At 57.9% G+C, this 55,586-nt stretch carries 58 protein-coding genes (2 of these 58 only partly in view); 26 read left to right on the top strand and 32 right to left on the bottom strand.

Going from position 1 to position 55,586, the window contains the following annotated elements; translation table 11 throughout:
* Window positions 1–435: the 5' portion of a MipA/OmpV family protein gene (locus EKL15_RS14950; RefSeq protein ID WP_015378103.1), read on the bottom strand. It extends 330 nt beyond the left edge of the window; only the first 435 of its 765 coding nucleotides appear in the window; its start codon is at window positions 433–435; its stop codon lies beyond the left edge, outside the window.
* Between the two features lie 426 nt (window positions 436–861).
* Here EKL15_RS14950 and yeaG point away from each other — a divergent pair, with 426 nt between their 5' ends.
* From yeaG to EKL15_RS14935, 3 genes are all read left to right on the top strand, one after another.
* On the top strand, window positions 862–2,796 hold the full coding sequence (gene yeaG, locus EKL15_RS14945; RefSeq protein ID WP_004932230.1) for a protein kinase YeaG: 1,935 nt from the start codon (window positions 862–864) through the stop codon (window positions 2,794–2,796).
* 131 nt (window positions 2,797–2,927) lie between these two features.
* Window positions 2,928–4,196: a YeaH/YhbH family protein gene (locus EKL15_RS14940; RefSeq protein WP_060423846.1), complete on the top strand. Its 1,269-nt coding sequence runs from the start codon at window positions 2,928–2,930 to the stop codon at window positions 4,194–4,196.
* Window positions 4,197–4,534: 338 nt separating this feature from the next.
* Window positions 4,535–4,765, top strand: a complete 231-nt coding sequence (locus tag EKL15_RS14935) for a hypothetical protein (RefSeq protein ID WP_203089852.1) — start codon at window positions 4,535–4,537, stop codon at window positions 4,763–4,765.
* A 191-nt stretch (window positions 4,766–4,956) separates the two neighbouring features.
* Here EKL15_RS14935 and EKL15_RS14930 read toward each other — a convergent pair whose 3' ends face one another.
* Window positions 4,957–5,646: an alpha/beta hydrolase gene (locus tag EKL15_RS14930; RefSeq protein WP_049201689.1), complete on the bottom strand. Its 690-nt coding sequence runs from the start codon at window positions 5,644–5,646 to the stop codon at window positions 4,957–4,959.
* A gap of 819 nt (window positions 5,647–6,465) precedes the next feature.
* Between EKL15_RS14930 and EKL15_RS14925 the strand changes: the two genes are divergently transcribed.
* Window positions 6,466–6,642 carry a GhoT/OrtT family toxin gene (locus EKL15_RS14925; protein WP_033634815.1) on the top strand — a complete coding sequence of 59 codons (177 nt, stop codon included), beginning with the start codon at window positions 6,466–6,468 and terminating at the stop codon, window positions 6,640–6,642.
* Window positions 6,643–6,915: 273 nt separating this feature from the next.
* Here the strand turns inward: EKL15_RS14925 and EKL15_RS14920 are convergent, their stop codons facing one another.
* On the bottom strand, window positions 6,916–7,209 hold the full coding sequence (locus EKL15_RS14920) for a hypothetical protein (protein WP_087762700.1): 294 nt from the start codon (window positions 7,207–7,209) through the stop codon (window positions 6,916–6,918).
* A 225-nt stretch (window positions 7,210–7,434) separates the two neighbouring features.
* On the opposite strand from EKL15_RS14920, the gene EKL15_RS14915 reads away from it, so the two are divergent.
* The gene (locus EKL15_RS14915) at window positions 7,435–7,917 is read left to right on the top strand and encodes a hypothetical protein (protein WP_060423854.1); all 483 of its coding nucleotides are present in this window, start codon (window positions 7,435–7,437) and stop codon (window positions 7,915–7,917) included.
* Window positions 7,918–7,925: 8 nt separating this feature from the next.
* Here EKL15_RS14915 and EKL15_RS14910 read toward each other — a convergent pair whose 3' ends face one another.
* A complete protein-coding gene (locus tag EKL15_RS14910) occupies window positions 7,926–8,081 on the bottom strand; it encodes a hypothetical protein (protein WP_223294931.1) in 156 nt (51 codons plus the stop codon).
* A gap of 142 nt (window positions 8,082–8,223) precedes the next feature.
* On the opposite strand from EKL15_RS14910, the gene EKL15_RS14905 reads away from it, so the two are divergent.
* Together EKL15_RS14905 and EKL15_RS14900 are read left to right on the top strand one after the other, a co-directional pair.
* Window positions 8,224–8,784: a 3'-5' exonuclease gene (locus EKL15_RS14905; RefSeq protein WP_100395682.1), complete on the top strand. Its 561-nt coding sequence runs from the start codon at window positions 8,224–8,226 to the stop codon at window positions 8,782–8,784.
* Window positions 8,785–8,861: 77 nt separating this feature from the next.
* Window positions 8,862–10,055: a multidrug effflux MFS transporter gene (locus EKL15_RS14900; protein ID WP_060423860.1), complete on the top strand. Its 1,194-nt coding sequence runs from the start codon at window positions 8,862–8,864 to the stop codon at window positions 10,053–10,055.
* Between the two features lie 8 nt (window positions 10,056–10,063).
* Here the strand turns inward: EKL15_RS14900 and dadX are convergent, their stop codons facing one another.
* Complete coding sequence (gene dadX / locus EKL15_RS14895) at window positions 10,064–11,137, bottom strand: catabolic alanine racemase DadX (RefSeq protein WP_060423863.1); 1,074 nt, start codon at window positions 11,135–11,137, stop codon at window positions 10,064–10,066.
* A gap of 76 nt (window positions 11,138–11,213) precedes the next feature.
* Window positions 11,214–12,518: a D-amino acid dehydrogenase gene (locus tag EKL15_RS14890; RefSeq protein WP_060423866.1), complete on the bottom strand. Its 1,305-nt coding sequence runs from the start codon at window positions 12,516–12,518 to the stop codon at window positions 11,214–11,216.
* Window positions 12,519–13,055: 537 nt separating this feature from the next.
* Between EKL15_RS14890 and EKL15_RS14885 the strand changes: the two genes are divergently transcribed.
* Window positions 13,056–13,373 (top strand): antibiotic biosynthesis monooxygenase, encoded by a 318-nt coding sequence (locus tag EKL15_RS14885; protein ID WP_084827699.1) that lies wholly within the window; start codon window positions 13,056–13,058, stop codon window positions 13,371–13,373.
* Window positions 13,374–13,417: 44 nt separating this feature from the next.
* Here EKL15_RS14885 and zinT read toward each other — a convergent pair whose 3' ends face one another.
* Window positions 13,418–14,068: a metal-binding protein ZinT gene (gene zinT, locus EKL15_RS14880; RefSeq protein ID WP_033634825.1), complete on the bottom strand. Its 651-nt coding sequence runs from the start codon at window positions 14,066–14,068 to the stop codon at window positions 13,418–13,420.
* A gap of 312 nt (window positions 14,069–14,380) precedes the next feature.
* Between zinT and EKL15_RS14875 the strand changes: the two genes are divergently transcribed.
* On the top strand, window positions 14,381–15,916 hold the full coding sequence (locus EKL15_RS14875) for a SpoVR family protein (protein ID WP_004932268.1): 1,536 nt from the start codon (window positions 14,381–14,383) through the stop codon (window positions 15,914–15,916).
* A gap of 57 nt (window positions 15,917–15,973) precedes the next feature.
* Here the strand turns inward: EKL15_RS14875 and fadR are convergent, their stop codons facing one another.
* Entirely contained in the window at window positions 15,974–16,693 is a 720-nt protein-coding gene (fadR, locus tag EKL15_RS14870; RefSeq protein WP_025303107.1) for a fatty acid metabolism transcriptional regulator FadR, read from the bottom strand.
* A 243-nt stretch (window positions 16,694–16,936) separates the two neighbouring features.
* Here fadR and nhaB point away from each other — a divergent pair, with 243 nt between their 5' ends.
* The 3 genes from nhaB (at window position 16,937) to EKL15_RS14855 (ending at window position 20,572) form a co-directional block, all read left to right on the top strand.
* Window positions 16,937–18,502: a sodium/proton antiporter NhaB gene (gene nhaB / locus EKL15_RS14865; RefSeq protein WP_180547313.1), complete on the top strand. Its 1,566-nt coding sequence runs from the start codon at window positions 16,937–16,939 to the stop codon at window positions 18,500–18,502.
* Window positions 18,503–18,622: 120 nt separating this feature from the next.
* Window positions 18,623–19,153, top strand: coding sequence for a disulfide bond formation protein DsbB (dsbB, locus tag EKL15_RS14860; RefSeq protein ID WP_033643335.1), 531 nt, complete (start codon window positions 18,623–18,625; stop codon window positions 19,151–19,153).
* 657 nt (window positions 19,154–19,810) lie between these two features.
* Entirely contained in the window at window positions 19,811–20,572 is a 762-nt protein-coding gene (locus tag EKL15_RS14855; protein WP_060423885.1) for an aspartyl/asparaginyl beta-hydroxylase domain-containing protein, read from the top strand.
* A 103-nt stretch (window positions 20,573–20,675) separates the two neighbouring features.
* Here EKL15_RS14855 and EKL15_RS14850 read toward each other — a convergent pair whose 3' ends face one another.
* The 4 genes from EKL15_RS14850 to EKL15_RS14835 form a co-directional block, all read right to left on the bottom strand.
* Complete coding sequence (locus EKL15_RS14850; RefSeq protein WP_025159803.1) at window positions 20,676–21,122, bottom strand: YcgN family cysteine cluster protein; 447 nt, start codon at window positions 21,120–21,122, stop codon at window positions 20,676–20,678.
* A 121-nt stretch (window positions 21,123–21,243) separates the two neighbouring features.
* A complete protein-coding gene (locus tag EKL15_RS14845; RefSeq protein WP_004932286.1) occupies window positions 21,244–21,900 on the bottom strand; it encodes a fumarylacetoacetate hydrolase family protein in 657 nt (218 codons plus the stop codon).
* Between the two features lie 58 nt (window positions 21,901–21,958).
* A complete protein-coding gene (locus tag EKL15_RS14840) occupies window positions 21,959–22,981 on the bottom strand; it encodes a lytic transglycosylase domain-containing protein (RefSeq protein ID WP_060439784.1) in 1,023 nt (340 codons plus the stop codon).
* Between the two features lie 28 nt (window positions 22,982–23,009).
* Window positions 23,010–23,282, bottom strand: coding sequence for a YcgL domain-containing protein (locus tag EKL15_RS14835; protein ID WP_203089850.1), 273 nt, complete (start codon window positions 23,280–23,282; stop codon window positions 23,010–23,012).
* Between the two features lie 136 nt (window positions 23,283–23,418).
* Here EKL15_RS14835 and minC point away from each other — a divergent pair, with 136 nt between their 5' ends.
* The 3 genes from minC to minE are packed head-to-tail and all read left to right on the top strand — an operon-like array spanning window position 23,419 to window position 25,225.
* Complete coding sequence (gene minC, locus EKL15_RS14830; protein ID WP_060423893.1) at window positions 23,419–24,114, top strand: septum site-determining protein MinC; 696 nt, start codon at window positions 23,419–23,421, stop codon at window positions 24,112–24,114.
* 25 nt (window positions 24,115–24,139) lie between these two features.
* On the top strand, window positions 24,140–24,952 hold the full coding sequence (gene minD, locus EKL15_RS14825; protein ID WP_016927452.1) for a septum site-determining protein MinD: 813 nt from the start codon (window positions 24,140–24,142) through the stop codon (window positions 24,950–24,952).
* A 3-nt stretch (window positions 24,953–24,955) separates the two neighbouring features.
* Window positions 24,956–25,225, top strand: coding sequence for a cell division topological specificity factor MinE (gene minE, locus EKL15_RS14820; RefSeq protein WP_004932303.1), 270 nt, complete (start codon window positions 24,956–24,958; stop codon window positions 25,223–25,225).
* 237 nt (window positions 25,226–25,462) lie between these two features.
* Here the strand turns inward: minE and rnd are convergent, their stop codons facing one another.
* From rnd to EKL15_RS14795, 5 genes are all read right to left on the bottom strand, one after another.
* Window positions 25,463–26,584, bottom strand: a complete 1,122-nt coding sequence (gene rnd / locus EKL15_RS14815; RefSeq protein ID WP_038877158.1) for a ribonuclease D — start codon at window positions 26,582–26,584, stop codon at window positions 25,463–25,465.
* 81 nt (window positions 26,585–26,665) lie between these two features.
* On the bottom strand, window positions 26,666–28,354 hold the full coding sequence (gene fadD / locus EKL15_RS14810; protein ID WP_060439783.1) for a long-chain-fatty-acid--CoA ligase FadD: 1,689 nt from the start codon (window positions 28,352–28,354) through the stop codon (window positions 26,666–26,668).
* Window positions 28,355–28,563: 209 nt separating this feature from the next.
* Complete coding sequence (locus tag EKL15_RS14805; RefSeq protein ID WP_049271641.1) at window positions 28,564–29,154, bottom strand: Slp family lipoprotein; 591 nt, start codon at window positions 29,152–29,154, stop codon at window positions 28,564–28,566.
* A gap of 100 nt (window positions 29,155–29,254) precedes the next feature.
* Window positions 29,255–29,956, bottom strand: a complete 702-nt coding sequence (tsaB, locus tag EKL15_RS14800; RefSeq protein ID WP_060423904.1) for a tRNA (adenosine(37)-N6)-threonylcarbamoyltransferase complex dimerization subunit type 1 TsaB — start codon at window positions 29,954–29,956, stop codon at window positions 29,255–29,257.
* 79 nt (window positions 29,957–30,035) lie between these two features.
* On the bottom strand, window positions 30,036–31,952 hold the full coding sequence (locus EKL15_RS14795) for an ATP-dependent DNA helicase (RefSeq protein ID WP_038877150.1): 1,917 nt from the start codon (window positions 31,950–31,952) through the stop codon (window positions 30,036–30,038).
* A 133-nt stretch (window positions 31,953–32,085) separates the two neighbouring features.
* Here EKL15_RS14795 and EKL15_RS14790 point away from each other — a divergent pair, with 133 nt between their 5' ends.
* Window positions 32,086–32,430 carry a RidA family protein gene (locus EKL15_RS14790; RefSeq protein ID WP_015378124.1) on the top strand — a complete coding sequence of 115 codons (345 nt, stop codon included), beginning with the start codon at window positions 32,086–32,088 and terminating at the stop codon, window positions 32,428–32,430.
* Window positions 32,431–32,492: 62 nt separating this feature from the next.
* On the opposite strand, the gene mdtI is transcribed toward EKL15_RS14790, so the two are convergent.
* The 4 genes from mdtI to zwf all read right to left on the bottom strand — a co-directional run bounded on the left by mdtI (window position 32,493) and on the right by zwf (window position 36,001).
* A complete protein-coding gene (gene mdtI / locus EKL15_RS14785; RefSeq protein ID WP_016927446.1) occupies window positions 32,493–32,822 on the bottom strand; it encodes a multidrug/spermidine efflux SMR transporter subunit MdtI in 330 nt (109 codons plus the stop codon).
* Window positions 32,809–33,177: a multidrug/spermidine efflux SMR transporter subunit MdtJ gene (gene mdtJ, locus EKL15_RS14780; protein ID WP_100395680.1), complete on the bottom strand. Its 369-nt coding sequence runs from the start codon at window positions 33,175–33,177 to the stop codon at window positions 32,809–32,811. The genes mdtI and mdtJ overlap by 14 nt, the downstream gene beginning before the upstream one ends.
* Window positions 33,178–33,729: 552 nt before the next feature.
* On the bottom strand, window positions 33,730–34,371 hold the full coding sequence (locus tag EKL15_RS14775) for a bifunctional 4-hydroxy-2-oxoglutarate aldolase/2-dehydro-3-deoxy-phosphogluconate aldolase (RefSeq protein ID WP_060439782.1): 642 nt from the start codon (window positions 34,369–34,371) through the stop codon (window positions 33,730–33,732).
* A gap of 154 nt (window positions 34,372–34,525) precedes the next feature.
* Entirely contained in the window at window positions 34,526–36,001 is a 1,476-nt protein-coding gene (zwf, locus tag EKL15_RS14770) for a glucose-6-phosphate dehydrogenase (RefSeq protein ID WP_019452799.1), read from the bottom strand.
* A 448-nt stretch (window positions 36,002–36,449) separates the two neighbouring features.
* On the opposite strand from zwf, the gene EKL15_RS14765 reads away from it, so the two are divergent.
* The 3 genes from EKL15_RS14765 to EKL15_RS14755 all read left to right on the top strand — a co-directional run bounded on the left by EKL15_RS14765 (window position 36,450) and on the right by EKL15_RS14755 (window position 39,922).
* Window positions 36,450–37,322: a MurR/RpiR family transcriptional regulator gene (locus EKL15_RS14765; RefSeq protein ID WP_038877144.1), complete on the top strand. Its 873-nt coding sequence runs from the start codon at window positions 36,450–36,452 to the stop codon at window positions 37,320–37,322.
* 190 nt (window positions 37,323–37,512) lie between these two features.
* On the top strand, window positions 37,513–38,955 hold the full coding sequence (gene pyk / locus EKL15_RS14760; protein WP_019452801.1) for a pyruvate kinase: 1,443 nt from the start codon (window positions 37,513–37,515) through the stop codon (window positions 38,953–38,955).
* An 85-nt stretch (window positions 38,956–39,040) separates the two neighbouring features.
* A complete protein-coding gene (locus EKL15_RS14755) occupies window positions 39,041–39,922 on the top strand; it encodes a leucine-rich repeat domain-containing protein (RefSeq protein WP_100395679.1) in 882 nt (293 codons plus the stop codon).
* Between the two features lie 49 nt (window positions 39,923–39,971).
* On the opposite strand, the gene lpxM is transcribed toward EKL15_RS14755, so the two are convergent.
* The 3 genes from lpxM to znuA form a co-directional block, all read right to left on the bottom strand.
* Window positions 39,972–40,940 (bottom strand): lauroyl-Kdo(2)-lipid IV(A) myristoyltransferase, encoded by a 969-nt coding sequence (gene lpxM / locus EKL15_RS14750; RefSeq protein WP_015378127.1) that lies wholly within the window; start codon window positions 40,938–40,940, stop codon window positions 39,972–39,974.
* A gap of 149 nt (window positions 40,941–41,089) precedes the next feature.
* The gene (gene mepM / locus EKL15_RS14745; RefSeq protein WP_038877136.1) at window positions 41,090–42,412 is read right to left on the bottom strand and encodes a murein DD-endopeptidase MepM; all 1,323 of its coding nucleotides are present in this window, start codon (window positions 42,410–42,412) and stop codon (window positions 41,090–41,092) included.
* A gap of 21 nt (window positions 42,413–42,433) precedes the next feature.
* Window positions 42,434–43,378, bottom strand: a complete 945-nt coding sequence (znuA, locus tag EKL15_RS14740; RefSeq protein WP_060424108.1) for a zinc ABC transporter substrate-binding protein ZnuA — start codon at window positions 43,376–43,378, stop codon at window positions 42,434–42,436.
* A gap of 78 nt (window positions 43,379–43,456) precedes the next feature.
* Here znuA and znuC point away from each other — a divergent pair, with 78 nt between their 5' ends.
* On the top strand, window positions 43,457–44,215 hold the full coding sequence (znuC, locus tag EKL15_RS14735; RefSeq protein WP_004932357.1) for a zinc ABC transporter ATP-binding protein ZnuC: 759 nt from the start codon (window positions 43,457–43,459) through the stop codon (window positions 44,213–44,215).
* A complete protein-coding gene (znuB, locus tag EKL15_RS14730) occupies window positions 44,212–44,997 on the top strand; it encodes a zinc ABC transporter permease subunit ZnuB (RefSeq protein ID WP_038877132.1) in 786 nt (261 codons plus the stop codon). Before znuC ends, znuB begins: the two co-directional genes overlap by 4 nt.
* A 219-nt stretch (window positions 44,998–45,216) precedes the next feature.
* Here znuB and ruvB read toward each other — a convergent pair whose 3' ends face one another.
* From ruvB to EKL15_RS14695, 7 genes are all read right to left on the bottom strand, one after another.
* Window positions 45,217–46,221 carry a Holliday junction branch migration DNA helicase RuvB gene (gene ruvB, locus EKL15_RS14725; protein ID WP_038877130.1) on the bottom strand — a complete coding sequence of 335 codons (1,005 nt, stop codon included), beginning with the start codon at window positions 46,219–46,221 and terminating at the stop codon, window positions 45,217–45,219.
* A gap of 19 nt (window positions 46,222–46,240) precedes the next feature.
* Window positions 46,241–46,855 carry a Holliday junction branch migration protein RuvA gene (gene ruvA / locus EKL15_RS14720; protein WP_060423916.1) on the bottom strand — a complete coding sequence of 205 codons (615 nt, stop codon included), beginning with the start codon at window positions 46,853–46,855 and terminating at the stop codon, window positions 46,241–46,243.
* A gap of 112 nt (window positions 46,856–46,967) precedes the next feature.
* Window positions 46,968–47,489, bottom strand: a complete 522-nt coding sequence (gene ruvC / locus EKL15_RS14715) for a crossover junction endodeoxyribonuclease RuvC (RefSeq protein ID WP_004932367.1) — start codon at window positions 47,487–47,489, stop codon at window positions 46,968–46,970.
* A 57-nt stretch (window positions 47,490–47,546) separates the two neighbouring features.
* Window positions 47,547–48,290: a YebC/PmpR family DNA-binding transcriptional regulator gene (locus tag EKL15_RS14710; RefSeq protein WP_033647638.1), complete on the bottom strand. Its 744-nt coding sequence runs from the start codon at window positions 48,288–48,290 to the stop codon at window positions 47,547–47,549.
* A 20-nt stretch (window positions 48,291–48,310) separates the two neighbouring features.
* Window positions 48,311–48,757: a dihydroneopterin triphosphate diphosphatase gene (gene nudB, locus EKL15_RS14705; RefSeq protein WP_019452808.1), complete on the bottom strand. Its 447-nt coding sequence runs from the start codon at window positions 48,755–48,757 to the stop codon at window positions 48,311–48,313.
* The gene (gene aspS / locus EKL15_RS14700; RefSeq protein ID WP_060423918.1) at window positions 48,757–50,541 is read right to left on the bottom strand and encodes an aspartate--tRNA ligase; all 1,785 of its coding nucleotides are present in this window, start codon (window positions 50,539–50,541) and stop codon (window positions 48,757–48,759) included. Before aspS ends, nudB begins: the two co-directional genes overlap by 1 nt.
* Before the next feature lie 74 nt (window positions 50,542–50,615).
* A complete protein-coding gene (locus EKL15_RS14695; protein ID WP_033632845.1) occupies window positions 50,616–50,807 on the bottom strand; it encodes an FmdB family zinc ribbon protein in 192 nt (63 codons plus the stop codon).
* Window positions 50,808–51,060: 253 nt separating this feature from the next.
* Between EKL15_RS14695 and EKL15_RS14690 the strand changes: the two genes are divergently transcribed.
* The 5 genes from EKL15_RS14690 to cmoB all read left to right on the top strand — a co-directional run bounded on the left by EKL15_RS14690 (window position 51,061) and on the right by cmoB (window position 54,814).
* A complete protein-coding gene (locus EKL15_RS14690; RefSeq protein WP_060424110.1) occupies window positions 51,061–51,639 on the top strand; it encodes a hydrolase in 579 nt (192 codons plus the stop codon).
* Window positions 51,640–51,686: 47 nt separating this feature from the next.
* Window positions 51,687–52,502, top strand: coding sequence for a DUF72 domain-containing protein (locus EKL15_RS14685; protein ID WP_100395852.1), 816 nt, complete (start codon window positions 51,687–51,689; stop codon window positions 52,500–52,502).
* Between the two features lie 102 nt (window positions 52,503–52,604).
* On the top strand, window positions 52,605–53,000 hold the full coding sequence (locus EKL15_RS14680) for an MAPEG family protein (protein WP_004932387.1): 396 nt from the start codon (window positions 52,605–52,607) through the stop codon (window positions 52,998–53,000).
* Window positions 53,001–53,102: 102 nt separating this feature from the next.
* Window positions 53,103–53,846, top strand: a complete 744-nt coding sequence (cmoA, locus tag EKL15_RS14675) for a carboxy-S-adenosyl-L-methionine synthase CmoA (protein ID WP_049202466.1) — start codon at window positions 53,103–53,105, stop codon at window positions 53,844–53,846.
* Window positions 53,843–54,814 (top strand): tRNA 5-methoxyuridine(34)/uridine 5-oxyacetic acid(34) synthase CmoB, encoded by a 972-nt coding sequence (gene cmoB / locus EKL15_RS14670; protein ID WP_060439776.1) that lies wholly within the window; start codon window positions 53,843–53,845, stop codon window positions 54,812–54,814. Before cmoA ends, cmoB begins: the two co-directional genes overlap by 4 nt.
* Window positions 54,815–54,850: 36 nt before the next feature.
* Here the strand turns inward: cmoB and EKL15_RS14665 are convergent, their stop codons facing one another.
* Window positions 54,851–55,586 carry the 3' end of an FKBP-type peptidyl-prolyl cis-trans isomerase N-terminal domain-containing protein gene (locus EKL15_RS14665; protein WP_232734395.1) on the bottom strand. 1,355 nt of this gene lie beyond the right edge of the window, so 736 of the gene's 2,091 nt are visible here — the last part of the coding sequence; the start codon falls outside the window, past its right edge — the gene reads right to left on this strand; its stop codon occupies window positions 54,851–54,853.

Raw genomic sequence — 55,586 nt, 5'->3', positions numbered from 1 at the left:
CAGACCGTTGCTGTTGTTCAGCGTGTCGCCGGTGAAGGTGGTGCGGAGGGTGCCCCACTCGGCGTTGTGCGAGTAGGCCAGGCCGGCCATCAGCGTGCCGCGGCGCTTGTCGAGACGCTTCATGCGATCGTCGTCGCTGTCGCCCGGACGATAGCCCCATGGCGTGTAGTAACCCATGATGCTCAGCTGGTTTTCTTGATCCTTCCACAGGTAGTAACCGGCGGTCAGAGTACGGAAGTAGAAGTCGTCACCTTCATAGTCGATAACGGGCACCGGATAAACGCGGTCCTGATAACCACGATACGCGTCCGGGCTAACCAGCGCGGCAGCGCCGAGTGACCAGGTTCCCGCCTGAGCACTTTGCGCACAAACCATTGCGGAAGCGATAATTGCTAGCGTTTTGAGTTTTGAAATCTTCACTGGTTCTTTTTCCATAAATTACAGGGTTAATAGCTGCAACAGTTTATGTGAAAATTTAGTTACGCGCCTAATCTTTACAATAGAAAACGACCAAGATCGAATAACTTATAGCGGAATTATGAATTAATCATGGCGGAACGGTGACGTTTCATCCCGCAGGCCGCGCCAGACAAGGCATTTGGCTCACACGGTAATAACTGAGTCATTGATATGACTTAAAAAAAGCTTTTTCTGCGGCAGGAAATTTTCCGGCAAGCAAACTAAGCTTAAATCAGAAGGTGAATTTATCCTGGGCCCAGTGGCATACAGCGCAACTCGCGATAATAAGCGCACCAAGTTGGCATACGGGTTGCTGTACTCAGGCGTATTCTCATCTTTCGGGAGCCAGAACACTATCACACGCTCTCTTTAACCTGTGCTAATAACGAAAGGACGGGCATCATGAACATATTTGACCACTATCGCCAGCGCTACGAAGCTGCCAAGGACGAAGAGTTCACACTGCAGGAATTTCTTACCATTTGCCGGCAAGATCGCAGTGCCTATGCCAACGCGGCCGAACGTCTGCTGATGGCTATCGGTGAACCTGTGATGGTCGACACTGCGCTAGAATCACGCCTGTCGCGCCTGTTCTCCAACCGCGTGATCGCACGCTATCCGGCCTTCGAAGAATTCTACGGCATGGAAGAGGCCATCGAACAGATCGTCTCTTACCTGAAACACGCCGCCCAGGGCCTGGAAGAGAAGAAACAGATCCTGTACCTGCTCGGCCCGGTGGGTGGCGGTAAATCCTCGCTGGCGGAACGCCTGAAGGCGCTGATGCAGCGCGTGCCCATCTATACCCTCAGCGCCAACGGCGAACGCAGCCCGGTCAACGATCATCCGCTGTGCCTGTTCAATCCGCAGGAAGATGCCTCGATCCTGGAAAAAGAGTTCAACATCCCCAGTCGCTATCTCGGCACCATCATGTCGCCGTGGGCGGCCAAGCGCCTGCATGAGTTCGGCGGCGACATCACCAAGTTTAAAGTCGTGAAAGTGCGCCCTTCCATTCTGGAACAGATCGCCATCGCCAAAACCGAACCGGGCGACGAGAACAACCAGGACATCTCTGCGCTGGTCGGTAAAGTGGATATCCGTAAACTGGAGAACCACGCGCAGAACGATCCGGACGCCTACGGGTACTCCGGTGCCCTGTGCCGCGCCAACCAGGGGATAATGGAATTCGTCGAGATGTTCAAAGCACCGATCAAGGTGCTGCACCCGCTGCTGACGGCGACCCAGGAAGGTAACTACAACGGCACCGAGGGCATCTCCGCCCTGCCGTTCAACGGCATTATTCTGGCGCACTCCAACGAATCCGAATGGGTGACCTTCCGTAACAACAAGAACAACGAAGCGTTCCTCGACCGCGTGTACATCGTCAAGGTACCTTACTGCCTGCGCGTGTCGGAAGAGATCAAGATTTACGACAAATTGCTGGACCACAGCGAGCTGACCCACGCGCCCTGCGCGCCGGGCACCCTAGAGACGCTGGCGCGGTTTAGCGTGCTGTCGCGGCTGAAAGAGCCGGAAAACTCGAGCATTTACTCGAAAATGCGCGTGTACGACGGCGAAAGCCTCAAGGATACCGATCCGAAGGCCAAGTCCTATCAAGAGTACCGCGACTACGCCGGGGTTGACGAAGGCATGAACGGCCTCTCCACCCGTTTCGCCTTTAAAATCCTCTCGCGAGTGTTTAACTTCGATCACGCCGAGGTGGCGGCTAACCCGGTGCACCTGTTCTATGTGTTGGAACAGCAGATCGAACGCGAACAGTTCCCGCAGGATTTGGCCGAGAAATACCTGGAGCACCTGAAAGGCTACCTGATCCCGAAATACGCCGAGTTTATCGGCAAGGAGATCCAGACCGCCTATCTGGAATCCTACTCGGAATACGGACAGAACATTTTCGATCGCTACGTGACCTACGCGGACTTCTGGATTCAGGATCAGGAGTATCGCGATCCCGATACCGGTCAGCTGTTCGATCGTGAGTCCCTGAACGCCGAGCTGGAGAAAATTGAAAAGCCGGCCGGGATCAGCAATCCGAAAGATTTCCGTAACGAAATCGTGAACTTCGTGCTGCGTGCCCGCGCCAATAACAACGGCCGTAACCCGAACTGGACCAGCTACGAGAAGCTGCGCACCGTGATCGAGAAGAAAATGTTCTCCAATACCGAAGAACTGTTGCCGGTGATTTCGTTCAACGCCAAAACCTCGACGGACGAGCAGAAAAAACACGACGACTTCGTCGACCGTATGATGGAGAAAGGCTATACCCGTAAGCAGGTGCGCCTGCTGTGTGAATGGTATCTGCGGGTCAGAAAATCCTCATAACGCCTCAGGTAAGCGGCATTATCAGGGCCATGTCCACCGTCATGGACGTTGCAGCGCAGCCCACGGAGGGGCGGCACATTGCGCTGCAGCGACCGGGACATGAAGAGTTGGCAACGTCGTTTGGGGGAAGTATGGCCTATTTCATTGACCGACGGCTGAACGGCAAAAACAAGAGCATGGTGAACCGCCAGCGCTTCTTGCGTCGTTACAAGTCGCAAATCAAACAGTCGATTGCCGAAGCCATCAACAAGCGTTCGGTCACCGATGTAGACAGCGGGGAATCGGTCTCCATCCCCACTGACGATATCAACGAACCGATGTTTCATCAGGGGCGCGGCGGCACGCGCCATCGGGTGCATCCGGGCAACGACCACTTCGTGCAGAACGATCGCGTTGAGCGGCCTCAGGGCGGATCAGGCGGTGGCGGCGGCCAGGGCAACGCCAGCCAGGACGGTGAAGGCCAGGATGAGTTCGTCTTCCAGATTTCCAAAGACGAGTATCTCGATCTTTTGTTCGAAGATCTTGCCCTGCCCAACCTGAAAAAGAACCAGTACAAGCAGTTGACCGAGTTCAAAACCCACCGCGCAGGCTATACCGCCAACGGTGTGCCGGCCAACATCAGCGTCGTGCGATCGCTGCAAAACTCGCTGGCGCGGCGTACCGCCATGACCGCCGGGAAAAGGCGCGCGTTGCACGAACTGGAAGACGAGTTGAACCAGCTGGAAAACACTGAACCGGTGCAGTTGCTGGAAGAGGAGCGGTTGCGCAAGGAGATTGCCGAACTGCGCAAGAAAATCGAAAGCGTGCCTTTCATCGACACCTTCGATCTGCGCTACAAAAACTATGAGCGCCGGCCGGAACCCTCCAGCCAGGCGGTGATGTTCTGCCTGATGGACGTGTCCGGCTCGATGGATCAGGCGACCAAAGATATGGCCAAACGTTTTTACATTCTGCTTTATCTGTTCCTGAGCCGTACCTACAAAAACGTCGAGGTGGTCTATATTCGCCACCACACCCAGGCGAAAGAGGTGGACGAACAGGAGTTCTTCTATTCGCAAGAAACCGGCGGCACCATCGTCTCCAGCGCGCTGAAGCTGATGAACGACGTCGTCGAAGAGCGCTACGACCCGGCGCAATGGAATATCTACGCCGCGCAGGCGTCGGACGGTGACAACTGGGCCGACGATTCACCGCTGTGTCATGAGCTGTTGGCGAAGAAGCTCCTGCCGATGGTGCGTTATTACAGCTATATAGAAATCACTCGTCGCGCTCATCAGACGCTGTGGCGCGAATATGAGGATCTGCAGGCGAAATTCGACAACTTCGCCATGCAGCATATCCGCGAGCCGGACGATATTTATCCGGTATTCCGCGAACTGTTTCGCAAGCAAACCGTGTGAATAGCACCGCGCGAACGTCACCACAGCCGGAGAATGACATTTTCCGGCTGTTTCTTTTTCACCATTATATATTCAGAATATCTATGTTTAATTTTTAAACAAACCCAATATCAATAATAAGCCACATTGCCCAGAACGGCCCTCCCTATTATTTGCGCTTCTGAGGTTATTCCTAAACATTCGCCTCCTGGCCCGCACGGCTTGATAGGAATATTCCCATTCAGTTATCGTTACCTCATCGCTTAAGTCCTTTACTAAGCGAAATTTGCCTCATTTTATTTTTCCATGGCTTCTCAGCCCTCCACGGCGGGCATTTACCTGTCAGCAGGTTAGACATCATGATCGACTACACTCTCTATGGCCTCAACAAGCAAGATATTGATGAATACCATAAGCAAATATGCTGCCTGCTCGGCAAAAGCGTGCTGCTGGTGCTGACCGCCAACAAGCCGATAACCAAACAGAATCTGCTCGCCTGCCTTATCCAGGAGGTGGAAAAACAACCCGATGATTATTTTCAGAGACTGCATCGTGCAGCAATAGAAATGATCGGCGTCAACGGGCGTTAAGGCGATATGCGCAAGGCGGAAATCTATGCCATTATTGCTACCCTCGTGGTGTTAATGATGATGTTCATCATTACCCTTGATAGCGATATCAACCCTTATCCTTAATAAGCGCCTATTACGCCGGCTCTTTAGCCCGACGTAATAGACAGTCTGTTGCGGGCTGTCACCTTGATTACCTTTCTGCCCTGGCTTTATTCATAACCGGCCGCTTCGTCAATCAATCCCGCCACCTCTGCGGCATGGGAAACCAGCGAAGCATGACTGGCATCCAGCACCATAACTTTCTTGGCCCGCAGCCGCTGCGCCATGTGCCGCTGATTCTCCGGCGCTATCATGCGATCGTCGCTGGAGAGCTGATACCATGACGGTTTATGTTTCCATGCCGGTTCGCCGATGGTGTTACCGAAGGTATCGGCCAGCGGAGCCTTCTGCGCCACCGCCATCACCAGCGCTTCGTCGGCAGTCAGATCCTGGCAAAAGCTCTCGTGAAACTTGTCGGCTTTGATCCACAAATAGCCGTCGCTGTCCGGGGCCAGATTCGCCACCGCCGCAGGAGGATGCGCTTGCGTAATACCGCCGGGGCTTTCTCCGGCGTCCGGCGCAAAGGCGGCGATGTAGACCAGGCCGACCACGTTAGGCAGGTTGCCCATTGCCGTGATCACGGCACCACCGTAAGAGTGCCCCACCAACAATACCGGCCCCGCTTGCTGCGCGACCATCTTGCGCGTGCGTTCCGCATCCTCAGCCAACGAGGTCAGCGGCATTTCCACCGCATGCATCGCCGAATATCCCCTACGCGACAACTCGAGGATGACCTTACTCCAGTGCGCGGCGCCGCCCCAGAATCCGTGTACCAGCACGATAGTGGGTTTTGTGCTCATTGCCGACTCCTTCATCTTAGGGAAACGCTATAGACAGATAAACTGCAGCCCTTAAGGGGCGCGCCTTGCTACCGGCGACGTCACGCAGTCCTCATTTTTATATAGTCAGGCTCGCGGCGTTCGGCAATAGCTACGACGGGTTAACGCACGCGATTTCCCGGCATCGCCATGGCCTATCCACGCAGCGTGCAAAGCAAAAAACGGGATTAAAACTAGGATTTTTACCCATACCGATCTAAAATCTCGCGCAAAAACAAAGAGAAGTAAATTTAGCTCACCGGGAAAAGGAATGAAGTTGTGAAGGAAATGATCTCCATCGTTTTTATGGCATGCCTGCTGGCGCTGCTGTTTTCGTGGCTGTTCGTCTACGGTCTTAACATTCATTAAACCTGCGGCGACAATAAATCCCCCTCCCTGGCTGGCAAGCAGCGCATCGGGACGATGCGCTAAAACCGCCCCCCCAAAGTGCCCACGAAAGCAAAACCTGACGCCATCCCGCCTTAACCTTTCCGCCCACAGATACATCAATAATATTTACGTATAACAGTCCTATCCCCTTTCTGCGTCCCTCGTCGACTTTTTTCTGACCTGGCGTAGCCCCCCAAACAGAGGGCTTGCCAGACGCAAAATGTTACCGGTAACTATGTTGTTGATTTCTTTTTGTAATAACCGGAAAGCCGTTAATAACCCTACGTTCTTTATAGAAATAAATTATGCATTCTTATGGATAAAGGTATGAATAAACGGCCTTTGGTCATTGATTATCACCCGCCAAGCTCCTAGAATTCGCGCGTAAAAATACAACTGGGATCGGGTTTCATGTCGTCGCTGTGGGTTGCAACGCAATACTGTTATTTTATTGGTCTGTTAGTTTCTATGATTTTCACCTACCTGGTTAGCCGGGACACCGTCAAAATACGCTGTATCAGCGCACTGACCATCGGGTTAACCTGGCCGTTGAGCCTGCCGGTCGTGTTGCTGTTTTCGCTGTTCTAATCCCCCAACAGACCTCGCGGCGGGTTTGGGTTTTTAAACAGCCATGCTAATGAAAAAGGGAAGGCCGCCGGCGTCGCGGATTTTTGGCGTGGGATAAAAAAACGCCAGCGCAAGGCTGGCATGAAAACTGGAAGCAATGTGAGCAATGTCGTGCCGGCTCGGGGGGCACAGAAGGAGACAACCCTTTCCCCTCACCGGCGAAAAGATGATAATACGTCTCATTATTGATTGTAAAGTCATTTCCCTGCGCAACGTTTTCCCTTTGGGAAAATATCAGCCGCGCGGCGCTCGCCAGCACCGATACAACCGCCCCGTCCCCCACACCAGCAGCCACAGAAAAATATTCATCCCCAACCAGAGCATCAGCAAGTAGAAGAAAGTTTGATAACCGGGTATGCCCCGGTCGGCCAAAAACGGGTTGAAGTGCAAAAATTTGACGATCGCGAAGGGGTTAAGATTGAAACGGTTGAACACGGCCGCCGTCAACAGCGGCGGCAACAGCGTGTAAAACGCCAGGCTGAACAGCAGCAGAATCTTAGTGCCCGAAGTGTTTTTATAATCTTTCATATCAATATATTGCGTCTTTCACCATGGTGCAGAAACCGCCAAATAGTCGCACGCCAGCCGACCCCGCGAGAGAAAAAGAGTTCCAGGCCAGCGCGGAAATAAAGCCGATCCTGTGTTTAATCGTCATTTAGCGCGCGGGTGATATATACCCTGTGAATTTTAAATTACGATGCCGCCGCGCCGTCTTCAACCGCAGCGTTTGCCGGGCATCATCAGGAGGCATTAATGAAACCGGACGCACTCGCCCTGCCGCCGAGCCCGAAAAAGCTCAAAGTAATCTACGGCTGGTATATTTACGTGATCTATATCCTGCTGGTTTTCAACATTTATATGGCGGTCTACAACGTCTGCGTTCGGCATCCGCTTGAGGCGCCCCTGCTGTCGCTGTTTCACAGCCTGTTCCTCGCGCTGATGTTGCAGCAGGTGCTCAAGAAAAACGTCGTTTTCGCCTGGATCTTGCTGAGTTATTTTATCCTGATGCGCCTGTATTACGCCAATGTGCTGCATGTTGAATTCACGCTGGTGAGCCGCGGCCTGGTCCTGCTGATTCTGACGCTGCTGCTTACCGGTGCCGTGGCCGTCGGGCAACTGGCCACGCCCCCGCAGCGGCATGACTGGCTGGCGCGGCTGGGCTGGCGGCAATGGGGCGCGCTCACGGCGCTGGCGGCCATCCTGACCCCGTTGATTACCACTGACTACCTGGGGTAAACACGGCGCTATTTGGGGATATGGGGCTCGGAAATGTCTACGATGCGGCATATTTTGGTGTAGTTGCCCGCCTTCTCACAGATCTTGTCCGTGACGAACACGCTAAGGTAGCCCAGCAGCAGCAAGTAGCCAACCATGCACAGAATAAAGATAAGCGTTCTCACCGATAGCGACCAACCAGACAAAAGTATCCCAAGCATCATAACCTGAACGCGGCGCTTTAAAAGGATTTCATGTGCGCACCGGCCGCATCGGCGCACGTTCTGTAGTAACATTAAGCCACCACGCCAACCACCGGAAACGCCGATGCACCATCTGATGTTAGATATTGAAACCCTAGATATAAAACCCAGCGCCGTCATTCTGGTGATTGCGGCGGTGTTTTTCGATCCCCGAACCGGGGAGCTGGGCGCCGAATTCGAAGCCGCCGTCAGCAGCCAGAAAGACCAACCGGGCCGTACCATCAGCCTGGATACGGTCGCCTGGTGGGCGAAACAGTCCGATGAAGCGCGCAAGCAGGCCTTCGGCGGCACCGAGAGCCTGAAGCGCGTGCTGAGCAGCCTTAGCCGCTTCATCCATATGAACAGCACCGATACGGTGAAAGTCTGGGGCAACGGCAAAGAGTTCGACTGCGCGATCCTCGAGCACGCCTTCCAGCAGCTGGAAATGCCCTGCCCGTGGAAATTCTGGGATACTCAGGACGTACGCACGGTGATCACGCTGGCGGAACTGCACGGCTTTAACCCGAAAAAGACCCGCCCGTTCGAGGGCATGCCGCATCGCGCGCTGGATGATGCTCGCCACCAGGCCCGCTATGTGGCCGATACCGTCTCGGCGCTCTATTACCGCCAGGGGGCGCAGCGCTGACCCGCTTTGCCCCTTTTCATTTGCCGCCAGAGTCTCTACTCTAGCCCTCTTTGTCACTCGGACGTGCCTTTCCTGTTATGCAAAAGTTTCTGTTTATGCTTCTCAGCCTGGTGCTGCTCGGCCCATTAGGCATCGATCTTTACCTGCCGACCATTCCCGCCATTGCCGTCGGCCTCGGCAGCAGTGAAGCGCTGATCCAATCCACCATATCGCTGTTTATACTGGTGCTCGGCCTCGGCCAGGTCATCGCCGGCCCGCTGGTCGATAACTATGGACGCAAGCCGGTGGCGCTGGCCGGCATTATCCTCTACATGATCGGCGCCGCGATGGCGGCGCTGGCCACCAACCCGACTGTTTTCATCGCTTCGCGTCTGCTGCAAGGGGTGGCTGTTTGCTGCACCGCCGTCGTCGCCTTCAGCGGCGTGCGCGATCGCCTGAATGGCGACGACGCCGCCCGCGCTTTCGGTTTTCTCAACGGCACGCTGAACATCATCCCAGCGCTGGCGCCGCTGCTCGGTGGCCTGCTCGCCGAAGCCTTCGGCTGGCGCGCGCCTTTCTGGTTCCTGGTCGGCTATGCGCTGCTGGTGTTGGCGCTCATCGCGCTGCGCTTGCCGGAAACCCGCCCCGCTGATACCGTGCCGGTCAAAGGGCTGCCGGTGCGCCAATACGCGCGTATCCTCAGCGAACGCCGCTTCCTCTCCTTTGCGGTGGTGAACTCCGGGGCGATGGGCATGGCGCTGACCTACGTTTCTCTGGCACCGAACGTGCTGATGGGTACCGCCGGCCTGACCCCGCTGCAATTCTCGCTGGTGTTCGGCGCCAACGGTTTCTGGATCATGCTGGTGAGCTTCTTCGCCAACCGCATCATCCACAAGGTCGGCCGCCCGGTTTGTCTGGCGACCGGCGGCATGTTGATGGGGCTTGGCTGTCTGGGCCTGCTGCTGGGCGTCATGCTGTTGCCTGCAACGGCACAAGCGCACTGGCTGGCGTATATGCTGCCGGTCGCCAGCGCCTGCGCCGGGTTGGCGTTCGTGATGGGCCCGGCCACCAGCTACGCGCTGGAGCCGTATTCCAATGAGGCCGGCGTCGCGTCCGCGCTGGTCGGTTTCGTGCAGATGGCGGGCGGCGCCGCGCTGGGTTTGGTGGCGATGGCGTTGCCGCTGCAACCCAAGCTCTCGCTGGCGCTGGTGATGCTGGCAGGCTGCCTGCTGGCGCTGCATGCGCGGCGGCTCAGCAAGCAGATTAAAGGGCAGATTAGAAAAGTCGCCTGAGCCGCGGCTCAGGCTTCGGTGACGACCGGCACCCGCGCCGCTAAGGCCGACAGCAGCTCATAGCCTAACGTCCCTGCCGCCGTGGCCACCTCGTCCACCGGCAGGCGTTTCCCCCACAGCTCCACTTCGGCGCCCAGTTCGACTTGCGGACAGGGCGTCAGATCCACCGCCAGCATGTCCATCGATACCGTTCCCAGCGTGCGCGTCAGTACACCATCCACCCATACCGGCGTACCGGTCGGCGCATGGCGCGGATAGCCGTCGGCATAGCCGCAGGCCACCACGCCGATACGCTGCGCGCCGGCGGCGCTGTAACGGCCGCCGTACCCCACGCGATCGCCAGACTTCAGCTGTTGAATGCCGATGATCTCGCTGCTCAGCGTCATTGCCGGCTGCAGCCCCGTCGCCGCAACATCATTCCAGCAACCGCTCGGCGAAGCGCCATACAGAATGATCCCAGGGCGGACCCAGCTGCCATGGGTCGAAGGGTGCCACAGCGTAGCGGCCGAGTTGGCCAGGCAGCGCGGCAGCGGTATATCGGTAGCCGCCGTCTCGATAGTGGCCATCTGCTGGGTTACGCCTTCCGGGCCGTCGGCGGTAGCGAAATGGCTCATCAGCGTCAGTTCGGCGATGTTGGCAACCGCCTGCGCCCTTTGCCACACCTCGCGCAGCCGCTCGGGTGCAAACCCCAACCGATTCATGCCGCTGTTCACTTTCAGATAAACATTGAGCGGCGCGCTCAGCGTGGCGTCGGCGATCGCCGCCAGCTGCCAGTCGCTGTGCACCGCCGTCGTCAGGCGATAACGATCGAGCAACGCCAGATCCTGCGGCTGGAAGAAACCTTCCAGCAGTAGAATCGGCCCTTGCCAACCCGATTCGCGCAACAGCACCGCTTCGGCCAGATCCAGCATGGCGAAGCCGTCGGTTTGCGCCATGCTGCGCCAAACGTGTTTGATACCGTGGCCATAGGCGTTGGCTTTGACCACCGCCCACACTTTGGCGCCGGGGGCGAAACGGCGCACCACCTGCAGGTTATTTTCAATCGCGCCGAGATGCATCGTGGCGGTTATGGGACGGGGCATCGGTTCTCCTTGGGGCAGCATACAGCGGCCACGCGCGCCTGCGCGTGGCCGGGAAAGTCTATGACAGCGTCGACGATTAACGTGCGGGATGCACGTCGTTCAGCGGAACCGCGTGTTGCTGGCGAAACCCGGCGCTGTAACGCGCCACCGCCAGATCATCGGAAGGGATCGCCGGCGTAATACCGGACATCAGATCGGACAACAGCTGCCCGGAACCGCAGGCCATCGTCCAGCCCAACGTGCCATGCCCGGTATTGAGATACAGGTTCTTCAGCGAAGTGCGGCCGACAATCGGCGTGCCGTCCGGCGTCATCGGCCGCAGGCCGGTCCAGAACGTCGCGTCCTCCACTCTGCCGCCGTTTGGGTAGAGATCGCGTACCACCATCTCCAGCGTTTCGCGCCGTTTTTGCTCCAGCTGCGTGTTGAAACCGACGATCTCCGCCATGCCGCCAACGCGAATACGCTGGTCGAAGCGCGTGATGGCGATTTTATAGGTCTCATCCAATACCGTAGAGAACGGCGCCGCCGCTTCGTCGGTGATAGGAATGGTCAACGAATAGCCCTTCAGCGGGTAAACCGGTATCGACACCAGGCCGCGCAGCAGCGCCGTGGAGTAGGAGCCGAACGCCACCACGTAGCTATCGGCCTTGAACACTTCCTCGCCACACTGCACGCCGGCGATTTTGTCGCCCTCCACCAGCAGACGATCGACGCTGCGGTTGAACAGAAAAGTCACGCCCGCCTGCTCTGCCATCTTCGCCAGCTGTTGCGTAAACAGCTGGCAATCGCCGGTCTCGTCGTTCGGCAGCTGCAGGCCACCGGTCAGCTTGTGCGCCACCTGGGCCAGCGCCGGCTCAACGCTGGCGAGCTGGCTGGCCTCCAGCAGTTTGTAAGGCACCCCGGCATCTTCCAATACCGCAATGTCTTTCGCTGCGTTTTCGAACTGTTGTTGGGTGCGGAACAGCTGCAGCGTGCCGCCCTGGCGGCCTTCGTACTGGATGCCGGTTTCCTGCCGCAGCGCCTTGATACAGTCGCGGCTATATTCTGCCAGGCGCACCATACGGCCTTTGTTGGTCATGTAGTGTTCGGTGTTGCAGTTTTTCAGCATCTGCCACATCCAGTTGAGCTGGAAGCTGCTGCCGTCGAGACGGATCGCCAACGGCGCATGGCGTTGGAACATCCACTTGATGGCCTTCAGCGGCACGCCCGGCGCCGCCCAGGGAGCGGCATAGCCCGGTGAAATCTGCCCGGCGTTCGCCGCGCTGGTTTCCAGTGCAGGACCTGGCTGACGATCGATCACCGTCACCTCATGCCCCGCCTTCGCCAAATACCAGGCACTGGCTACGCCCACCACTCCACTACCTAAAATTACCACTCGCATCGCTGACTCCAGCTCAAGGCTTCACAAAGCATAATCTTCTGCTCACAGGAAATTAACTCAGTGAAAAAATCCGTCCAACAACTTCATCATCAAACGTGACAATATTCACAATTAATTTATCGTCGATGGGTTCTGCATTTGCAATAGCCACCTGAAAATAGCGATAAGATGCGGTTTAAGGGGGGATACGGCGTCAGAGCACCGCTGATTCGATAGCAATGCTAGCAATGATAGCAAGAAAAAAAGGCGTGATAAGTAACAATGATTTAACAGAATATAAAAATACCACTCATCACATAATCAGAATAAAAAACCAATAAAATTAAAAAAACCAAAACAACAGACAAAGAGATGCGTTTCTCCTCGCAGCAGAAAAATCGCGTAAAATTTCAGCGAAAAATTAACCTTTATTTTACTACCGGAATAAAACGACCGATTACCTCAGCCCGTTTAGGTTGAGTGCTGCAGCACGATATGAACGTTAAAGCCAGAAGCAGCTCCTAAAGTTCATATTGTCGCTCTTCCGGAGAATCCCTTATGTTCATCGCCCTCTACCGGTTCTCAGTCAAACCCGGACACGAACAAGCCTTTCGCCAGGCTTGGCTTGAATTAACCCAAGGCATTTATCTGCAGCGCGGCAGCCTCGGCTCCCGCCTGCACCGTGATATGGGCGGGCAGTTTATTGGCTACGCGCAGTGGCCAAGCCGCGCTGCATGGGAAAGCGCCGGTGATATTCAGTTGGATGAGCGCTATCGTCACGCCCGGGAACGAATGCGCGCGACGTTATTGGCGGATGAAACGTTATTTGAAATGGCAGTGACGGACGATTACCTGCAAATCAGACCGTTTGGCTGAGCACAAGCCCACGCAAGCGGGCTTGTGGTTGCGGGGGAGCGGCATCAATGATGCAGCATCTCGTCCACGACTTCTTTAGTCTGCAGTTGGAAGGGATAATAGGTCGGCCAGTTGTCCATCTCTTTCAGCAACGCCTCCTGCGACGTATTACCCATAAAGATATGGAAATGCGCCGATTTGCGCGGGCCGATAATGTGATCGCTGAACTGCACGAATTTCGGCGCCAGGCTGCCGGCATCCTGGCATTCGAACAGATAACGCACGCCCTTTTTACCAGAGACATACGTCAGGATCTTATGCCCGGCGTACTTATACTGACAGGCGCTGGATTGGTCGCCGCGATGAAACTCCATGACGCCGTTCTCAATGCCGATGGTATCCACATCGGTGGCGTACCCTTTGCGGTAATAGGCCTTCACTTCTTCGAAGGTCTTGCTCTTATCCTGCTCCGCCTTCTTCTTGAACACCGGATCGAGATCCCCATTGAGCAGATAAGGATACACGGATTGCCACACGCCCTCCCAATCCGCCAGGTCGCGATCTTTGACGTCTTTATCGTCGAATATGCCCGCTTCCGCCTTTTTTTCCACTTCCGTCAGCGGCTTGCCATGTGAATGATGTCCGTGGGCAAGCGCCTGCCCACCGATAAACAACGCTGCCAGCGCCACCGCCAGTTTGCCAAAATGCCTCGCCAAAAGATGCTCCTTGTCCGTCATTGAGAAAATGAAAAGTTACAATATAACATAACAAATTCCAATCCCTTTCGCGCTACAGAGTCCCTATTGCGCCCCCCTGCCGCAGGGTTATACTCGAAGAGGAAGCGCGGCGCTGCGCCGCCTTCTGCCGGGACGGACGCGGCGCCGGCGGGCGCTGGATTGACTGCCGTTCGCTCCCCTGCGTACCGACATTTTTATTTCACTGATTTGCAACGGTTAATTATGACTTGAACTATGCTTGTTACAGGGCCTGCCGTTTGAGCAAGACCCGTGAATAATGAGGGTGCGCTGATGACTACTTCAACACATGAAAAGGTTAAGGATGATAAACGTCTGAGCGATGGACCGGACTGGACGTTCGAGCTGCTGCAGGTGTATTTGGAGCAGATCGACCGCGTCGCCAAGCATTACCGGCTCGACACCTACCCCCATCAGATCGAGGTGATCACCTCCGAGCAGATGATGGACGCTTATTCGAGCGTCGGCATGCCGATCAACTATACCCATTGGTCCTTCGGCAAGAAGTTCATCGAAACCGAACAGCGCTACAAACAGGGCCAGCAAGGGCTGGCCTATGAAATCGTCATCAACTCCAATCCCTGCATCGCCTACCTGATGGAGGAGAACACCATCACCATGCAGGCGCTGGTGATGGCGCACGCCTGCTATGGCCACAACTCGTTCTTCAAGAATAACTATCTGTTCCGCAGCTGGACCGACGCCAGCTCCATCGTCGATTATCTGCTGTTCGCCCGCCACTACATCAGCCAATGCGAAGAGCGCTACGGCGTCGATGAAGTGGAGCGGTTGCTGGACTCCTGCCACGCGCTGATGAACTACGGCGTCGACAGATACAAACGCCCGCAGAAAATCTCCCTGGTAGAAGAGAAAGCGCGCCAGAAAAGCCGCGAAGAGTATCTGCAAAGCCAGGTGAACACGCTGTGGAAGACCCTGCCGCGCGTCGAACGCGAAGAGTCGCCGGAGCAGGCGCGCCGGTATCCGAGCGAGCCGCAGGAAAATATCCTCTATTTCATCGAGAAGAATGCGCCGCTGTTGGAACCCTGGCAGCGTGAGGTGCTGCGCATCGTGCGCAAGGTCAGCCAGTATTTTTACCCGCAAAAGCAGACTCAGGTGATGAACGAGGGCTGGGCCACTTTCTGGCACTACACCATCCTCAACCATCTGTACGACGAGGGTCGGGTGACCGAGCGGTTTATGCTGGAGTTTTTGCACAGCCACACCAACGTGGTGTATCAGCCGCCGTATAACAGCCCGTACTATAACGGCATCAACCCCTATGCGCTGGGCTTCGCCATGTTCCAGGACATCAAGCGCATCTGCCAGTCGCCAACCGAAGAAGATCGCTACTGGTTCCCGGACATCGCCGGCAAAGACTGGCTGGACACCTTGCACTTCGCCATGCGCGACTTCAAGGACGAGAGCTTTATCAGTCAGTTCCTGTCGCCCAAAGTGATGCGCGATTTCCGGTTGTTCACCGTGCTGGACGACGATCGCAACAACTATCTGGAGATTGCCGCGATCCATAACGAAGCCGGTTACCGGGCGATCCGCCAGGAGCTGTCGGCGCAATACAACCTGAGCAACCATGAGCCGAACATTCAGATCTGGAACGTGGACCTGCGCGGCGACCGCTCGCTGACGTTGCGTTACATCCCGCAGGAACGCGCACCGCTGGATAAGAGCCGCCGCGACGTGTTGAAGCACCTGCATCGCCTGTGGGGCTTCGACGTGATCCTCGAGCAGCAAAACGAAGATGGCAGCGTGGAGTTGCTCGATCGTTGCCCGCCGCGGCCGACGCCGCTGTAACCGCCACAACGACAAAGGGCGCCAAATGGCGCCCTTTCTTATTTCATGAATACGCGATTAGCGACGCGCTTCAGTCAGATCGCTCGGCATGGTGCCCTGCATGCTCTGCCAAATCGCCCCGCTGTCTTTACCGTAGTTGCGCACGGTATCCATCACCTGGTCGTACAGCTTCTCATGGCACAGCGTGGACAGCTTGCTGTAGAAGGTCAGCGCCAGCTTGCGCGCTTCCGGGTTGGAGAAGTAGTAACGGCCCACGCGGGTGTACAGCCCTTTCAGGCCGTTGAAAATCAGGCCGTAGATCGGGTTGCCGGAAGCGAACGCCAGGCCGCGGAAGATCTCGTAATCGAGCAGATTGAAAGCGTCCGCCTGATCTTCTACCTCGGCGGCCTTCGCCAGCACTTCCTGGGCCTGTTCCGGATGATTGCGCACCGCGGCGCGAATAAAGATCGACGCGATATTGGTGCGCACCGACAGCAGGTTGTCGATCAGCTGCGGGACGCTCTTGTGATCGAGACGGGCCACGGTCTCAAGGATATTGAGGCCGGACGTTTCCCAGAAATTGTTCACTTTGGTCGGTTTGCCATGCTGAATGGTCAACCAGCCATCGCGGGCCAGACGTTGCAACACTTCACGTAACGTGGTGCGCGTGACGCCAATCAACTCCGAAAGCTCACGCTCCGCGGGCAAAATAGAGCCAGGGGGGAAGCGATTATTCCAAATACTCTCAATAATGTACTCTTCCGCGAAACCGGCAGGACTCTGCGCCTTTATGACCATGTGTTTGACGTTCCGTTGCGACGATAAAATCAGTAAAAGTAATCAGCTCATCATACCAGATCGTGCTGACATGACATAGCGTGAGCGAAAAACAATAAACGAAAGTGTGCATAAAGTGGCAAAAAACGCGCAAAAACACCGGCCGGCAGAAATTTGCCGCCGTAAAACAAGCTCCGGTTGCGCCCGCCCCCGCCGCATTGTTAGGGTACGTGCTACGACTGATTTAAGGATGCATAAAGGACAATGGAAACAACCCTGCGCAGCGCCCTGCTCAAAAACTTTCTGGGGCAATCTCCCGACTGGTACAAACTGACTATTCTCATTTTCCTGGCGATCAACCCCTTGGTGTTCTTCTTCGCCAGCCCGTTTGTCGCGGGTTGGCTGCTGGTGGTCGAGTTCATCTTTACCCTGGCAATGGCGTTGAAATGCTACCCGCTGCTGCCGGGCGGCCTGCTGGCGCTGGAGGCGGTGGCCATCGGCATGACCAGCCCGGCGCAGGTCTCGCAGGAAATCGAACATAACCTGGAAGTCTTGCTGCTGCTGGTCTTTATGGTGGCCGGCATCTACTTTATGAAGCAGCTGCTGCTGTTCGTGTTCACCAAGCTGCTGCTCAACATCCAGTCAAAAACGCTGCTGTCGCTGGCGTTCTGCCTGGCCGCCGCCTTCCTTTCCGCCTTCCTCGACGCGCTGACGGTCGTGGCGGTAGTGATTAGCGTGGCCACCGGCTTTTATTCCATCTATCACAACGTGACGTCGAATCGCCCCGATGGCGACATCGGCGATGACAGCGATTTCACCGGTGAAGAGCGCAAGCAAACGCTGGAACAATTCCGCGCCTTTCTGCGCAGCCTGCTGATGCACGCCGGCGTCGGCACCGCGCTCGGCGGGGTCATGACCATGGTAGGCGAGCCGCAAAACCTGATCATCGCCAAAAGCGCGGGCTGGGGCTTTATCGATTTCTTCCTGCGGATGGCGCCGGTCACGCTGCCGGTGTTGGTGTGCGGCCTGCTGGTCTGTTGGCTGGTAGAGCGTTTTCGCCTGTTTGGCTATGGCGCGCAGTTGCCGGCGGCGGTGCGCGACGTACTGAAAGAGTATGATCGCAAAGCCACCGCTGGCCGCAGCAGGCAAGAACGCCTCAAGCTGGTGATGCAGGCGCTGATCGGCGTTTGGCTGGTGCTGGCGCTGGCCTTCCATCTGGCGGAGGTTGGGCTGATCGGCCTGTCGGTGATCATCCTCGCCACTTCCCTATGCGGCGTAAACGACGAACACGCCATCGGCAAAGCGTTCCAGGAAGCGTTGCCGTTCACCGCCCTGCTGACGGTGTTTTTCACCGTGGTCGCGGTGATCATCGAGCAGCACCTGTTCAGCCCGGTGATCCAGTTTGTGCTGCGCGCCGACCCCGCCTCTCAGCTTTCGCTGTTCTACCTGTTCAACGGCCTGCTGTCGTCGGTTTCCGACAACGTTTTCGTCGGCACGGTTTACATTAACGAGGCGCGCACGGCGCTGGAGACCGGCACCATCGCGCTGAAGCAGTTTGAGCTGCTGGCGGTTGCCATCAATACCGGCACCAACCTGCCTTCGGTCGCCACCCCTAACGGCCAGGCCGCGTTCCTGTTCCTGCTGACGTCGGCATTGGCGCCGCTGGTGCGTCTGTCGTATGGCCGCATGGTGTGGATGGCCCTGCCTTATACGGTGGTGCTGACGGTGGTCGGTCTGCTGTGCGTCCAGTTCACGCTGGAGCCGGCGACCGAGCTGCTGACGCAGTGGCATTGGCTGGCGCTGCCGCCCATCGACGCCGTCGGCCACTAAGGCGGCGCCGGCAGGGTGAACCGACTATTTTTACGCTGAATCCGGCCCAGGTGGCTGGCAGCGAGAAGGAATTGGTTTACACTGCCGGTTCAATTGCTTACTGCATGGAAGAATCTAGATATGTTGCAATTCTTTAACCGCTGTTCACAAGGACGCGGCGCCTGGCTGCTGATGGCCCTGACAGCGTTGGTGTTGGAACTGGTCGCGCTCTATTTCCAGCACGTTATGCTGCTGCAGCCCTGCGTCATGTGCATTTACGAGCGTTGCGCGCTGTTCGGCATCCTCGGCGCCTCACTGGTGGGCGCCATCGCGCCGAAAACCCCACTGCGCTATGTGGCGATCTTGCTGTGGATCTACAGCGCCTGGGAAGGCGTACAGCTGGCGTGGAAGCACACCATGATCCAGTTGCACCCTTCGCCGTTCAATACCTGCGATTTCTTCGTCAGCTTCCCTTCGTGGCTGCCGCTGGACAAATGGCTGCCGGCGGTGTTCCACGCTTCCGGCGACTGCTCCGTGCGCCAATGGCAGTTCCTGACGCTGGAAATGCCACAGTGGCTGGTCGGCATCTTCGGCGCCTATCTGCTGGTGGCGCTGATTGTGCTGATCGCACAATTTGTTCGCCCACGTCGCCGCGACCTGTTCGGCCGCTGATCGGCAGACAAACAAAAAACGGCGCCTTTCGGCGCCGTTTTTTTAGGGTATTACGGTCAAATTCAGAGATAACCCCATTTCAGGTATGTGTAAGGAAATAAACGAGCACAATCAGCGCTCCAGCCACGGCAAACAGACGGATCATTTTCATTGTTATACTCTCGAACATGCGGGAGAGCGGCCAAATTACCCAACTTATCGTTTAAAAAGAAGCATTCCGGCTCGGTTAAGCGCGTAATTTACATAACATTAAACTTCTGCGATGTTGGCGGGCAACAACGGGCGGCGCCAGCGCTTTCCTTTCGGCCTTAGGACAGCAATAAATTACCGTTACTTATGAACCACTGCGTCTTTGTCACATTCAGAGCACAATATTTTGGTGAAGTTTGCCCATAAAATCCTTATAGTATCGGCAAAGTGAGTATTACCGATTTCCCTGGTGTTGTTGTGTGTCTTGCCCCTCATCTTTGCAGGGGCTTTTTTCCTTCCTTCCCCTTTATCCCAAGGCCCGCTCACCGTTCGCGCACTAATGATTAAAATCATTCGCGATGCTTTCCTTATGCTAAATGACGTTGTGATTTTCACCCTTTCTTTCGGTGAGCCAGGCCCTGTCTCTGGCTGACTGCATAACGTCAATGACATCAAGGACACGATTCTATGCCGGATACCGCATTGCCCCCTGCATCTCAGCGCCCCCTCCTGCGCCGCCTGCTGCTTAAAGCCGGGAAAAGATTCCTGCGCTGGAACGGCGAATTTCAGACCCGTCATTCGCTAATCTCGACTACGCCGCAGATCGGTAATCATGAATTTAACTGGGTGGCCACGCTGGAAGCCCATTGGCCGGCAATTCGGGAGGAGTTGGATCGGCTGCTGGAGCATCCGGAAGATATTCCCGCGTTCCACCAAATATCGCCGGATCAGAAACGCATCTCTAAAGGGGATAACTGGAAAACCTTCGGGCTGTTTGTCTACGGGCAGCGGGTTGATGATAACTGCGCCATTTGCCCGCGCACCGCACAGGCGGTCAGCGAGATCCCCGGCATGCGCACCGCGATGTTTTCGATTCTTAAACCGCACTATCACATCGTGCCCCACAAGGGCCCGACCCGTGCCGTGGTGCGTGCGCACCTGGGGTTGATCGTGCCAAAGGATCGGGAAAAGCTGTGGATCCGCGTTGACGATCAGATCCTGCACTGGGATGAGGGCAAAGTGATTCTGTTTGATGATTCCTACGAGCACGAGGTCCGCAACGACACCGACGAGCTGCGTGCGGTGCTGTTTCTCGATATCGACCGGCCGATGGACAAGGTGGGTACGGCGGTGAATAAACTGCTGTTCAGCCTGATCAAAGCCAGCCCGTATGTGAAGCAGCCGCTGAAAAATCTGGCTAACTGGCATCGCCGCGATAAAAAAGCGTGAAGTGGCGGTTATGCCATAACCCCACGCCCGTCGGTAGCGCGCCAGATAGCGCAGAGGGCGGAATGTCTGAATACGCCGCCCTCTTGCTGCCCAAGGGGTGACGTTACCTGGCCCAGTCCGGCTTGTTGAGGATATGATCCTGCCAGTCCACGACTTCGCTCTCGCGCACCGCGATATGCCGCACCGTGATGCGCTCGCCGTGCATCGCCGCCTTGGAGCCACTCAGCAGCGGGTGCCAAGGGAACAGCGGTTTGCCTTCACCGATCAGGCGATAGGCGCAGGTCGGCGGCAACCAATCGAAGGTCGTAAGATTCTCGCGCGTCAGTTTGATGCAGTCCTCTTCCAGCTCGAAGCGCCGCTCATAGTTACGGCATTGGCAGGATTTGATGTTGAGCTGGTTGCAGGCTACGTTGGTAAAATAAATCTCGTCGGTATCTTCGTCGATCAGCTTATTCAAACAGCATTGCCCGCACCCGTCGCACAGCGATTCCCACTCTTGTTCTGACATTTCCGCCAGCGTTTTCTGTTGCCAAAAAGCGAGTTGTGACATGTTAGCGTCCGGTTTCGGTAAATGGATAAGTCACCTGCGCACAGGTTCGAGGGGGGACTATATAGACATTTTAGCCACAAGATGCAAGCTTTGCCGCCGACGGCGCCGGCGGCAAGAGAGATCAGATCACGCGGGTGCTGAGCGTTTTGCCGTTCAGGCTGATTTTCAGCATGTCGCCGGAGGCCATCGGGCCCACGCCCTGCGGCGTGCCGGTCAGAATGATGTCGCCGGCGCGCAGCGTGAAGAAACGGCTCATGTAGCTGATAAGCGGCAGGATCGGCGTGATCATGTCACGCGTATTACCCTGCTGGCGCAGTTGATCGTTAACGGTCAGCGACAGCTCGGCATTTTGCGGATCGCCGAATTCCGCCACCGGGATAAACCCCGACATCGGGCAGGAACCGTCGAAGGCCTTGGCCTTTTCCCAAGGCTGACCGGCTTTTTTAAAGCCCGCCTGCAGATCGCGCAGCGTCAGATCGAGCGCCACACCGTAGCCGGCGATCGCCCGCGCAACGCGGTCTTCGTTGGCCTGTTTCAACGGCGTGCCGATCAGTACCGCCAGCTCCACCTCATGATGCACCGCACCGAACTCTTTGGGGATGGCCACCGGCTGGCGAATGTCGCACAGCGCCGTTTCCGGTTTGATGAACACCACCGGCTCGACGGAAACCGCGCTGCCCATTTCCTTGATGTGATCGGCGTAGTTACTGCCGACGCAGACCACCTTGTTCACCGGGAAATCGAGCAGCGAACCCTGCCAGTCTCTATGTTGATACATACCGCTTCTCCCAAACTGTAGAGGCTTGGCGCGCCAAGCCGATTATTGGTGTGCCGGATCAATGCCCGATCGCGTCCGCCATCATACCCACGGCGAGGGCGAAATAGTAAGAGCGATTCCAGTGCATGAGGGTGCGAAAATTATCATAGACCAGGAACGTCCGCCCCTGCAGATCATCCGGCGCGATGATCCAACCGCGCTGAACAGCGTGCGGCAAGGCACTGCCATCCGCACGACGCACCCCGCGTTGTTGCCAGGCGTTGACGCTGCGCGCCTGCGCGTCTTTCAACCCCAGCTCGGCCCGATTGAAACCGGCGGGCAATTTGACCTCGCGCCCCCAGCCGATGCCGGCCTGCCAGCCTTCTTTGGACAAATAACTGGCCGTAGACGCGAAGACATCATCAATGTTGTTCCAGATATCGATGCGCCCGTCACCGTCGCCGTCCGCCGCGTAGCGCAAGAAAGAGCTCGGCATAAACTGGCATTGCCCCATTGCGCCGGCCCAGGAGCCTTTCAGGGGCGTATCGCCGACGTGCCCCTGCTCGACTATCTGCAACGCCGCCATCAGCTCCTGGCTGAAAAAGGCCTCGCGGCGCCCTTCAAACGCCAGCGTCGCCAGCGCGGACACCACGTCTTCCCGCCCCTGAATCTTACCGTAGGCGCTTTCCATGCCCCACAGCGCGATGATATAGCGCCCCGGCACCCGATAGCGCTCGCTGGCGCGCGTCCATTGCGCCTGGCGCTGCCGGTACAGTTCGCGCCCCTGGCGCACCTTGGCGGGCGACATTACACGCCGCAGGTAGTCATCCAGGGTAATCTTCTGCTCCGGCTGATTGCGATCGGCCTTGATCACCCGATCGACGAAATGTATTTGCGCAAAAGCACGGTCAAGGGTGCTCTGGCTGATGCCCTGCTCCCGCGCCTGGCGCTTGAGTTGCTCGACATACGCCGGAAACTGCGCCGGATCCCGGCCGCTCGCCGCCAGCGTCGCCTCCTGTGCCGCCTGCGGTGCGCCCGGTATCAGCACACCGCCCAGCGCCAGCCAGGCGGCCAATACGGTTCTTCTCGCCGAACGTGTCATCGCGCCTCCCCTGGCCGTGGCCGCCGTCTCAGGCTTTGTCGCCCACCAGATGCTGATTGAGCAGGTTTTCTACCGGCGGCGGGAACTGCAGGTAATAGCCTTCGTCTTTCAACGCCTGCTTCACCTTTTCGATATCCGCCGAGGCCAATTTCTTGCGCTCATCGAGCGAAAGCATCATGGTGAATTGCGGCACGCCGAAACTTTTCATCAGCTCTTCCGGCACACGAGAGAAATCGTCTTTTTTTTCGACATAAAGATAAGTTTGATCGCGTTTCGGGCTTCTATAGATCACACAAAGCATTTTTTTAACTCTATTTAATTGAGGGAGCGTCTTGCCTGGATATAACTCTGACTATAACATGCTTATAGTACATCGGAATATCGCACCCCGAGTGGTATTCCGGGGATTTAAAGTTGCTGAGACTGAGTCAGGATAGATGTCACAATCGCCAATTGAGCTAAAAGGCAGCAGTTTTACCCTATCGGTTGTTCATTTGCATAATTCGCAGCCTGAGGTAATACGTCAGGCGTTACAGGAAAAAGTTGAGCAAGCGCCCGCTTTTCTGAAAAACGCCCCTGTTGTTATCAACGTCGCAACGCTGGATGGCGATGCGAACTGGAAAGAACTTCAACAGGCTGTCGCGGCAGCAGGTCTGCGCGTTGTGGGTATCAGCGGTTGCAGAGATGAGCGTCAAAAGCGCGCGATAGCCCGTGCCGGGCTGCCGCTGCTGAGCGAAGGCAAAGGCCAGAAGATGGCGGCGCCGGAGCCTGCGCCTGCGCCCGTGGCGGCGGATAACGCCCCCGCTAAAACGCGTATCATCAGCACGCCTGTCCGTTCCGGCCAACAGATTTACGCCCGCAACTGCGATCTTATCGTGACCAACAGCGTCAGCGCCGGCGCCGAATTGATTGCCGACGGCAACATTCATGTCTACGGCATGATGCGCGGTCGCGCACTGGCAGGCGCGTCAGGCGACACGCAATGTCAGATTTTTTGCACCCACCTGGCGGCTGAGCTAGTCTCTATCGCAGGGCAGTACTGGTTGAGCGACCAAATCCCGTCCGATTACGTCGGGCAGGCCGTACGACTCAGCCTGTTGGATAACGCTTTAACCATACAACCTTTAAACTAAGCCCTTTTGACAAGGAATCCATTTCATGGCACGCATTATTGTTGTTACATCGGGTAAAGGGGGCGTTGGCAAGACCACTTCGAGCGCGGCCATCGCTACCGGCCTGGCCCAGAAAGGCAAGAAAACCGTCGTGATCGATTTCGATATCGGCCTGCGTAATCTTGACCTGATCATGGGCTGCGAACGTCGGGTAGTGTATGATTTCGTGAACGTGATTCAGGGCGATGCCACGCTGAATCAGGCGTTGATCAAAGACAAACGCACTGAAAACCTCTATATCCTGCCTGCTTCGCAGACGCGCGACAAAGACGCGTTGACCCGCGAAGGCGTTGAAAAAATTCTCAACGATCTCGGCGAGATGGATTTTGACTTCGTGGTGTGCGATTCACCGGCCGGTATCGAAACCGGTGCGCTGATGGCGCTGTACTTCGCCGACGAAGCTATCATCACCACCAACCCGGAAGTGTCTTCGGTACGCGACTCCGACCGTATCCTGGGCATCCTCTCTTCCAAGTCACGCCGCGCCGAGAAAGGCGAATCGCCAATCAAGGAACACCTGCTGCTGACCCGTTACAACCCGGGCCGCGTCAGCCGTGGCGACATGCTGAGCATGGAAGACGTGCTGGAAATCCTGCGCATTCCACTGGTGGGTGTGATTCCGGAAGACCAGTCCGTGCTGCGCGCTTCCAACCAGGGTGAGCCTGTCATTCTGGATGCCGAGTCAGACGCCGGTAAGGCGTACGACGATACTGTTTGCCGCTTGTTGGGGGAAGAACGCCCATTCCGCTTCATTGAAGAAGAGAAGAAGGGTTTCCTGAAACGCCTTTTTGGGGGATAAACCATGGCCTTATTAGACTTCTTTCTGTCCCGCAAAAAACAGACAGCCAATATAGCCAAGGAACGGCTGCAGATTATCGTCGCAGAGCGTCGTCGCGGGGACAGTGAGCCCCCGTATCTGCCTGATCTGAAACGCGATATTCTGGCGGTTATTTGCAAATACATTCAGATCGATCCTGAAATGCTGCACGTGCAATTCGAGCAGAAAGGGGACGATATTTCGGTACTTGAACTTAACGTGACATTACCGGAATCGGAAGAAGCAGCTAAATGATTGCGACGCATTAATTACCCCCTGTATATTTTATGCAGGGGGTAACTGTATGTGCATCCAGTTATTAAGCTTTATCGGCAGCCAAAAAGCGATTTTTCCCTTTGGGACAATTCCCAATTAACTTTGCCGCCGCCTCGTTTAAAGTAAATTCTGGCCAGATTTACCTTCAACGCATTATTTCCTGCCTATATTCACCCGAGCAGAGTTTCCCTACCCTGCCCTGGTGATAATCAGCGATTAATAATCTTTCAGGATGTCCTGCAGCGGTGCCATTAATAGATCGCCGCGCCAGCCGCTGATTAATTCAGGGCGACTCTCGCCGTCCTTCAGTTTCCAATGCCAGTTCAGCAATTGGTTAATTTGGCGACGGGATGCCAGCAGTTCGCTGCTCAACCCGCTTTGCTCGCTGACGGCAGCGATCGCCGCCTTGATGTCTTTGAACACCTTCTTGTAGCCCGGCTGATCGATAAGGTTAGCCAACGGCGCCGGCAACTCGGATTCTTCCAACGCTTCGGCTTCCGCCACCAGCGCCAGCAGCGTTTTACCGTGATAACGGATCTCCGGCCCGCTCAGGCCCAGCGAATCCAGTTCTCCCAGCGAAGACGGCATATAGCGCGCCACCTGCCACAGGTTTTCCTCACGCACCACGAAGTTCACCGCCAGATCGCGCTCGCGCGCCTGGCGCAGCCGCCATTCCGCCAGCTTCTGCAGACAACCGAGCTGACGCGGGCGCAGCTGCCAGGCGTTGCTGATTTCGCGGTAGGCCAATGCTGGTGCCAGCGTCTCGCTACGGCGCTGGCACAGCAGCAGACACTCGTTATTGGCCGCCGCGGTCCAACCGGCCTCTTCCGTCTCCTGCACCAGCTGTTTGGCCATCGGCAACAGATAGAACACGTCGGCAGCCGCGTACACACACTGCCTTTCAGTCAGCGGACGCGCCAGCCAGTCGGTGCGCGACTCGCTCTTGTCCAGTTCAACCTTCATGTACTCCGCCACCAGCGTCGCGAAGCCACAGGAGAGCGGCCGGCCGGTAAAGGCCGCCAGGATCTGGGTATCGACCATCGGCGTCGGCAGCGTTTTAAAGGCGTTGAGAAACACTTCGAGATCTTCACTGCCGGCATGCAGGAACTTCACCACGGCGGTGTCGGCCAGCAGGTCGACAAACGGCTGCCATTGCTTGATCGGCAGAGGATCGATGAGGGAGAGTTGTTCACCGTCGTAGAGCTGGATCAGGCCCAGCTGCGGATAGTAGGTGCGCGTTCTGACAAACTCGGTGTCCAGCGCAATCTGGGCATGCTTTCTCGCCTGCTCGCAGACCTGCTGCAATCCGGCATCGGTAGTGATCAACTGATAATTCAAAACATCATTCTCTTGTAGGATTCAAACACAACAACGCCGGCATTCACCGGCGTTGTTGATAGTCAGACGCGAGAGCGACACCTAGGCGGCATCGGCCGGCTTCGGTGTTTTTTGCTCATCGCGCAGTTCTCGCCGCAAAATCTTGCCGACGTTCGACTTCGGCAGTTCATCGCGGAACTCAACAATTTTAGGCACTTTATACCCGGTCAGGTGGCGACGGCAATGGGTCAACAGCTCTTCCTTGGTCAGCGAAGCGTCTTTCTTCACCACGCAGATCTTCACCGTTTCGCCGGAGACTTCGCTGGGCACGCCAATCGCCGCACATTCCAGCACCTTCGGATGCTGGCTGACCACGTCCTCGATTTCGTTCGGGTAAACGTTGAAACCGGAGACCAGGATCATGTCTTTCTTACGATCGACGATGCGCACAAACCCCTGCTCGTCTACGGTCACCACATCACCGGTCGCCAGCCAGCCGTCTTTCAGCACTTCGTCGGTGGCTTCCGGGCGCTGCCAATAGCCTAACATAACTTGCGGCCCTTTGACCCACAGTTCGCCGGGTTCGCCCGGCGGCACATCGTGACCGTTGTCGTCCACCAGCCGAATGTCCGTCGACGGCACCGGCAAACCGATACTGCCGCTGTAGTGTTTCAGATCGTAAGGGTTACCGGCCACCAGCGGCGCGCACTCCGTCAGGCCATAGCCTTCCAGCAGGTGTTTGCCGGTGGTTTTCTCCCACTTCTCGGCCACCGCTTTTTGGACCGACATGCCGCCGCCGACCGAGAAACGCAGCGTAGAGAAATCGAGCTTGTGGAAATCTTCGTTGTTCAGCAACGCGTTGAACAAGGTATTGACCCCGCTCATGGCGGTGAACGGATATTTGCCGAGTTCTTTCACCAGCCCCGGAATATCGCGCGGGTTGGTGATCAGCAAATTGCGCCCGCCCAGGTCGATAAACAGCAGGCAGTTCACCGTCAGCGCGAAAATATGGTAGAGCGGCAACGCCGTCACCACCAGTTCCTGCCCTTCACGGAACAGCGGCGAATAGGCGGCTTTGGCCTGCTCGAGGTTGGCCTGCATGTTGCGGTGCGTCAGCATCGCGCCCTTTGCCACCCCGGTGGTGCCACCGGTGTATTGCAGGAAGGCCAGATCGGCATTAATGATGTCCGGTTTCACATATTGCAGACGCCGGCCGCGCTGCAGCGCGCTGCGGAATGAAATGGCGTCCGGCAGGTTGTATTTCGGTACCAGGCGCTTAACGTACTTGACCACGAAGTTGACCAGCGTGCCTTTGGCGGCCGAAAGCTGATCGCCCATGCGCGTCAGGATCACGTGTTTGACCTGGGTGTTGAACACCACTTTTTCCAGCGTATGGGCAAAGTTGGAGACGATGACGATGGCGCTGGCACCGCTGTCGTTCAACTGGTGCTCCAGCTCGCGCGGGGTATACAGCGGGTTGACGTTGACCACCACCATGCCGGCGCGCAGAATGCCGAACAGCGCGATGGGATATTGCAACAGGTTTGGCATCATCAGCGCGACGCGGTCGCCCTTCTTCAGGCCCAGTTCATTTTGCAGGTAAGCCGCGAAAGCGCGGCTGCGTTCTTCCAGTTTGCGGAAGGTCATCACCTCGCCCATGTTGATAAAGGCGGGCTGATCGGCATAGCGCTGCACGGCATGCTCAAACATTTCGATCAACGACGAATAGCGATCGGCATCAATCTCTGCGGGCACATCTGCCGGATACCGTTTTAACCAGACCTTATCCAAGGTATTACTCCTGAAATCATTACTAATTATCATCGCAGCCCTCAAACTCGCAGCCTAACCATAACAATATTTTAACTCAGCAGACCAGTTCGGGTTTTAAACATTATTCAGGTTGCGATGTACGTCACTAATTGTCGGATATTCCTTATCCCAAAAAACAAAAAGGCGGCCTGAGCCGCCCTGTCAAATTTGTTCACATCAAGCGTATGCTACTCGGTTACGATGGTTTGCACCTGTGCCGGGCCAGGGTTATACCAGCCATAGCCTGCCCCCCAACCGGGTCCCCACGGGCCACCACGCCAGCCCCACGGGCCCATCGGCGCCGGCGGCATCACCACCTGCTGCACCAGATGCCAGCGTTTGAAACCGGTCACGTTCATCGTCACGAAGCGATACGGCGTCATGCCGATCCGCCCCTCTTTCAGCCCGGTAATAGGGCCGACGACGGTCACCAACTGGCCTTTGAAATCAACCGGTTCGAGGAAGCCGTTTACCGTGGCCAGCAAGCGGCCGCGCGACGGTTCGCCCAGTATCGGCCGCGCACCGCTGTCGAGCGGCACCGCCGCAATCTCCAGCACCGTGCGCCCTTGCTCGTTGGCGACGTTGACCACGGTGCCGCCGAAGCGGGCTTCCGCGCCGGTAAACAGGTTCGGTGCATTTTGTACCGAGGAAAGCTGAGTCACCGGCGAGGGGCTGGAGCCTTTGATCGCATCCGGTACGGTGACGCACCCGGTCAGAACCAGCGCGCCGCAGGCGACGGCCAGCAGCGACAGCTTTTTACTTGCAGTGCGGATTAACATGGTCGCAATCTCCTGAAATGCCTGTAACTTTGACCGCGTTTCATCGTTCAAGTTGCAGGCTTTCGTCGCCCGGCATCAACAACAGCACAATACGCCGCGATTACTCGCGGCCCGGCAGTTTTTTCCAGGTCACTTCATTGCGCAGATAGGTGGGCTCGGCGTTTTCCACCGCCACCGCCAACCCCTGTTCCCAGGCGTATAGCGCCAGCGGCAGCATGTCTTGCGCCTGCGGCAACAGCATTTGGCCGTCGCGTACGCTCAGGGTTGAACCGTTGACCAGGTCGGGATAGGTTTGCCAGCCGGTACCGACGTGGGCCCATTCGCCCTGCAGGCGCTGCGCACGCTCCAGCGCCTGCGCCGGCGACAGCACGGCCTCGCCTTCGCTTTCCAACCAGCTGCCGTCCACCTGGCGTTCGAACTGCCCCCAGTAGACTTCCCCCATACGCGCATCGATCGCCGCCAGCACGCGCTCCGCGCCGCTGACACGCCAGGCGCCCTGCGCCATGGTTTGCAGCGTAGAAACGCCAATCATCGGCAGATCGGCACCCAGCGCCAGGCCCTGAGCGATGCCGATGCCGATGCGCACCCCGGTAAAGCTGCCGGGGCCGCGCCCGAAGGCCAGCGCATCGAGCTGGTTGAGCGCCAGACCGGATTCCGCCAGCACCTGCTGTACCATAGGTAAAATTCGTTGCGTATGCTCGCGTGGGCACAGCTCAAACAAGGCGTGGATTTCGCCTTGATTCCAGACGGCGACGGAACAGGCTTCCGTCGCGGTATCGATCGCTAAAATTCGCGTGGACATGCCAACCTCTGGCGGGAATAAAACTGGGTTTTTCATACAGGGCGCGCATTGTAGCACAGCCCCGTAAGCCCTTCATCTTTCACGTGGCCGACGCATCGGCGGCCTGCAGGAAGGCGATGGCCTGCTTCAGATCGCGGGTGCGCGGCGTGGGCGGCAGGCTATTGAGAAACACCTCGCCATAAGGCCGCATTACCAGACGGTTATCGCAAATCACCAGCACGCCGCGGTCGTCGGTGTCGCGGATCAAGCGGCCGACGCCCTGTTTCAGGGTGATGACCGCATCCGGCAACTGCACGTCATTGAACGGGTCACCGCCGCGCAGGCGGCAATCTTCAATGCGCGCCTTCAGCAGCGGATCGTCCGGTGAAGTAAACGGCAGTTTATCGATGATGACGCAGGACAGCGCATCGCCGCGCACGTCCACCCCCTCCCAGAAGCTGCTGGTCGCCACCAGCAGCGCGTTACCGGCGGCGACGAACTGCGCCAGCAGCTGCCCTTTGCTGGTTTCCCCTTGCAACAGCACCGGCAGCGTCATGGTGGCGCGGAACTCTTCCGCCAACTCGCGCATCATCTGGTGCGAGGTGCATAAGAAGAAGCAGCGGCCGTTGTTGGCTTCGATTAATGGCCGCAGCATGCGCGCCAGCTGGCGGGCCCCGCCGGGCTGATTCGGCGAAGGCAAAAAGCGCGGCACGCACAGCAACGCCTGTTTGGCATAGTCGAACGGGCTCGGCAACAGCAGCGTTTTGGCCTTGGTCAGCCCCAGCCGTTCGGTGAAATGACCCAGCTGGTCATTGACCGACAGCGTGGCCGAGGTAAAGATCCAGCTGCCCGGCTTGTCGTCCAGCATTTCGCGGAACCGATCGGCCACCGTCAGCGGCGTCAGCGCCAGCACGAAGTGGCGCGAGTTGCATTCATACCAATAGCTGTAGCCCGGCTCCGTCACCGCCTTCAGCCGCTTGAGCCGCGCGCGGTACAGCGTGGCGCGTTCAAAGGCGGCGTCCAGCAGCGCCGAACGCCCCAGCGACAGCTTCATCACGTCATAACACAGCTCCAGCGCATCATCGAGCAGCAACAGAGCGCGCTGCACGTTGGGTTCGCCGAGCACGTCGCGCAGATTGCCGCGAAAACCCGGCTCGCCCAGATTCAGGCGAAAATCTTGCGTGCTCAGGCTGAGACGGTCGGCGCTTTTTTGCAGTTGAGCGGCGTCGCGTACCTCGGTGCGGTAGGCGATGGTGATGTCCTTCGCCAGATCCAACAGTTGGCGGCTGGTGAGCTGCTGGCCGAAATACTGGCTGGCGATGTCGGGGATTTGGTGCGCCTCGTCGAAAATCATCACCTCGGCTTCCGGGATCAGCTCGGCGAAACCGCCCTCTTTCACCACCATATCCGCCAGGAACAGGTGATGGTTCACCACCACCACATCCGCATCCATCGCGCGGCGACGCGCCTTGACCACGAAGCAATCCTGATACAGCGGGCAGTCGCTCCCCAGGCAGTTGTCATTGGTGCTGGTCACCAATGGCCAGACGAAGCTGTCTTCCGCCACTTCGCTGCAGGTGCTGATGTCGCCCTCTTTGGTCTGCGACGACCACTTGCGCAGCTGCACCAGATCGATCAGCGTCTGCCCCGCCAGTTCGCCGCCGGCCATCGACTGCTGCTCCAGCCGTTCCAGACACAGGTAGTTGGAGCGCCCCTTCAGCAGCGCCAGCTTGCCTTTGTACTTCAACGCCTTGGCGACGGTAGGCAGATCGCGCGCATACAGCTGATCCTGCAACGCTTTCGAACCGGTCGAGATGATCACTTTACGATCGGCGCGCAGCGCCGGCGCCAAATAAGCGAAGGTTTTGCCGGTACCGGTGCCGGCTTCGACCACCAGCTCCTGCTTGAAATTGATCGCCTCGGTAACGGCTTGCGCCATCTGCCGCTGCGGCTCACGCGGTTTGAATCCCTTGATAGCCTGCGCCAAGGCGCCGTCTGTTGCAAAATCGTCTGTCACGCTGTCTCTCTGCCGGTGTCATTCAGCGGTGATTATGCCAAGCCTGCCGCCCGGCTACCACCCACTTTATCGCCGCGCATTTTCATGACCGGCTGTGCTACCCTTAGCACGACTATGATATGGAGATAAGCAAATGAATATCGAAAGAATTGATCCCGATCAGCGCTGGTCCGAGGCCGTAGTGCACAACGAGACCGTTTACTACACCAGCGTGCCGGAAAACCTGGACGACGACGCGACCGCGCAGACCGCCAACGCCCTCGCCGCCATCGACGTGCTGCTGGCGCGCGTCGGTTCGGATAAAAGCCGTATTCTGGATGCCACCATCTTCCTGGCCAACACCGCCGACTTCGCCGCGATGAACGCCGCCTGGGACGCCTGGGTGGTCGCCGGCAGCGCGCCGGTGCGCTGCACGGTGCAGGCGCAGCTGATGAATCCGAAGTACAAGGTGGAAATCAAAATCATCGCCGCGCTGTAAGCCTGAGCGCAGACGAAAAAAAACCGCAGACGGCAACGCCTGCGGTTTTATATTGCCGGCTATCAGGACAGTTTGAGGATCACCATCCCCGTCAGCAGCAGCGCCAGGCCAATCCAGCCTTTGGCGTTCAGCCGCTGGCCGAACATGATCCAGCCTGCGGCGATGGTGGCGGCGATACCGAAACCGCCCCACAGCGCATAAGCGATCGACAGATCGATGCCCTTCACCGCCTGCGCCAGGGCGCTGAACGCGCCGAGTACCGACAGCAGCGACAGCAGCCCCAGCCAAATTTTACGGAAGCCGTCCGACATCTTCAGGAAGATGTTGGCGATGATTTCCAGCACGATCGCCAGTCCCAGGAACCCAATGTGGTACAACTCAAACTGTTGCATGGTTATCACCTCGCGGGCTGGCCTGTTTTCGCTCTTTGCGGGTGCCGGATTTCACCAGCATGATGCCGGCGATCAGCGTAGCCAGGCCCAGCACCTTCAGCGCCGAGATCGGCTCGTCGAACCACAGCACGCTGAACAGGGTAATGAACAGAATGCCGATGCCTTCCCACAGCGCATAAGCCACGCCCAGCGCCACGCGTTTTACCGCCACCGACAGCAACACATAAGACGCGGTGATCATCACGTACATCACGATGTGCCCGATCATGCCGCCATTGACGCTGGCGTATTTCATCGACAAGGTGCCGATGATTTCGGTCATGATGGCCAAACCTAAAAAGATCCAATAAATCATAATTTTTCTCCCAAACGGCGAATAACGCGCGCCAAGGCATATTTATCCCGATTTATCTCGTCGAACGGCCGTATTGCGGCGCGCAAGACGCAGAGATCCCTGGGGATAAACTGACCCAAACGCAAAAAGAATGTTTGCCCGGCTGAACGGTAGCGTGAAGGCCTAAGCCCGCCACCTGCACCGGTTAAGGGAGAAAGACGCTATAGCTCGCTGCACCAGTGATGCTCACTGGCAAGGATCGCAGACAGGAAGAGTTGGCAAGTAGAGGTTCTGAGGGTAGTTCCGTTAATAGTCATCATAATAGTTCTCTATTATCAGCCGCACACCGTGCGATTTGCCCAATATCCTCATAAAAGTAAAATTTTCGACTGAGATATTTTTACCACAGCCAAAATGAGAAAGCAAACTGCCGTTTTCATAAAAAAGCAGAAAAAAACGGGTTAAAAATAAGAAAGTTAATCACGATAAAAATTAAAAAAGGCTCAACAAAGGGTTGAGCCTTGCGATATGCGCGAGTGCGCAAATAAGCGCCAATCCCAGGCGCGGTGCGGGTTACAACGCAGCCCCGCTGACGGCGCTGCGCGCCAGTTCAGTGATGCGCGCATAGTCGCCGTTTTCGAGCGCATCCGCCGGCACCAGCCAGGAACCGCCGATGCAAAGCACGCTCTTCAACGCCAAATAATCGCGGTAGTTGTTTGGCGTAATGCCACCGGTCGGGCAAAAACGCACCTGCGGGAACGGGCCGCCGATCGCCTGCAGCGCCTTCACGCCGCCGTTGGCTTCCGCCGGGAAGAATTTGAATTCGCGCAGGCCGTGATCCATACCCTGCATCAGCTCGGAAACGGTGCTGATGCCCGGGATCAACGGGATAGGCCCCGCCGTCGCCGCCTGCAGCAAGGCTTCGGTCAGCCCCGGGCTGATGGCGAACTGCGCCCCCGCCTCGGTCACCTCCCGCAGCTGCTGCGGATTGATCACCGTACCGGCGCCGATGATGGCCTCCGGCACCTCGTTGGCAATAGCGCGGATAGCCTCCAGCCCGCAGGCGGTGCGCAGCGTCACCTCCAGCACCCGCACGCCGCCGGCAACCAGCGCTTTCGCCAGCGGCACCGCCTGCTCCAGCTTGTTGATCACGATAACAGGCACCACCGGTCCCGCCGTCAGGATCTGCTCGGCGCTGGTTTTCCAGTTTTTCATCGTTATTTCTCCATTACTCGCGGTTAACAATGGCACGCCCCTGCCACAGGGCTCCGCGCAAATGCGCGGACGTCCGGCCGTACCGTAAGTGATGTGGCCCACGCGCAGATCGCAGGCAAAAAAAAGCCGGCAGACAGGCTGCCGGCATTGCGCATTACTCGAACTCGTTCCAGGAACGGCCGTCGCGGGTGATCATCGCCACCGAGGCCACCGGCCCCCAGGTGCCCGCCTGATAAGGCTTAGGCGCCTCGTTGTCGGCTTTCCATGCGTCCATGATGGAGTCGACCCACTTCCAGGCTTCTTCCACTTCATCGCGGCGCACGAACAGCGCCTGAATGCCGCGCATGGTCTCCAGCAGCAGGCGCTCGTAGGCGTCCGCCACGTGCTCCTGGTTGAAGGTTTCCGAGAAGCTCAGGTCCAGCTTGGTGGTCTGCAGACGGTGCTTGTGATCCAGCCCCGGCACCTTGTTCAGCACCTGAATTTCGATGCCTTCGTCCGGCTGCAGGCGGATGGTCAGCTTATTCTGCGGCAGCTGCTGGTAAGAATCGCTGAACAGGTTAAGCGGCGGGTTTTTGAAGTACACCACCACTTCCGAGCATTTGGTCGGCAGACGTTTACCGGTACGCAGGTAGAACGGCACCCCGGCCCACTGCCAGTTGTCGATATCCACGCGGATGGAGACGAAGGTTTCGGTGCTGCTGCTCTTGTTCGCCCCTTCCTCTTCCAGATAACCCGGCACTTTCTTGCCCTGGACGAAACCGGCGGTGTACTGACCGCGCACGGTGGTTTCCCGTACATTGGTCTGATCGATACGGCGCAGCGAGCGCAGTACCTTCACCTTTTCGTCGCGGATACGGTCGGTGGTCAGATCCGCCGGCGGCGACATGGCGATCATGGTCAGGATCTGCAGCAGGTGGTTCTGGATCATGTCGCGCATCTGGCCGGCCTGGTCGAAGTAACCCCAACGCCCTTCGATGCCCACCTCTTCCGCCACGGTGATCTGCACCGAATCGATGGTGCGGTTATCCCAGTTGGAGGCGAACAGCGAGTTGGCGAAACGCAGCGCCAACAGGTTCAGCACCGTCTCTTTGCCGAGATAGTGGTCGATACGGTAAACCTGGGATTCGTTGAAGTACTCCGCCACCTGATCGTTGATCACGCGGGAGGACGCCAGATCGGTGCCCAACGGCTTTTCCATTACCACGCGCGCCGGCTCATGATTCAGCTTGGCTTCGCCCAACCCTTTGCAGATGGCGCCGAAGGTGCTTGGCGGCATGGCGAAGTAGTTGATGGTGGTGCGGTGTTTCTGATCCAGCATTTTACCCAGTTTGGTAAAGTTCTTGCTGTCGTTGACGTCCAGATTGCAGAAGTCCAGGCGTGCGCTCAGCGTGGCCCAGAGTTCGTCATCCAGTTTTTCTTTCATGAAGGTGCCAAGCGCTTCCTTGACCACTTCGGTATACGCTTTTTTATCCCACTCCGCGCGGCCGACGCCGATGATCCGCGTATCCGGGTGGATGTGTCCGGCTTTCTCTAACTGGTACAGGGAAGGCAGCAGCTTACGGCGCGCCAAATCACCTTTCGCGCCGAAAATAACCAGGTCACACGCCTGGGCTGTAGAGGTTACCGCCATGTTCATCTCCTCGTTGCAGGATATTTGTAATTTTCTTACATTACTAATGTACTCTGTTTGACTACGGCCAGCAAACCCGGCGCAGAAGCAGGAAAAAAGACCTCAAGATTCCAGTGGTAGCGCCAATGCGCGCCAGAGCCCGCACAGGCGGGCAAAACTGTAATTTTTCGTCTTTTTTGACGCTCTGTTACCATTATGAAAGTTAGACACAGGTCATATTCTGGTGAAAAAAGCCTGCATACGCCCTGTCGAGACTGCCAACGGTTACCAGCACGTAGTATATTTTCACTAAACCGGCATTGATTTCTCCTTTGTTTGAAATCGACATACCCTATCGATTCCAGGTTACAGCCGCTCGTTTGGCGTCTGCGTGCGCGGCGAACACGGGCGAAATTCGGCGCTGTTGCTTGAAAGCCACAGGGATAAAACCATGAGTGACTCTCGTTATATGAATACGCTGGACAAAATCCAGAGCCATCTGGAACTCCTGAGCAAATCTGAAAGGAAAGTCGCCGAGGTGATCCTGGCCTCCCCACAGACCGCCATTCACTCCAGCATTGCCACGCTGGCGCGCATGGCCGACGTCAGCGAACCTACCGTCAACCGCTTTTGCCGCCGCCTTGATACCAAAGGCTTTCCCGATTTCAAACTGCACCTCGCCCAAAGCCTGGCTAACGGCACGCCCTACGTAAACCGTAACGTTGAGGAAGACGACAGCGTCGATTCCTATACCAGCAAGATCTTCGAATCGGTCATGGCCAGCCTGGATACAGTAAAGGCAAATTTGGATATTGCCGCAATCAATCGTGCGGTTGACCTGCTCACCCAGGCAAAAAAGATCTCTTTCTTCGGCCTGGGCGCCTCCGCGGCGGTGGCGCACGACGCGATGAACAAATTTTTCCGCTTCAATATCCCGGTGGTCTACTTCGATGACATCGTCATGCAACGCATGAGCTGCATGAATTCCGGCGAAGGCGACGTGGTGGTGTTGATCTCACACACCGGCCGCACCAAAAATCTGGTGGAGATGGCCCACCTGGCGCGAGAAAACGACGCCACGGTATTGGCTATCACCTCGCGCGACACCCCGCTCGCTCAGGCGGCGACCCTTCCTTTGCTGCTCGATGTGCCCGAAGACACCGACGTTTACATGCCGATGGTGTCGCGGATCGCGCAATTAACGCTCATTGACGTGCTCGCCACCGGATTTACCTTGCGCAGAGGGGCTAAATTCAGAGATAACTTGAAGCGGGTCAAAGAAGCGCTCAAAGAATCGCGCTTTGATAAAGGGGTGGTCATTCCCAACAGTTTTGACTCGTGACCTGACGAAGAAAAAATCGCCGTTCAACAGACATTTGAATGACGGCATCAGAGGCTGTACCCTGTTAATATGCTCATGCGGGTAACCCGGGTGAAATATCAGTGTTGTAAAATTACATTTCACGCCTGGTTTCGTTATCCGACGTTTATCGCAACACCAATATTTGCTTCACCAGTCAACGGAGTAATACATGTCCAGACGGCTCAGAAGAACCAAAATCGTTACCACCCTGGGTCCGGCTACAGACCGCGACAATAATCTGGAAAAGATCATTGCCGCCGGCGCCAACGTAGTTCGGCTTAACTTCTCCCACGGCAGCCCGGAAGACCACCAGGCTCGCGCTGACAAAGTGCGTGAAATCGCCGCCAAACTGGGACGTCACGTCGCTATCCTCGGCGATCTGCAAGGGCCGAAAATCCGCGTATCCACCTTCAAGGAAGGCAAAATCTTCCTCAACGTGGGCGATAAATTCCTGCTGGACGCCAACCTGTCAAAAGGCGAAGGCGATAAAGAAAAAGTCGGTATCGACTATAAAGGCCTGCCTGCCGACGTGGTGCCAGGCGATGTCCTGCTGCTCGACGACGGCCGCGTTCAGCTGAAAGTGCTCGAAGTTCAGGGCATGAAAGTGTTTACCGAAGTCACCGTCGGCGGCCCGCTGTCCAACAACAAGGGCATCAACAAACTCGGCGGTGGCCTGTCGGCCGAAGCGCTGACCGAGAAAGACAAGGCAGACATCGTGACCGCCGCCAAGATTGGCGTCGATTACCTGGCGGTCTCCTTCCCGCGTACCGGTGAAGACCTGAACTATGCTCGCCGCCTGGCGCGCGACGCCGGCTGCAACGCCAAGATCGTGTCCAAGGTTGAGCGCGCCGAAGCGGTCTGCAGCGACGAAGCGATGGACGACATTATTCTGGCCTCCGACGTGGTCATGGTTGCCCGTGGCGACCTCGGCGTTGAAATCGGCGATCCGGAACTGGTCGGCATTCAGAAGAAACTGATCCGCCGTGCCCGTACCCTGAACCGCGCGGTGATCACCGCGACCCAGATGATGGAGTCGATGATCACCAACCCGATGCCGACCCGCGCCGAAGTCATGGACGTGGCCAACGCCGTGCTGGACGGCACCGATGCCGTGATGCTGTCGGCAGAAACCGCCGCCGGCCAATACCCGGCGGAAACCGTGGCGGCGATGGCGCGCGTTTGTTTGGGCGCCGAGAAGATCCCTAGCATCAATGTTTCCAAACACCGTCTGGACGTGCAGTTCGACAACATCGAAGAAGCGATCGCCATGTCTTCGATGTATGCGGCCAACCACCTGAAAGGCGTCACCGCGCTGATCGCCATGACCGAGTCTGGCCGCACCGCGCTGATGATGTCACGCATCAGCTCCGGCCTGCCGATCTTCGCCATGTCGCGTCATGAGCACACGCTGAACCTGACCGCACTGTATCGCGGCGTGACGCCGGTGTATTTCGACAGCCACAAAGACGGCGTGATCGCCGCCAATGAAGCCGTCAATCGCCTGCGCGACAAAGGCTTCCTGGTCTCCGGCGATCTGGTGATCGTCACCCAGGGCGACGTGATGGAAACCGTCGGCACCACCAATACCAGCCGTATCCTGCGCGTCGAGTAATCCACGCCGCAGACGAAATGCCGGCCGGCTCACGTTGGCCGGCATTTTTTTTGCCCTGACACCGCCATAAAAGACGGAGAACGCCATGCTCCACCAACACACTCCCGCAGCGAGCGATGATGAGCTCGATCTCGACGGCCACGGCCTGACGCAGCTCGACGAGTCGCCGTTAGCCGGCCACGCGCTGCGCAAGATTAGCCTGTACGACAATCAGCTGACGGCCTTCCCCGCCTCGATCTTCCGGCACCGAAATCTGCGGGTGCTGAATATCTCCTGTAATCAGCTCGACCGTCTGCCGCCGGAGATTGGCCAGCTGCAACAGCTCGAGATGTTCGATTTTGGCCACAATCGCGCAAGCGAACTCCCCGAAGAACTGGGGCAGCTGCATCGGTTGAAATACCTCTATCTGAGCGATAACGGCTTTAGCGATCTGCCGCGCTCGCTGGCGCAGCTGCAGCAACTCATCTATCTCAATGCGACCGACAACCGCCTGGCCGTTTTGCCTCAGGCGATACCGAGGCTTGCGGCATTGCAAGAGCTGCGTTTATACAACAATCGCATCGGCAGCCTACCCGCCGAAATCGGGCAACTGCGCGCGCTGCGCGAACTGCATATCATGAAAAATGTCCTGACCACACTGCCGGCGGAAATGGCTCAGCTCGGTGAGCTGGAGATACTCGATGCGGCTAACAATGCCATCGCCGAGCTGCCGCAGGCCTTCTGTCGGCTGCCGCGGTTGAGCGAGCTGAACTTGCGCTTCAATCAGCTGACTCACCTGCCGGAAAATATCGGCGAGCTGACGGCGCTGAGAAGTCTGGACCTGCGCGCCAACCGCCTGAGCGACCTGCCGGAAAGCCTCGGCGAACTGAGCCGCCTGCGCAAGCTGGACCTGCGCTGGAATGATTTCACCCGCACGCCTAAAGTCGTCGACATCCTGCGGGCTCGCGGCTGTATGGTGCACATCTGAAGAGACGCCGGCCGGGTTGTGGCCCGGCCGGCGTTAGCGGGAGACAGGATTAACGATACAGATCGTCGCGCGAGTAAGGTTCAATCTCCCCTTCCTTGCGCGTCTTCAGCAGTTTGAGGATCCAGGTGTACTGCTCCGGGTTCGGGCCCACCAGATTTTCCACCTCTTCGTTCATGCGGCGGGCAATGCGCGGATCGTCGGCTTCGGCCAGGTCATCCATCGGCTCGCGGATATAAATGTCCAGCATGCTGGTTTTGCCGTCGTACACCGGGAATAAAGGCACGATCGCCGCACGACACACTTTCATCAACCGGCCTACCGCCGGCAGCGTCGCCTTATAGGTCGCGAAGAAATCGACGAACTCGCTGTGCTCCGCGCCATGATCCTGATCGGGCAGGTAGTAGCCCCAATACCCCTGCCGCACCGAACTGATAAACGGTTTGATGCCGTCGTTGCGCGCGTGCATGCGGCCACCGAATTTACGCCGCACGGCATTCCACAGGTAGTCGATCAGCTGATTACGCTGATTGTGGAACATCGCGGCCATCGGTTGGCCGCGCGCGGCCATCAGCATCGCCGGCACATCCACTGCCCAGCCGTGAGGCACCAGGAAAATGACGTTGCGCCCTTCCGCCCGGATCTTGTCCAGCACCTCTTCACCGTGCCAACGCACGCGCTTGAGCACTTTCTCCGGCTTGGTGCAGGCCAGTTCCGCCATCAGCACCATCGACTGCGGCGCGCAGGCGAACATCTGGTCGATGATGTGCTCACGTTCGCTTTCCGGCAGCTCCGGCAAGCAATAAAGCAAATTGATGCGGGCACGACGGCGTGCGCCCTTCGCCAGCTTGCCGGCCAGTTTGCCGACCGCCCCCAGCACCGGATCGCGCAGGCGCGCAGGCACCAGCGAAATGCCGGCCATCAGGCCGGTTCCCAACCACACGCCCCAGTAGCGCGGATATAAAAAGGCTTTCTGAAACTGCGGGATGAACTCTACGTTCGATTTCTTCTCGTTTTGCATGCACATGCTCTTCGCTTAGCGATTCGGCTAATCATAATTGCCATCACCGATTTTGCAATTAACAACCGCGAACCGCCCAGATAAAACAGCATCGGCCCGCAATCAGGCCGATGAAATTGACGGCGCCGAAGCGCCGAAAAAAGGGGGTATTAATCCAGCTGCAGCTGAGGAACCACTTCCTTCACCTGCGCCAGATAATCGCTGCGGTCTTTGCCGCTCAGCCCTTCGGAACGCGGCAACTTGGCCGTCAGCGGGTTCACCGCCTGTTGGCCGGTCCACAGTTCAAAGTGCAGGTGCGGCCCGGTGGAGCGCCCGGTGTTGCCGGAAAGCGCAATGCGATCGCCGCGTTTCACCTTCTGGCCCGGTTTCACCAGCAGTTTTTTCAGGTGCATATAGCGCGTGGTGTACTGGCGACCGTGGCGGATCGCCACATAGTTGCCCGCCGCGCCGCTGCGTTTGGCGATCACCACCTCACCGTCGCCGACCGCCAGCACCGGCGTGCCGACCGGCATGGCGAAATCGACGCCCTTGTGCGGCGCCACGCGGCCGGTCACCGGGTTCACGCGACGCGGGTTGAAGTTGGAGGAGATGCGGAACTGTTTCATGGTCGGGAAACGCATGAAGCCGCGCGCCAGGCCAGAGCCCTGGCGATCGTAGAATTTGCCGTCTTCGGCGCGGATCGCATAGTAATCTTTGCCGCCGGTGCGCAGACGCACGCCCAACAGCTGGCTTTGCGATTTCTTACCGTCGAAATGCTCGCGCGACATCAGCACGGAGAACTGGTCGCCTTTGCGCAACTTGCGGAAATCGAGCTGCCACTGCAGCGCCTTGATCACCGCATTTATTTCGTTACGGCTCAGCCCGGCGTCGCCGGCGCTGCTGACGAAGCTGCCGTTGACCCGGCCGCTGATCACGTTGTTGCGCCATTCACCCTGCTGCGCCTCTTTCGACTCTTTGAAGCTATTGCCGACGCGGTCATAGGTGCGGGTTTCGCGGCGGGAAACTTCCCAGGTCAACTGCTGCAGATCGCCCGCATCATTGACGGTCCACGACAGCTGTTGGCCGATCTTCAGATTACGCAGATCGCGGTTTTGCGAAGCCAGCAAGGTGACATCCGACATATCGATGCCGTACTGCGTCAGAATGCTGCCGAGGGTGTCGCCGGTGGAAACCACATATTCATGCACGCCATCGTCGCCGGCATCTTTTTGATCCAGCTCATCCTGCGGGATTTCGTCATCGGGGGTGGGTTGGTCGGCATCAATCGGTTCACTGGCTTCGGGGAGCAATGACCGCATCTGGCTGGATTCTAACTCGACGCTCTTGGCAATGGGGTTGTGTTCTGGGTGGTAAACAAAAGGCCGCCAAACAGCGACGGCCAATGTGACGACTGTCAGCGACCCCAGCATGACGCGGTGGGGCCGTGGCAGGTTGTTATACGCCAGAGCGATAGTTCGGACTATCTGCTGCACTCGATATTATCCTCATAAGCTTTACTTCAGGCAGCTCACGTACTGGTTTGACAGCTGAGTCAGGAATTTCCCGTAGCTGTCCTTCCCCAGCGCGATGCCGATGCCCAGCGGGTCCAGCGTTCCGGAACGCACTTTGGTACCCTTGGCGACGGCATTGATTACGGCCGGCCTGAATTGTGGCTCAGCAAAAACGCATACCGCTTTCTGCTCAACCAACTGTGTTCGAATTTGGTGTAGGCGCTGTGCTCCAGGCTGAATTTCGGGATTGACGGTGAAATGGCCCAGCGGACTCAAACCGTAGTGTTTCTCAAAGTAGCCGTAAGCATCATGAAAAACAAAATAACCCTTACCTTGCACAGGCGTAAGCATGTTACCAACATTTTTGTCAGTTTGCGTCAGCAGATTCTCGAACTGGCGCAGGTTTGCGTCTAATTTGTCCTTATTTTGCGGCATAAGTTCCAACAATCTGTCGTGAATCGCGATCGCGGTCACTTTTGCTATCTCCGGCGACAGCCAAACGTGCATATTGTACTCGCCGTGATGATGCCCATGATCGTCATCGGCATGGTTATGCGCTTCGCCTGCATGATCATGATCGTCGTCATCTTCGCCTTTCATCAGCAACGGCTTCACCGCCGGCAGTTCGCTGATGGCCAGTTTGCGGGTTGCCGAGATCGGCACCAGCGCCTTGTTCAGGAACGCCTCCATGTCCGGCCCAACCCACAGCACCAGGTCCGCAGAGCGCAAACGCTGGATATCGGAAGGGCGCAGCGCAAAATCGTGCGGTGAAGCGCCGTCCGGCAGCAACACCTCGGTCGGCGTCACGCCGTCGGCGATCGCCGATGCGATAAAGCCTAGCGGACGAATCGAGGTCACCACCGCAGCGGAAGCGCTGCTCAGCGGGCCGGCCATCAACAGTGCGCTGGCCAGCAGCGTGCGCTGCAGCCATTTATTTTTCTTTGCCATCATCAGTAATCCCATCGTTTTCATCAACAAGGCGTGATATTATAACATTCGCTTCGTTCTGCAACCTGTAATCTCGAGATGTCTACACTGATAACGCTAAAAAATATCTCCGTCGCCTTCGGCAGCCGCAAGGTGCTGTCGAACATTTCCCTCAGCCTGCAACCCGGCCGTATTCTCACGCTGCTGGGCCCGAACGGCGCGGGCAAGTCTACGTTGGTGCGCGTGGTGCTGGGATTGGTCAAACCGACCGCCGGCACGCTGGAGCGTGAGCCCGATCTGCGCATTGGCTACGTGCCGCAAAAGCTGCACCTCGACGCCACCCTGCCGTTGACCGTCAGCCGCTTTATGCGTCTCAAGCCCGGCGTAAAGAAAGCCGACATTCTGCCGGCGCTCAAGCGCGTGCACGCCGCTCACCTGCTCGACCAGCCGATGCAAAAGCTCTCCGGCGGTGAAAACCAACGCGTGCTGCTGGCGCGAGCGCTGCTGAACAAACCGCAACTGCTGGTGCTGGACGAACCCACGCAAGGGGTGGACGTCAACGGCCAGCTGGCGCTGTACGATCTCATCGATCAGCTGCGTAAAGAGCTGGGCTGCGCCGTGCTGATGGTCTCGCACGATCTGCATCTGGTGATGGCGAAAACCGACGAGGTCTTGTGCCTCAATCAGCACATCTGCTGCTCCGGGGCACCGGAGGTGGTGTCGATGCATCCCGAATTCATCGCCATGTTCGGCAACCGCGGCGCAGAGCAACTGGCGGTGTATCGCCACCATCACAACCACCGTCACGACCTGCAGGGAAGAATTGTCTTGAAGAAAACCGGGAGCCGCGAAGCATGATTGAACTGTTACTTCCCGGCTGGCTGGCTGGCGTGTTGTTGGCTGGCGCCGCCGGGCCGCTGGGTTCCTTCGTGGTCTGGCGTCGCATGTCCTACTTTGGCGATACCCTGGCGCACGCCTCGCTGCTCGGCGTCGCCTTTGGTCTGCTGCTGGACATCAATCCCTTCTATGCGGTGATCGCCATTACGCTGCTGCTGGCTCTGGCCCTGGTGTGGCTGGAACGCCGCCCGCAGCTTTCAGTGGATACCCTGCTCGGCATTCTGGCCCACAGCGCCCTGTCGCTCGGGCTGGTGGTGGTGGCGTTGATGTCTAACGTGCGGGTCGATCTGATGGCCTACCTGTTCGGCGATCTGCTGTCGGTCACGCTGAGCGATATCCTGATGATCGCCGGCGGCGTCGCCGTGGTGCTGCTGGTGCTATGGTGGCAGTGGCGCGATCTGCTGTCGATGACCATCAGCCCGGAGCTGGCGCACGTCGACGGCGTTAACCTGGTGCGCGCACGCACCGTATTGATGCTGGTCACCGCCTTGACCATCGGTCTGGCGATGAAATTCGTCGGCGCGCTGATCATCACCTCACTGCTGATCATTCCGGCCGCCACCGCTCGCCGCTTCGCGCGCACGCCGGAACAGATGGCCGGCGTCGCGGTACTGCTCGGCATGGTGGCCGTCACCGGCGGCCTGACCTTCTCGGCGTTTTACGATACGCCGGCCGGCCCTTCGGTGGTGCTCTGCGCCGCCGTGCTGTTCACGCTGAGCCTGTTCAAAAAACAGCAGGCCTGATTAAAACCGGGATATGACAAGGGCCGCTGATGCGGCCCTTTCTACTGCTGACAGAGGAGGAAAAAACGCGGTTTTTCCTCCTCTGTGGTGAGCAGCCGAAAATCAATGAATTGATTTTCCTTTTTTATGTGCGCCTTCTATAGACCCGGTAACGTCATCAAGTTCAACATTAACGTCAAGGGCCGCAGATGCGGCCCTTTTTTATGACGGGTGGAAAACTTATGCTTCGCGCTCGAGCCCGAAGTGCCGGTAGGCATGCTGCGTCGCCAGGCGGCCGCGCGGCGTGCGCTGGATAAAGCCCTGCTGGATCAGGAACGGCTCGATCACGTCCTCAATGGTTTCGCGCTCTTCGCCGATCGCCGCCGCCAGGTTGTCCAGCCCGACCGGACCACCGGTGAACTTGTCGATAATCGCCAGCAGCAGTTTGCGATCCATATAGTCGAAGCCTTCGGCATCGACGTTGAGCATATCGAGCGCCTGCGCCGCCACCGAACCACTGATCACCCCGTTGGCGCGCACTTCAGCGAAGTCGCGCACCCGGCGCAACAGGCGGTTGGCGATACGTGGCGTCCCCCGCGCCCGGCGGGCCACTTCATGGGCACCCTCGTCGGACAGTTCCAACCCCAGGCACCCGGCGCTGCGCGAGACGATGTGCTGCAAATCCGCCACCTGATAAAACTCCAGCCGCTGGACAATGCCGAAGCGATCGCGCAGCGGCGAGGTCAGTGAGCCGGCGCGGGTGGTGGCACCCACCAGCGTGAACGGCGGCAAATCGAGCTTAATCGAACGCGCCGCCGGCCCTTCGCCGATCATGATATCCAGCTGGTAGTCTTCCATCGCCGGATACAGCACTTCTTCCACCACCGGTGACAAGCGGTGAATTTCGTCGATGAACAAGACGTCGTGCGGTTCGAGGTTGGTCAGCATCGCCGCCAAATCGCCCGCCTTCTCCAGCACCGGGCCGGAAGTGGTGCGCAAATTCACGCCCATTTCGTTGGCCACGATGTTGGCCAGGGTGGTTTTCCCCAACCCTGGCGGGCCAAAGATCAGCAGATGGTCGAGCGCGTCGCCGCGCTGCTTGGCCGCCTGAATGAAGATCTCCATCTGCTCGCGCACGTGCGGCTGGCCGACGTATTCGGTCAGCAGCTTGGGACGAATGGCGCGATCGAGGATCTCTTCTTCGTTGATCGGTTCGGCGGAAATCAGGCGATCGGCTTCAATCATTATCTACCCCTTTTCGGCCTTACAGGGCGGCGCGCAGCGCGTCGCGGATCAGGGTTTCGCAGTCGGCGCCCGGCTTGGCAATCTTGCTGACCATGCGGCTGGCTTCCTGCGGCTTATAGCCCAGCGCCACCAGCGCCGAAACGGCCTCGGCTTCCGCGTCCACATCCGGCGCTTTGTCGGTGGCAGACGGCAGGCTGATCTCGCTGCTGCTGTTGAACAGGTCGCCGTTAAGCCCTTTGAAACGGTCTTTCATCTCTACCACCAGGCGCTCGGCGGTTTTTTTGCCCACGCCCGGCAGCTTGACCAGTGCAGTGATCTCTTCGCGCTCCACCGCGCTGACGAACTGCTGCGCGGACATGCCCGACAGGATCGCCAGCGCCAGCTTCGGCCCAACGCCGTTGACCTTGATCAGCTCGCGGAACAGCGCGCGCTCCTGCTTGTCGTTGAAACCGTACAGCAGCTGCGCGTCTTCACGCACCACGAAGTGGGTAAACACGATGGCCTCTTGCCCCAGTTCCGGCAGCTCGTAAAAGCAGGTCATCGGCATGTGTACCTCATAGCCCACGCCGTTCGCCTCCAGTAACACCAGCGGCGGCTGCTTTTCCAGAATATTTCCTCTGAGACGACCTATCATTTACCCTCCTGCAGAATGACCGGGCATGGCGCCCTGCCATGCCGTTGCTGGTAAAGCTTATAACATAAAAAAGGCTGGATGAATATCCAGCCTGAGCAATCATCGCTTTGCGTCAGCGCAAACGCCCGCGCGCCAGGTTCAACCGCCCTTCGCTCATCCGCAGCACGTTCTGGCTGAGGTGGCAGTGGGTAATGGCGATGGCCAGGGCATCGGCGGCGTCCGCCTGCGGGTTGGCCGAGAGTTTGAGCAGCGAGCGCACCATGTGCTGTACCTGCGCCTTTTCGGCCGCGCCGGTGCCGACCACGGTCTGTTTGACCTGCCGCGCCGCATACTCGAACACTTCCAGATTCTGATTCACCGCCGCCACGATCGCGACGCCGCGCGCCTGGCCGAGCTTGAGCGCCGAATCCGGGTTCTTGGCCATAAACACCTGTTCGATGGCGAAGAAATCGGGCTGAAACTGGGTGATGATCTCACTGACGCCGGCGTAAATCAGCTTCAGCCGCGTCGGCATGTCGTCCACCACCGTGCGGATGCAGCCGCTGGCGATATAGCTCAACTGACGCCCCTGCTGGCGGATAAGGCCATAGCCGGTGACGCGTGAGCCGGGATCGATACCGAGTATGATCGCCATATCTACATCCACCTTGCATGCACGGCGCCGCCGAACGGCGGCGCCCGTTTTACCGGATTACAGCGTCGCCGCCACTTCGTCGGAGATTTCACCGTTATGGTAAACTTCCTGCACGTCGTCGCAGTCTTCCAGCATATCGATCAGGCGCAACAGCTTAGGCGCGGTTTCCGCGTCCATGTCGGCCTTGGTCGATGGGATCATCGACACTTCCGCCGCTTCGGCTTCGAAGCCCGCCGCGGTCAGCGCGTCTTTCACCGCGCCCAGGCTTTCCCAGGCGGTGAACACGTCGATCGCGCCATCGTCATAGGTCACGATGTCTTCCGCACCGGCTTCCAGCGCCGCTTCCATCACGGTGTCTTCATCCAGGCCCGGTGCGTAGGTGATCACGCCCTTCTTGGTGAACAGGTAAGCCACGGAACCGTCGGTGCCGAGGTTGCCGCCGCATTTGGTGAAGGCGTGGCGCACTTCCGCCACGGTGCGGTTGCGGTTGTCGCTCAGGCATTCGATCATGACGGCGGTGCCGCCAGGGCCGTAACCTTCATAGATGATGGTTTCCATGTTGGTATCATCATCGCCGCCCACCCCGCGCGCGATGGCACGGTTCATGGTGTCGCGCGTCATGTTGTTCGACAGCGCCTTGTCCATCGCCGCGCGCAGACGCGGGTTGGAATCCGGATCGCCGCCGCCCAGCTTGGCGGCCGTGACCAGCTCACGAATAATCTTGGTGAAAATTTTACCGCGCTTGGCGTCCTGCGCCGCTTTACGGTGCTTTGTGTTGGCCCACTTACTATGACCTGCCATAAAAAAATCTCCGAAAAAAACTACTGGACTGAATTGATCACGAACTCTTCAATCGCCTGCTGATTGCTCCATGACTTGGTTAACTTCACGGCCTCGGCCGCCTCAAGCCATTGGTAAGCGTGATGCTCGGTAATCACCGGATCGCGCTCCTCGGGCAACGCCAGACAGAACCAGTGCTCTTTATTGCGCGTGGTTCCCGGCGCATAGCGATGTCGCAAATGGACAAAGAGTTCAAACTCCACGCAGCGCTGGCAATCGAACAACGGCAGGTGCTCTGCTTCGATATCGATGCCGACTTCTTCCATGACTTCACGCTGCGCGGCATGCGGCGGCGACTCATCCTGTTCCAGGCTGCCGGTGACCGACTGCCAGAACTCGGTATCGTCGCGCCGCTGTAACATCAGCACCCGACCACTGGATTTCGCGTAAATCACTACCAGGATAGATTCAGGGCGCTTGTAACTCATCACTCGCTCTCTTGTTCCGCACCGGCTTTCTTTACCACGCTGATCGCCAGCTCCTGCAGCGACGCCGGGTTGGCGAAGCTCGGTGCGTCGGTCATCAGACAGGCCGCCGCGGTGGTTTTCGGGAAAGCGATGACGTCGCGGATGTTGTCGGTGCCGGTCAGCAGCATCACCAGACGATCCAGGCCGAAGGCCAGGCCCGCGTGCGGCGGCGTACCATACTTCAACGCGTCCAGCAGGAAGCCGAACTTCTCGCGCTGTTCGTGTTCATTGATGCCCAGGATACTGAACACCGTTTGCTGCATTTCGCTGCGGTGAATACGCACCGAACCGCCGCCCACTTCGTAACCGTTGATCACCATGTCATAGGCGTTGGCGATGGCGTTGACCGGCGCTGCCGCCAGCTCTTCCGGGCTCATGTCGCGCGGCGAAGTGAACGGGTGGTGCATGGCCGCCAGGCCGCCCTCTTCGTCTTCTTCGAACATCGGGAAGTCAACCACCCACAGCGGCGCCCAGCTGTCGAGTTGGGTCAGCGCCAGATCGCGACCCAGCTTCAGACGCAGCGCGCCCATCGCATCGGTGACAATCTTGAAGCTGTCGGCGCCGAAGAACAGGATATCGCCGGTCTGCGCATCGGTGCGCGCCAGGACCGCTTCCAGCACGTCCGCGCTGAGGAATTTGGCGATCGGGCTCTGCACGCCTTCCATGCCGGCGGCGCGGTCGTTGACTTTCAGCCACGCCAGGCCTTTGGCGCCGTAGATGTTGACGAAAGCGCCGTACTCGTCGATCTGCTTGCGGGTCAGCTGTGCGCCGCCCGGTACGCGGATCGCCGCCACGCGGCCTTTGGCGTCGTTGGCCGGGCCGGAGAAGACTTTAAACTCGACGTCTTTGACCAGGTCAGCCACGTCCACCAGCTCCAGCGGGTTACGCAGGTCCGGCTTGTCGGAGCCAAAGCGACGCATCGCTTCGGCGAAGGTCATGACCGGGAAATCGCCCAGATCCACGCCCTTCACGTCCAGCCACAGCTCGCGCGCCAGTTTCTCCATCACTTCACGTACCTGATCGGCGGTCATGAAGGAGGTTTCGACGTCGATCTGGGTGAATTCAGGCTGACGGTCCGCACGCAGGTCTTCGTCACGGAAGCATTTGACGATCTGGTAGTAACGATCGAAGCCGGACATCATCAGCAGCTGTTTGAACAGCTGTGGGGACTGCGGCAGCGCGTAGAATTTGCCCTTGTGCACGCGGCTCGGCACCAGGTAATCGCGGGCACCTTCCGGCGTCGCCTTGGTCAGCATCGGCGTTTCGATATCGAGGAAGCCGTGGCTGTCCATGAAGCGGCGAACGAAGCTGGTGATTTTGGCGCGGGTCTTCAGACGCTCGGCCATTTCCGGGCGACGCAGATCCAGGTAGCGGTATTTCAGGCGCGCTTCTTCACTGTTGACCTGGTTGGAGTCCAGCGGCAGCGGCTCGGAGCGGTTGATGATTTCCAGCGCGTGGGCGAACACTTCCACTTCGCCGGTGGCCATATCTTTATTGATCTGGCTGTCCGGACGCGCACGCACGGTGCCGACGATCTGGATGCAGAACTCATTGCGCAGGTCGTAGGCCTTGTCGAACGCCACTTTCTGGTCCGGATCGAAGAACACCTGCACGATGCCTTCGCGGTCGCGCATATCAATAAAGATCAGGCCGCCGAGATCGCGACGACGATTGACCCAACCACACAGAGTGACTTCCTGGCCCACGTGGGACAGATTCAACTGCCCGCAATATTCAGTACGCATACGCTATCCTTTTACACAGCCGATGCCGCGCCGGGCTACTGCGCCCCTGTCGCGCGGCTGTTATCTGATAAATTCTACTTGTTACCCGGTTTAAAATCCGTCGCATACCAGCCGGTACCCTTAAGCTGGAAACCGGAGGACGAGATCAACTTGGTCAACGCGGGCTGCCCACACGCCGGGCAGTCTGCCAGCGGCGCATCGGAAAATTTTTGCAATTTCTCTAACCGATGGTTGCAAGCACCACATGCATATTCATAAATCGGCATAGGTCGTTGGATTAAAGAGTGTTGAAAAAAGGGAGTCATTATAAAGGAAATTCATCCGCCCGATAAGTGCGAACACAGCATTGTTACTGCACTAAATGGCGCGTTTTCGTTCGAATCAACACATCGATTAACAAATTTCCCATTAACCTGCGACAGTTTTTTCACGTAGCCTGATTCTCCCCCGGTTTGCGCCGTACGCTGCTCGCCTGGCGCGCCGAACAGTTTTTATCCACTTCGCAACGAGATGAAATCCATGCTGAAACTTGACGCCCAAACCACCGCTCTGGTGCTGATCGATTTGCAAAACGGCATTCTGCCCTACGCCGGCGGCCCGCACAGCGCCGACCAGGTAGTGGCGAACGCCGCCCTGCTGGCCGCGCGTTTTCGTCTGCTGGGCGCGCCGGTGCTGCTGGTGCGCGTCGGCTGGTCCGACACCTTCGCCGAAGCGCTGAAACAGCCGGTGGACAAACCGGCTCCCGCGCCCGCCGGCGGCTTGCCGGTCAGTTGGTGGGAGTTCCCCGCACCGCTGGCGGTCAATGACAGCGATATTCTGGTCACCAAACGCCAATGGGGCGCCTTCTACGGCACCGATCTGGATTTACAGCTGCGCCGCCGCGGCATCAAATCCGTGGTGCTGGGCGGCATCTCCACCAATATTGGCGTAGAGTCCACCGCGCGCGCCGCCTGGGAACACGGCTATGAACTGGTGATCGCCGAAGACGTCTGCAGCGCGCAGAACGCGGAAATGCACCGCTTCGCGTTCGAACACATCTTCCCACGTCTGGCGCGGGTGCGCGACACCGGCGAAATTCTTGCCGCGCTCGAGCGGTAACGTTAAGTTGTAGCCTGATGATCTCAGTAAAGGAAGACGACGCCGTGATCTACATCGGATTGCCGCAGTGGCAACATGCGGCCTGGAACCGCATCGGGCTGCGTGACTTGGCGGATTACAGCCGCTACTTCAACTGCGTGGAGGGTAACACCACCTTCTACGCGCTGCCGAAGCTGGAAATCGTGCAGCGCTGGCGCGACATGACCGGCGACGATTTTCGCTTCTGCTTCAAATTCCCGTCAGACATCAGCCACAAGGCTGCCCTGCGTAACTGCGCCGCCGAGCTGCAGGCGTTTTACCACTGCCTGAGCCCGGTGCATCAGCGCATCGGCCAACTGTGGCTGCAGTTGCCCGCCGCCTTCGGCCCTGACGAGCTGCCGCGCATGTGGCAATTCTTCGAAAGCCTGCCGAAGGAATTCACCTACGGTGTTGAAGTGCGTCATCCGGCGTTTTTCGCCAAGGGCGAGGCAGAGCGTGCGCTGAATCAGGGGTTGCACCAGCGCGGCATCAATCGGGTGATCCTCGACAGCCGCCCGGTGCATCACGCCGCCCCCCATACCGCCGCCGTGCGCGATGCGCAGCAGAAAAAACCGAAGCTGCCGGTGCATGCCCTGGTCACCGCCGACCAGCCGCTGGTGCGCTTTATCGGCGGCGATCAGCTGGCCGACAACCTGCGCTGGTTCGAAGCCTGGCAGCAAAAACTGCCGCTGTGGCAGCAACAGCATCAGCCTTATCTGTTTATTCATACGCCGGACAACGGCGATTCGCCCCAGCAGGCGCAAAAAATTTGGCAGCAGCTACGCCTGGCGATCCCCGATTTGCCTGCGCCGCCGGACTGGCCGGAACAGGATGCACTGTTTTGACCTATTAATCTGACCAATAACATCAAATATTTCCCCGCGACAGTGAATACAATGACGGCTATGATGCTGGCTGCCAGTTTTGGTTAGGGAACGGAGTTAAAAATGGTAAGCGCGCTTTATGTGGTGCTCGGCGCATTGTTGTTGATCAAACTCTCTTATGACGTAGTCAGATTAAGGATGCAGTACCGCGTAGCCTACGGCGACGGCGGTTTCTACGAATTGCAGACCGCCATCCGCGTGCATGGCAACGCCGTTGAATACATTCCGATCGCTGCCGTATTGCTGGTGATCATGGAGATGAACGGCGCGGAAATTTGGATGATTCACCTCTGCGGCCTGATGCTGATGGCCGGGCGGCTGGTGCATTACTACGGTTTGCGCAACCGCGAGGTTCGCTGGCGCCGTTCAGGCATGGCCGCGACCTATATCTCTTTGCTGTTGATGGTTCTGGCAAATATTTTCTATCTGCCCTGGGATCTGATTTTTAGCCTGCATTGATCCCGTTTTATCATCAGGCGGCCGCGCCGCCTGCTTCCGCTCCGCTTTTTTACGCTTTTCTGTTAGACTACGCAGCTTCGAATTCTGAACTGATTTGCCGCTATGCCAAACCGCGATACCCTTTTCTCCGCCCCCATCGCCAAATTGGGCGACTGGACCTTCGACGAACGCGTTGCCGAAGTGTTCCCCGACATGATCCAACGCTCCGTTCCCGGCTATTCCAACATCATCTCGATGATCGGCATGCTGGCCGAACGCTTTGTGCAACCCGACAGCCGGGTGTATGACCTGGGCTGCTCGCTGGGCGCGGCGACGCTGTCGATGCGGCGGAATATCAAGGTGCCCGGCTGCAATATCGTCGCCGTCGACAATTCGCCGGCGATGGTGGAACGTTGTCGCCGCCATATTGACGCCTTCCGCGCCGACACGCCGGTTGACGTCATCGAAGCCGACATTCGCGACATCGACATCGAGAACGCCTCGATGGTGGTGCTGAACTTTACGCTGCAGTTCCTCGAACCGGCCGATCGCCTGCGCCTGCTGGAGAAAATTTATCGCGGCCTGCGCCCGGGCGGCGCACTGGTGCTGTCGGAGAAGTTCAGCTTTGAAGACGCCGAAGTCGGCGAGCTGCTGTTCAACATGCATCACGATTTCAAACGCGCCAATGGGTACAGCGAGCTGGAAATCAGCCAAAAACGCAGCATGTTGGAAAATGTGATGCTGACCGATTCGGTGGAAGCGCACAAAGCGCGTCTGCATCAAGCCGGGTTCGAGCATGCCGAAGTGTGGTTCCAATGCTTCAACTTCGGTTCGCTGATCGCCCTGAAAGCGGGGGATGCACAATGATCGAGTTCGGTGATTTCTATCAGCGCATCGCCAAAAGCCCCCTCAGCCATTGGCTGGATACCCTGCCTGCGCAGCTGAGCGCCTGGCAACGCGAATCACTGCACGGCAAATTCAAGCAGTGGTTCAACTCGGTGGAACATTTGCCGACGCTGACCCCAACCCGCCTCGATCTGCTGCACGGCGTACGCGCCGAGATGGAGCCTGCCCTGTCGCCGGGCCAGCTCGAGGGCATCGAGAAAATGCTACGCACCCTGATGCCATGGCGTAAAGGGCCGTTCTCGCTATATGGCATCGATATCGATACCGAATGGCATTCCGACTGGAAATGGGATCGCGTGCTGCCGCACATTTCTCCGCTGGCCGGCCGCACCATTCTCGACGTCGGCTGCGGCAGCGGCTATCACCTGTGGCGCATGATCGGCGCCGGCGCACACTTTGCCGTCGGCATCGATCCGATGCAGCTGTTCCTGTGCCAGTTCGAAGCGGTGCGCAAGCTGTTGGGTGGCGATCAACGCGCCCACCTGCTGCCGCTCGGCATCGAGCAGTTGCCGGATCTGGCGGCGTTCGACACCGTGTTCTCAATGGGGGTGCTATATCACCGCCGCTCGCCGCTCGATCATCTCTATCAGCTGAAAAATCAGCTGGTGGCTGAAGGGGAGCTGGTGCTGGAAACGCTGGTGGTGGAAGGCGATCGCCACCAGGTGCTGGTGCCGGGCGATCGTTATGCACAGATGCGCAACGTGTATTTCATTCCTTCCGCCGAAGCGCTGAAATGCTGGCTGGAGAAGTGCGGTTTCGTCGACGTGAAGATCGCCGATATGTGCGTCACCAGCCTCGAAGAGCAGCGCCGCACCGACTGGATGACCAGCGAGTCACTGGCCGAATTCCTCGATCCGAACGATCGCAGCAAAACGATCGAAGGCTATCCGGCGCCCCTGCGCGCCGTGCTGACCGCCAAAAAACCCTAGCGTTCGCTAATCGGGCCGGCCTGAGCCGGCCCGAATTTACCCGTTGTCGACATCGACAATCCGCAGCTCATACACCATGGTCGCGTTCGGCGGGATCTGCGGCGCATAGCCCGTTTCTCCGTACGCCAACGCCGGCGGCACCACCATTGTCAGAGAGCCATGATTTTTCAGATGGCCGATCGCCTCGCGGAACAACGGCGGATAGGCAGAGAGTGGCTGTGACATCACCTTCCCACTGCGATCCATATCCTGAATCACGCTGCCGTCGGTTAAGCTCTCTTTCACCACAATGTCTACCCGTGCGTTTTCCTTAATGGCTTCATCACCCACATAATCGATGCGATACCAGAAACCGGCAGGCGACTTCTGCGTGCCTTTCTTCTTTTTAAACTCGGTGACGAACGCCTCGCCCTTGCTGATCTGCACCTTCGCCGCCTGGTTTCTGGCGTCGTTCACCGCTTTCTCCGACTCCGACAGCGCGCGGGTCAACTGTGCATCGCTTAGTTGGTAATGGCCGTTGAAGGTATCGATCACGCCCGCCAGCAGCACGGTTTTATCGGGATTGATGCCCCAATTTTTACGCTCCGCCAGCATCGTTTGAATATCGCGTCCCAAAGCGACACCGGCAGCATAGCTCTGCTGTTCCGGCTTTTTCTTGAGCGCCTGCGCATCCGGCAGCCATTTGGCCCGCGATCTCAGCCCGCTCAGCTCGTCTTGCAAAGCTTGCTGCGCCTGCTGGGCGGCCGCCAGCTCCGTTGCCGTTTTATCCGCC

Origin of the sequence: Serratia sp. 4542 (assembly GCF_016805595.1) — a bacterium.
Classification (GTDB): Bacteria; Pseudomonadota; Gammaproteobacteria; order Enterobacterales; family Enterobacteriaceae; genus Serratia; species Serratia nevei.
This window is presented reverse-complemented; position numbering and strand designations above follow the sequence as displayed.

Excerpts from the sequence above, each read along its gene's own strand:
- yeaG (WP_004932230.1), top strand. The coding sequence starts at position 862 with ATGAACATATTTGACCACTATCGCCAGCGCTACGAAGCTGCCAAGGAC.
- EKL15_RS14940 (WP_060423846.1), top strand. The coding sequence starts at position 2,928 with ATGGCCTATTTCATTGACCGACGGCTGAACGGCAAAAACAAGAGCATG.
- EKL15_RS14935 (WP_203089852.1), top strand. The coding sequence starts at position 4,535 with ATGATCGACTACACTCTCTATGGCCTCAACAAGCAAGATATTGATGAA.
- EKL15_RS14930 (WP_049201689.1), bottom strand. The coding sequence starts at position 5,646 with ATGAGCACAAAACCCACTATCGTGCTGGTACACGGATTCTGGGGCGGC.
- EKL15_RS14925 (WP_033634815.1), top strand. The coding sequence starts at position 6,466 with ATGTCGTCGCTGTGGGTTGCAACGCAATACTGTTATTTTATTGGTCTG.
- EKL15_RS14920 (WP_087762700.1), bottom strand. The coding sequence starts at position 7,209 with ATGAAAGATTATAAAAACACTTCGGGCACTAAGATTCTGCTGCTGTTC.
- EKL15_RS14915 (WP_060423854.1), top strand. The coding sequence starts at position 7,435 with ATGAAACCGGACGCACTCGCCCTGCCGCCGAGCCCGAAAAAGCTCAAA.
- EKL15_RS14905 (WP_100395682.1), top strand. The coding sequence starts at position 8,224 with ATGCACCATCTGATGTTAGATATTGAAACCCTAGATATAAAACCCAGC.
- EKL15_RS14900 (WP_060423860.1), top strand. The coding sequence starts at position 8,862 with ATGCAAAAGTTTCTGTTTATGCTTCTCAGCCTGGTGCTGCTCGGCCCA.
- dadX (WP_060423863.1), bottom strand. The coding sequence starts at position 11,137 with ATGCCCCGTCCCATAACCGCCACGATGCATCTCGGCGCGATTGAAAAT.
- EKL15_RS14890 (WP_060423866.1), bottom strand. The coding sequence starts at position 12,518 with ATGCGAGTGGTAATTTTAGGTAGTGGAGTGGTGGGCGTAGCCAGTGCC.
- EKL15_RS14885 (WP_084827699.1), top strand. The coding sequence starts at position 13,056 with ATGTTCATCGCCCTCTACCGGTTCTCAGTCAAACCCGGACACGAACAA.
- EKL15_RS14875 (WP_004932268.1), top strand. The coding sequence starts at position 14,381 with ATGACTACTTCAACACATGAAAAGGTTAAGGATGATAAACGTCTGAGC.
- fadR (WP_025303107.1), bottom strand. The coding sequence starts at position 16,693 with ATGGTCATAAAGGCGCAGAGTCCTGCCGGTTTCGCGGAAGAGTACATT.
- nhaB (WP_180547313.1), top strand. The coding sequence starts at position 16,937 with ATGGAAACAACCCTGCGCAGCGCCCTGCTCAAAAACTTTCTGGGGCAA.
- dsbB (WP_033643335.1), top strand. The coding sequence starts at position 18,623 with ATGTTGCAATTCTTTAACCGCTGTTCACAAGGACGCGGCGCCTGGCTG.
- EKL15_RS14855 (WP_060423885.1), top strand. The coding sequence starts at position 19,811 with ATGCCGGATACCGCATTGCCCCCTGCATCTCAGCGCCCCCTCCTGCGC.
- EKL15_RS14850 (WP_025159803.1), bottom strand. The coding sequence starts at position 21,122 with ATGTCACAACTCGCTTTTTGGCAACAGAAAACGCTGGCGGAAATGTCA.
- EKL15_RS14845 (WP_004932286.1), bottom strand. The coding sequence starts at position 21,900 with ATGTATCAACATAGAGACTGGCAGGGTTCGCTGCTCGATTTCCCGGTG.
- EKL15_RS14840 (WP_060439784.1), bottom strand. The coding sequence starts at position 22,981 with ATGACACGTTCGGCGAGAAGAACCGTATTGGCCGCCTGGCTGGCGCTG.
- EKL15_RS14835 (WP_203089850.1), bottom strand. The coding sequence starts at position 23,282 with ATGCTTTGTGTGATCTATAGAAGCCCGAAACGCGATCAAACTTATCTT.
- minC (WP_060423893.1), top strand. The coding sequence starts at position 23,419 with ATGTCACAATCGCCAATTGAGCTAAAAGGCAGCAGTTTTACCCTATCG.
- minD (WP_016927452.1), top strand. The coding sequence starts at position 24,140 with ATGGCACGCATTATTGTTGTTACATCGGGTAAAGGGGGCGTTGGCAAG.
- minE (WP_004932303.1), top strand. The coding sequence starts at position 24,956 with ATGGCCTTATTAGACTTCTTTCTGTCCCGCAAAAAACAGACAGCCAAT.
- EKL15_RS14805 (WP_049271641.1), bottom strand. The coding sequence starts at position 29,154 with ATGTTAATCCGCACTGCAAGTAAAAAGCTGTCGCTGCTGGCCGTCGCC.
- tsaB (WP_060423904.1), bottom strand. The coding sequence starts at position 29,956 with ATGTCCACGCGAATTTTAGCGATCGATACCGCGACGGAAGCCTGTTCC.
- EKL15_RS14790 (WP_015378124.1), top strand. The coding sequence starts at position 32,086 with ATGAATATCGAAAGAATTGATCCCGATCAGCGCTGGTCCGAGGCCGTA.
- mdtI (WP_016927446.1), bottom strand. The coding sequence starts at position 32,822 with ATGCAACAGTTTGAGTTGTACCACATTGGGTTCCTGGGACTGGCGATC.
- mdtJ (WP_100395680.1), bottom strand. The coding sequence starts at position 33,177 with ATGATTTATTGGATCTTTTTAGGTTTGGCCATCATGACCGAAATCATC.
- EKL15_RS14775 (WP_060439782.1), bottom strand. The coding sequence starts at position 34,371 with ATGAAAAACTGGAAAACCAGCGCCGAGCAGATCCTGACGGCGGGACCG.
- zwf (WP_019452799.1), bottom strand. The coding sequence starts at position 36,001 with ATGGCGGTAACCTCTACAGCCCAGGCGTGTGACCTGGTTATTTTCGGC.
- EKL15_RS14765 (WP_038877144.1), top strand. The coding sequence starts at position 36,450 with ATGAATACGCTGGACAAAATCCAGAGCCATCTGGAACTCCTGAGCAAA.
- pyk (WP_019452801.1), top strand. The coding sequence starts at position 37,513 with ATGTCCAGACGGCTCAGAAGAACCAAAATCGTTACCACCCTGGGTCCG.
- EKL15_RS14755 (WP_100395679.1), top strand. The coding sequence starts at position 39,041 with ATGCTCCACCAACACACTCCCGCAGCGAGCGATGATGAGCTCGATCTC.
- lpxM (WP_015378127.1), bottom strand. The coding sequence starts at position 40,940 with ATGCAAAACGAGAAGAAATCGAACGTAGAGTTCATCCCGCAGTTTCAG.
- znuA (WP_060424108.1), bottom strand. The coding sequence starts at position 43,378 with ATGGCAAAGAAAAATAAATGGCTGCAGCGCACGCTGCTGGCCAGCGCA.
- znuC (WP_004932357.1), top strand. The coding sequence starts at position 43,457 with ATGTCTACACTGATAACGCTAAAAAATATCTCCGTCGCCTTCGGCAGC.
- znuB (WP_038877132.1), top strand. The coding sequence starts at position 44,212 with ATGATTGAACTGTTACTTCCCGGCTGGCTGGCTGGCGTGTTGTTGGCT.
- ruvB (WP_038877130.1), bottom strand. The coding sequence starts at position 46,221 with ATGATTGAAGCCGATCGCCTGATTTCCGCCGAACCGATCAACGAAGAA.
- ruvA (WP_060423916.1), bottom strand. The coding sequence starts at position 46,855 with ATGATAGGTCGTCTCAGAGGAAATATTCTGGAAAAGCAGCCGCCGCTG.
- ruvC (WP_004932367.1), bottom strand. The coding sequence starts at position 47,489 with ATGGCGATCATACTCGGTATCGATCCCGGCTCACGCGTCACCGGCTAT.
- EKL15_RS14710 (WP_033647638.1), bottom strand. The coding sequence starts at position 48,290 with ATGGCAGGTCATAGTAAGTGGGCCAACACAAAGCACCGTAAAGCGGCG.
- nudB (WP_019452808.1), bottom strand. The coding sequence starts at position 48,757 with ATGAGTTACAAGCGCCCTGAATCTATCCTGGTAGTGATTTACGCGAAA.
- aspS (WP_060423918.1), bottom strand. The coding sequence starts at position 50,541 with ATGCGTACTGAATATTGCGGGCAGTTGAATCTGTCCCACGTGGGCCAG.
- EKL15_RS14695 (WP_033632845.1), bottom strand. The coding sequence starts at position 50,807 with ATGCCGATTTATGAATATGCATGTGGTGCTTGCAACCATCGGTTAGAG.
- EKL15_RS14690 (WP_060424110.1), top strand. The coding sequence starts at position 51,061 with ATGCTGAAACTTGACGCCCAAACCACCGCTCTGGTGCTGATCGATTTG.
- EKL15_RS14680 (WP_004932387.1), top strand. The coding sequence starts at position 52,605 with ATGGTAAGCGCGCTTTATGTGGTGCTCGGCGCATTGTTGTTGATCAAA.
- cmoA (WP_049202466.1), top strand. The coding sequence starts at position 53,103 with ATGCCAAACCGCGATACCCTTTTCTCCGCCCCCATCGCCAAATTGGGC.
- cmoB (WP_060439776.1), top strand. The coding sequence starts at position 53,843 with ATGATCGAGTTCGGTGATTTCTATCAGCGCATCGCCAAAAGCCCCCTC.